Source organism: Palleronia abyssalis, from assembly GCF_900302445.1.
Classification (GTDB): Bacteria; Pseudomonadota; Alphaproteobacteria; order Rhodobacterales; family Rhodobacteraceae; genus Palleronia; species Palleronia abyssalis.
On the sequence record NZ_ONZF01000001.1, the window covers coordinates 670,494 to 726,826 of the forward strand.

Below are 56,333 nucleotides of genomic sequence, written 5' to 3' on the forward strand. Positions count from 1 at the left end.
GCGCTTGAGGGGCGGGACGTTCTGGGCATCGCCCAGACCGGAACCGGTAAAACGGCCTCGTTCACGCTTCCGATGATCACGCATCTGGCCCGGGGGCGTGCGAAAGCCCGCATGCCGCGGTCCCTGGTGCTTGCCCCGACACGTGAACTTGCCGCACAGGTGGCCGAGAACTTCGACACCTATGCCAAGCACGTGAAGCTGACGAAGGCGCTGCTGATCGGCGGCGTGTCGTTCAAGGAGCAGGATCAGCTGATCGACAAGGGCGTCGACGTCCTGATCGCCACCCCGGGCCGGCTTCTTGACCATTTCGAGCGTGGAAAGCTTCTGCTGACCGACGTGAAGATCATGGTGGTGGACGAGGCTGACCGGATGCTCGACATGGGGTTCATCCCCGATATCGAACGCATCTTCTCGCTGGTCCCCTTCACGCGGCAGACGCTGTTCTTCTCGGCCACCATGGCGCCCGAGATCGAGCGTATCACGAACACTTTCCTGTCCAGCCCCCACCGGGTCGAGGTTGCCCGCCAAGCCACCGCTTCGGAGACGATCGCGCAGGCCGTGCTGGAATTCAAACCGTCCCGGCGCGATCGGGCGGCTTCGGAAAAGAGGCGTGCTCTGCGCGAACTGATCGACCGCGAGGGCGACAAGCTGACCAATGCCATCGTGTTCTGCAACCGAAAGACTGATGTGGATACTGTTTCCAAATCCCTGAAGAAATACGGCTACGACGCTGCGCCCATTCATGGCGACCTCGACCAGTCGCAACGGACGCGGACCCTTGACGGGTTCCGCGGGGGCGAGTTGCGGATCCTCGTCGCCTCTGACGTCGCCGCTCGTGGTCTCGACGTGCCGTCGGTCAGCCACGTGTTTAATTTCGACGTTCCCGGACATGCCGAGGACTATGTTCACCGAATCGGCCGGACGGGCCGCGCAGGGCGCGAGGGCAAGGCGATCACCATATGCCAACCGTCCGACGAGAAGAATCTCGAGGATGTGGAACGTCTTCTGGGCAAGCCTATTCCGCGCGTTGAGCTAGAGGCGCACGCTGAGGCTCCTGCCAAGAACGAGGAAGAGGCCGGAACGCCCAAACCCGAAAGACGGTCCTCCCGCCGCCGCAGCAAAGAGGTTGAACCCGCCAATGTGGCCGAGCCTGCGCAAGATGTCGAGCCGGTCAAGCAGGCGGACGCTGAACCGGCCGCCAATGCCCCCGCGAAGGACGAAAAGCCGAAACCCCAGCGCGGTCGGGGATCCCGCCAAGGCGGACGGGATAACAATCGCGACAGGGACGTCATCGGCATGGGCGATCATCTACCCAGCTTCATCGAAAAAAGCTTCGAGGAGCGGCTGGCGTCCTGACCCCGGCCATTCACGCGATCGCGTATTGTCCGGCTTCGGCCGGATGATACAGTGATAATCATGCGATATTTCTTTCTCTCCCTCCTTCTGATGGGAACGCCGGCGCTGGCCGAAGATTTCTGCCGCGCTGAAGTCAATGACACCGAAATCCTGATCGATCGGGACACCGTCGATGCGGATCGGCCGGGGCTGCGCGAAAGTCTCCGCCGGTGGCCGACGGGCGGAATCGACCGCCTCCGTGGCCGCGAACCAGTTTGCGATAGCCAGACGTTGATCGCCTTCCTCGCGTCGGAGGTGCCGGAGGCGCAGATCGACGGATACTGTCTGGCCAACGATCCCGAGGCGGGCTTCCTGCTGGTCCCGGGCGCGCGTGACTATCGCGGTCGCTGCACCGCCACCACGTGCGACCTGGTCAATGCGGCCCGTGACGGGGCGGGCGGTGTGGCCGGCACGGCTGCCGATCTCGTTATCGGCCGTGGCGAGGATCAAAGCCGGACCGACGCCGTCATCCATGCGTCCGGCGCGGCGATCCTGTCTGGCTCCGCAGCCTCGATCCTGGGTACCCTCGGGACAGGCGCATCGACGGCTATGACCGCCGCTCTGGCGGCGCCGGCCGTTGCCGGGGCCGCTGCCGTCAGCGTCGTCGCCATCGGCGGCGCGGTGTACCTTTGCAGCGGAGAATGACCGGCATTTACTTCGAGTTTGATCTCTCAATCTTTCCGCAAGCCTGACGGGGTATCATGAGGCGAGCCATTGTGGATCGCCGAAATGCTGCCCGATCAATCCTATACCGCAGACCGCCGAAGTGCGGCGCGCGCGCCCGTTAATCTTCCGGCCGTCGTTTTTATCGGTGGCCATGCTATCAGCGGGCGCATCTTGGACCTGTCCCCCACGGGCGCCCGCCTGCGGGTTCCGGGGATATGGACCGATGCCCTAAGACCAGGGCCGGCCAGACTGTCAGTGTCGGGCCACCGGCCGTTCAACGTGTCGATCCGCTGGCATTGCTCCCACGAAGCGGGGCTTCAGTTCACGGGCAGGAGCATTCTGCCGTTTGAATGGCGAAAGTTGGCAACGGCAGACGAGGTCAGACCTCGTCTGCCAACCCAAACCCTTAACTCAGACGACTGACGACTACGGTCACCTCGGGTTTACGGCCGATCTCCTGGTTCGCAGTCTGACGGGCGACACGACGCAGAAGTTCGTCCAGCTTGTCGTCATCCATGATCGTTCGGTCATTGGCACGCTGAAGCGCCTGATCCAGATCGGCCTCCATGATCTCGCTCAGTGGGCTGCCTGAGTTTCCGACCTCCGGTAGGCCTTTCAGGTCGACCCAAGGCTCACCCAGCGGGGAATCGTCCTCGTCCAAGATCAGGGACACGATCACGTGGCCGTTCAGCGCCATCCGGATGCGGTCGCGCACAACGCCGTCCATCGCGCCGATCTGCACCGATCCATCGATATAGGTGCGCCCGGTCTCGACGAATTCGACGACCTCTGGCTTGTTTCCCGACAACGAGACGCAGGTCCCGTTCGGGGCCAGAAACCCGATACGGTTCATACTTTCGGCCAGTTTCGCATGTTCGCGCAGATGCCGATGCTCGCCATGCATGGGGATCACGACCTGCGGATTGACGAGCTGCTGCATCGCGATCAGATCGGGCCGGTTCGCATGGCCCGAGACGTGATAGCGCCCGCCATCGTCGTCCTGAACGTCCACGCCCTTTTCCGAGAATGCATTCATGATCTCGATCACGCCGCGTTCGTTTCCGGGGATCGTCTTGGATGAGAACAGGAAAGTATCCCCCTCGTCCATCGAAAGCCCAAGGTACTTGCCCCGTGCCAACTGCGCCGACGCCGCCCGCCGTTCGCCCTGCGAGCCGGTCACGATAAGCATCAGGTTTTCGCGCGGGATGTTCGATGCGTCTTCGGGACTGACCACGGAGGGAAAGTCGTGGAGGACCCCCGCTTCAGTCGAGGCCTCGATCATGCGGCGCATCGCGCGACCCAGAAGGCACACCGACCGTCCGGCATCCGCGCCGGCCTGCGCCAACGTGCGCACCCGCGCCACGTTAGAGGCGAAGGTCGTCGCCACGACCATGCCGGGCTGTTCCGACACGAAGCGCCGGATCTCGGGGCCGACGGTCGATTCCGACCGCCCCTCGTGATGATTGAAGACGTTGGTGGAATCGCAGATCAGCGCCTTCACGCCGTCTTTCGCCACCTCGGTCCAGAGGTCACGGTCGAACGCTTCGCCCACACCTGGCTGATAATCGATCTTGAAGTCGCCCGTGTGGATCACCCGCCCCTCTGGCGTGTCGATGACCATGGACGAGGATTCGGGGATCGAGTGCGACACCGGCAGGAATCCGACCGTGAAAGGCCCGATCTGGCGCGACTCCGGCCAGGGCTGCATGGTCTGCACCTTGTCGGGGTTGCGCCCCTGCTCCTCCATCTTGCGCCGGGCGTGGATCGAGGTGAACGCGCGCGCGTAGACCGGCGCATCCAGCTTGTCCCACAGGTGCCCTATGGCGCCAACGTGGTCTTCGTGCGCATGGGTAATGAAGATGGCGTCGACGCGGTCCTTCCGCGCGGCCAGCCACGAGATGTCGGGCATGATCAGATCGACGCCCGGGGTCGTGTCCATGTCGGGGAACGTCACCCCCAGGTCGACAACGATCAGGCGCTCGTGCCCCGGTTTGCCATAGCCATAGACGTAGCAGTTCATGCCGATTTCGCCTGCCCCCCCAAGGGGCAGGTAGATCAGTCGTTCGGATGCCATTATTCTTGCAAGTCCTTGTTGTATCGATGGATCACGGTCAGCCCGTGCATCGTCAGATTATCCTCGAACACGTCGAACAACGTGTCCCCTTGCTGGAAAAGAGGCGCCAGCCCGCCCGTTCCTATGACCTTCGTGGGGCGTCCGCGCTCTTCCTTGATGCGACGGACGATCTCACCGACGAGGCCGACATATCCCCAGAACACGCCCGACTGCATGCAATCCACGGTATTCTTGCCGATTACTTGGGGCGGCATCGTCACGTCCACAAGTGGCAATGCTGCCGCAGCCTCGTGCAGGGCCTGCAGAGACAGGTTCACCCCCGGGGCAATGACCCCGCCAACATAGGCCCCATCGGTATCGACCACGTCGAAGGTCGTTGCGGTGCCGTAGTCCACGACGATCAGATCGCCGCCGTGCAGATCATGTCCGGCCACCGTATTGACCAGCCGGTCGGGACCGACCTGCGTGCCCGGATCGACCCGTGCCTCGACCGGCAGCGCGCAGTCAGGTTTGCCGACGACCAGGGGGCGGCAGTCGAAATAGCGATTGCACAGGACGCGTAGGTTGAAGACCACGCGCGGCACCGTCGAGGATACGATGACCTCGTCGACAATCACGTCGGACAGGCCACGCAAGCTCATCAGTGTGGACAGCCAGACATAGTATTGATCGGCCGTCCGCTGCACCTCTGTCGCGGTTCGCCAGGTCGACAGAAACTCCGACCCGTTCCACAGTGCGAAGACCGTGTTCGTATTGCCCACGTCGATGGCAAGAAGCATGCGATGCCTCCTAGAAGTAAACGTCTGCGGCAGCGATCCGGCGCTCTCCGTGGGGGGTCGAGAGAACGAGATGCCCGGCTTCGTTCACCGTCTCGAACCGGCCTGTGATCTCGTCCGTCTGGGTGCGGGCCGTGATCACCTCACCAAGACGGGCGGCATGGCGCAGCCATTTTTCGCGTATGGGGGTAAAACCGAATTCCGTCAGTATGGCTTCTTCCGTCGCATAGAACCCGGCAAGCTCGGTCAGGAACGTCTCGACGTCGATGGCTTCGCCGACGGCCACGGGCGGGAACGCTGCATCGCGCACGCCGCCGGGTGTATGCGAAAGGTTCACCCCGATCCCGATGGCCAGCCATTCGATACGGTCGCCCAATGACGCACTTTCCAGAAGAATGCCCGCGACCTTGCCGTTGTCCAGAAGCACGTCGTTCGGCCATTTCAGGGAAAGGCGGGATCGCCGGACGTGTAGGGCCAAAGTCTCGAACACGGCATTGGCGGCCATGAAGGACCGAAGGGAGGCCCAGCCCGCCGTACCAGTGGGCTTCATGACTAGCGTGGCGGCGAAGTTCCCCTTCGGGCTGGCCCATTCTCGCCCCGACCGACCGCGCGCGGCGGTTTGGTGATGCGACAGGATCCAGGTCGGCTGCGTCAGGGTCGGGGCTAGGCGGATGGCCTCGGCATTCGTGCTTTCGACACTGTCACGGACAATCCGACCGTAAGCCTGGGGCCAACCGGCCTCAATCGACAAGGGTTTGCGCCGCGACCGCCGCCGCCCCGTCGACACCGAACAGATTGACCACGCCAACCACCATGATCAACGCCGAGACTACCAGAACCCCCCACAGGACCGGATGCGTGCCCCCATCCAGACCGTCTGTCTCTTCCCCAAAATACATCAGGTAGACGATCCTGAGGTAATAGTACGCCGCAATGGCCGACGCGATGACGCCCAGCACGGCAAGCCAGCCGAGCCCCGCATCCACCGCGGCGGTCAGCACGTAGTATTTCCCGAAGAACCCAACCAGAGGCGGAACCCCCGCCATGGAGAACATGAGAACCAGCATGGCCAGCGCCTTGGTGGGTTCGACCCGGCTGAAGTTGCTGAGCGCCGCGATCGACACGACCGGCTGGCCGTTCTTTTCCATCGACAGAATGAAGGCGAAGGTGCCGATGTTCATGGTGACGTAGATCGCCATATAGACCAGCATCGCCTCGACTCCGAAGGCCGTTCCGGCGGCCAGCCCCATCAGCGCGAAGCCCATGTGGTTGATCGAAGAGTAGGCCATCAGCCGCTTGATGTCGTTCTGACCGATTGCGGCCACTGCACCAAGGAACATGGATGCCAGCGACAGGGCGGCCACGATCTGCTGCCAGTCGCCCGTCACACCACCGAAAGCGTCATGAACCACACGGGCGAACAGGCCCATCGCTGCGACCTTGGGCGCAGTTGCGAAGAATGCGGTCACGGGCGTGGGCGCCCCTTCGTAGACGTCCGGCGTCCACATGTGAAACGGCGCGGCCGACACCTTGAACGCCAGCCCGGAGGAGATGAAGACCAGCCCGAACAGCAGACCCAGCGGCGTCTCGCCCTGTGCGGCCTGAATGATGCCGGTGAAGGACGTTGTGCCGGCAAAGCCGTAGGTCAGCGATGCGCCATAGAGCAACAGCCCCGACGAAAGCGCGCCCAGAACGAAATACTTCAGGCCAGCTTCGGTCGACTTGATCGAATCCCGCCGGAGCGACGCGACGACGTAAAGCGCCAGCGATTGCAGCTCGAGCCCCATGTAAAGCGTCATCAGGTTGCCGGACGAGACCATGACCATCATCCCGACCACTGCCAAGGCGACCAGAAGCGGGTATTCGAAGCGCAGGATGCCGCGCCGCTCCATGTAGCCTTGGCTCATCAGCAGGACGACGGCGGCCGAAATGAGGATCATGACCTTGGCGAACCGCGCGAAAGCGTCGTCGATGAACAGTCCGCCGAACGCCGTTTGATTGGCGGGGCCGGACACGCCAACCCAAAACGCCAACAGGACCAGCACGCCGCTGGTCACCCAGACCAGCATCGGCGCAAGGCGGTCCTTGCCGGTATAAACGCCAACGAGAAGCGCACCCATCGCGAACAGCGACAGCAGAATCTCGGGCAGGAGGACGGAGAAGTCGTGTGCGATCATCGCTTGACCCTCAATGTGCGGCTTCGGCGACGGCGTTGCCGGTCATCAGACCGGCCTCGTCCAAGGCCGTTTCATAAGTGTCGAGCAACCCCGCGACGGAGGGTCCGACGATATCGGTGACGAGGCTGGGATAGACGCCCAGCAGGATCGTCATGACGGCCAGCGGCGCAAACACCCACTTCTCGCGCGGTGTGAGATCCTTGATGCTGCGCAGGCTCTCCTTGATCAGATCGCCCATCACGACCCGGCGATAGAGCCACAGGCCATAGGCGGCCGACAGGATCACACCACTCGTGGCGACGAGGGCAACCCAGGTATTGGCCTGGAACATGCCCATCAGTGTCAGGAACTCGCCTACGAACCCACTGGTCCCCGGCAAGCCGACATTGGCCATCGTGAACAGCATGAAGATCAAGGCGTAGGCCGGCATGCGGTTCACAAGGCCGCCATAGCCGTCGATGTCGCGGGTGTGCATGCGGTCGTAGATCACGCCAACGCACAGGAAAAGCCCACCCGAGATGAAGCCGTGGCTGATCATCTGGAAGATCGCCCCGTCCAGTCCCTGCTGGTTCGCCGAAAAGATGCCAGCGGTAACGTAGCCCATATGCGCGACCGAGGAATAGGCGATCAGCTTCTTCATATCTTGCTGCGCAAGCGCCACCAGGCTGGTGTAGACGATCGCGATGGCCGAGAGCCAAAGCACCATCGGCGACAGCATTTCAGACGCGACGGGGAACATCGGCAGGCTGAAGCGGATGAACCCGTATCCGCCGAGTTTCAGAAGGATTGCGGCCAGAACCACCGAACCTGCGGTCGGCGCCTGAACGTGCGCGTCGGGCAACCAGGTGTGAACGGGCCACATCGGCATCTTCACCGCAAAGGACGCAAAGAACGCCAGCCACAGCAGGGTCTGCAACCCGCCGACGACCTGCACCCCGGCCAGACTGACCGTGCCATAGCTGAATTCATGGGCCAGAAGCGCCGGAATATCGGTCGTCCCGGCATCAACATACATGCCCAACATCGCAACCAGCATCAGAACGGATCCGAGGAAGGTATAGAGGAAGAACTTGAACGCGGCATAAATCCGGTTCGCCCCGCCCCAGATGCCGATGATCAGGAACATCGGGATCAAGCCACCCTCGAAGAACAGGTAGAACAAGATCAGGTCCAATGCCACGAACACGCCCAGCATCAGCGTTTCCAACACGAGGAACGCGATCATGTATTCCTTGACCCGGGTCTTCACCTCCCATGCCGACAAGATCACCAGCGGCATCAGGAACGTTGTCAGCATAACGAAAAGCACGCTGATCCCGTCCACACCGACCTTGTAGGTCAGGCCGCCGATCCACTCGTACTCTTCGACCATCTGAAAGCCCGCGCCCGGCTCGAACTGGGCGAGGATCAGAAGCGAAAGGACAAAGGATGCCGCCGTGGCCAGAAGGGCCAGCCACTTCGCGTTACGGTTCGCCGCGTCGTCGTCACCGCGCAGGAACAGCGCTAGGATGACGGCCGCCAGAAGCGGAATGAAGACGACGATGGAGATCAGGCTGTCCATGTTACTGCGCCCCTCCGAGCGTCATCCAGGTGAGCAAAACCGCAATCGCAAGCACCATCGCGAAGGCATAGTGGAAGATGTATCCCGACTGGGCTCGGCCCGCGAGGCGGGTCAGGAACGGGATCACGCCCATCGCCAGCCCGTTGATACCGCCGTCGATCACCGACCCGTCGCCGCGCTTCCACAGGAAGCCCCCCAGCCATTTCGTGGGGCGCACAAAGATCGCATCGTAGATCTCGTCGAAGTACCACTTGTTCAGGAGGAACGCGTAAAGCGGCTGCATCGCGTCGGCGAACTTGCCCGGAGTATCGGGGCGGCGAATGTACATCTGGAAGGCCGTCACGAAGCCCAGAAGCATCGCGACGAACGGGCTGACCTTGACCCAGACAGGGGCGTGGTGCGCCTCGTCCATAACGTGGTTGTCGGGCGACATGTAGATCGCCCCTTCTTCCCAACCGCCGGCCATCACGTCGCCATGGGTATCCTCGCCTGCGTCGATATCGGCGGTGGGCTCGGTTACGTCCGCCAGCGCGGCGGCGGGCTCGCCCTCGGCCAGCTCCTCGGCCGCTTCTACGACACCCTCGCCAGCATCGTCCTGACCGGCGACCGCTTCGGACCCGTGATCGTCGGCGGCGACCGCTTCTTCATGTGCGGGAATGCCGAAGAAGCGGTTCACCTGGGCGTGGTCCCCGAAGAACGAACCATACCAGAGCATGCCCGAGAACACCGCGCCCAACGCCAGCACGCCCAGCGGAACCAGCATGACGGTGGGGCTTTCATGCGCGTGCTCGTGCGTGTGACGATCGCCGCGCGCCTCTCCGTAGAAAGTCATAAACATCAGGCGCCAGGAATAGAAGCTGGTGAACGCCGCGGCGATCACTAGAAGCCAGAAGGCATAGAAGCCGGGCCCCGAGCCTGCGCCCCACGCGCTTTCGATCACGGCATCCTTCGACAGGAAGCCCGCGAAGCCGATATGGGTCAGCGGAATGCCCACGCCCGTGATAGCCAGCGTGCCGATCATCATGGCCCAGAACGTGTACGGCAGCTTGTCCTTCAGCCCGCCATAGTTCCGCATGTCCTGCTCGTGATGCATCCCGTGGATGACCGAGCCGGCGCCGAGGAACAGCATCGCCTTGAAGAAGGCATGCGTGAACAAGTGGAACATCGCGACGGAGTAGACGCCAACGCCAGCCGCCACGAACATGTAGCCCAACTGCGAGCAGGTCGAATAGGCGATGACGCGCTTGATGTCGGTCTGCACCAAGCCAACGGTCGCGGCAAAGAACGCGGTCGAGGCACCGATGATCGTCACGAACGCCGTTGCGGTGGGCGCGAATTCCATGATCGGCGACATCCGGCAGACCAGGAACACGCCCGCCGTGACCATGGTGGCCGCGTGGATCAGGGCCGAGACCGGCGTCGGGCCTTCCATGGCGTCCGGCAGCCAGGTGTGCAGGAACAGCTGGGCCGACTTGCCCATTGCACCGATGAACAGAAGGAATGCGACGATTTCGGCCGCGTTCCATTCCGTCCAGAGGAAGTGAATCTGCGTCTGGCCCAGCTCGGGGCCGGCCGCGAAGATGTCGTTGAACTGGATCGAATCGACCAGGAAGAACAGCGCGAAGATGCCCAGGGCGAACCCGAAGTCGCCGACCCGGTTGACCACGAAGGCTTTGATCGCCGCCGCATTGGCCGAGGGCTTGCGGAAGTAGAACCCGATCAGCAGATACGAGGCGAGGCCCACCCCTTCCCAGCCGAAGAACATCTGCACCAGGTTGTCGGCCGTCACCAGCATCAGCATCGCGAAGGTGAAGAACGACAGATAGGCGAAGAACCGGGGGCGATAGCTCTCGGTATCGCGGAAGTTCTCGTCATGGGCCATGTAGCCAAAGGAATAGAGATGGACGAGCGCCGAGACCGTGGTGATGACGATCAACATGATCGCGGTCAGGCGGTCCAGACGGATCGCCCAGTCGGTCGACAGGCTGCCCGACTCGATCCAGCGCAGGATCTGGATACGATGCAGTTCGCCGTCGTGACCGAAGAACACGATCCACGACAGCAGCGCGGCCAGGATCAGAAGCGAGGTGGCCGTCCACTGCGCCGGCTTCTCACCGATGAAGCGATGGCCGAACCCGCAGATCAACGCACCGATCAGGGGCGCGAACAGGATGATCGTTGCCATGTTCTCAGCCCTTCATCACATTGATGTCTTCGACCGCGATCGTGCCGCGGTTGCGGAAGAAGCAGACCAGGATCGCCAGACCGATCGCGGCCTCGGCCGCGGCGACGGTCAGGACGAACAGGGTAAAGACCTGCCCGACGAGATCGCCCAGATGGGTCGAGAACGCGACGAGGTTGATGTTCACCGCAAGCAGCATCAGCTCGATCGACATCAGGATGATGATGACGTTCTTCCGGTTCAGGAAGAGGCCGAAAATCCCGATCACGAACAAGGCGGCGGCCACGGTCAGGTAATGCTCTAGTCCGATCATCGTCTGTCCCTTTGGTCGTTGCGCGCGTCCTAGACCGATCACGCGCGGGCGTCCATGCCCTCAGAGGCCCTGCCCGGGCTTCACGTCCTTCATCTCCATCGACTTGGCCGGATCACGCATGATCTGGTCGACGATGTTCTGGCGCTTGACGTCGGGGCGGTGGCGCAGCGTCAACACGATGGCCCCGATCATGGCGACCAGAAGGATCAGGCCGGCCAATTGGAAAAGCAGGAGGTAGTCGTCGTAAATCAGCTGCCCGATGGCCTGCGTGTTCGAGGCGCCCCCGAACGCCGCCTGCGATGCCGCGACATTCGCCTCGGCCATGTCCGACTGCTGCCAGACGCCGAACGCGATCCCCAGCTGCATCAGGATGACGACCCCGATCAGAAGCGCGATCGGCATGTATTTCGCCATCTCGGCCTTCAGCGAGGCGAAATCGACGTCCAGCATCATGACGACGAACAGGAAAAGAACCGCGACTGCGCCGACGTAGACGATCACCAGAAGCATCGCGACGAATTCCGCGCCCAACAGGACGAACAATCCGGCCGACGACAGGAAAGCCAGGATCAGCCACAGAACCGAGTGCACGGGATTGCGCGCGACCACGGTGAAAAGGCCGGCTGCGATCACTAGGATCGCGAAAAGATAGAAGGCAAAGTCAGGGGGGGTCATGGCAATCGGTCCCTCGGGTGGTCCGGAATCAGCGGTAAGGCGCGTCGATCTCTAGGTTGCGGGCGATCTCCGCCTCCCAGCGTTCGCCGTTCTCCAGAAGCTTGGCCTTGTCATAGAACAGCTCTTCGCGAGTCTCGGTCGCGAACTCGAAATTCGGCCCCTCGACGATGGCATCCACCGGGCAGGCTTCCTGGCAGAAACCGCAATAGATGCACTTGGTCATGTCGATGTCATAGCGCGTGGTCCGGCGGCTGCCGTCCTCGCGCGGTTCGGCGTCGATGGTGATGGCCTGCGCGGGGCAGATCGCTTCGCACAGCTTGCAGGCGATGCAGCGCTCTTCGCCGTTGGGGTAACGGCGAAGAGCATGTTCACCGCGGAACCGCGGGCTTAGCGGGCCCTTCTCGTGCGGATAGTTCACCGTCGCCTTGGGGGCGAAGAAGTATTTCAGCCCCAAACGCAGCCCCTTCCAGAAGTCAAAGAGCAGCCAGTAGCGACCGGCACGTGCATAGTCGAAAGTAGCCATTGTCAGCCTCCTACCGCCCAGCGGGCATAGAAGCCGCCGAACAGTTCGAAATGAGCGAGGAACGAGACGAACACGACCCAGATCAGCGAGAACGGAAGGAACACCTTCCAGCCCAGCCGCATCAGCTGGTCGTAGCGATAGCGCGGCACCACGGCCTTCACCATCGCGAAGAGGAAGAAGAAGAACGCCATCTTCAGCAGCATCCAGAACGCGCCATCAGGCAGGCCCGGAATGGGAGACAGCCAGCCGCCGAAGAACAGGATGGCGATGACCGCGCTGAGCAGCCACATCGCGATATACTCACCCGCCATGAACAGCAGGAACGGCGTCGAGGAGTATTCGACCTGATAGCCGGCGACCAGCTCCGACTCGGCCTCGGGCAGGTCGAAGGGCGGGCGGTTCGTCTCGGCCAGGCACGAGATGAAGAACAGGAAAACCATCGGGAAATGCGGCAGCCAATACCAGTTCAGCAAGCCGAAATCACCGTCCTGCGCGCGAACGATGTCCGACAGGTTCAGCGAGCCGGTCGAGATGATGATGCCGATGATGATCAGGCCCAGCGACACCTCGTAGCTGATCATCTGCGCGGCCGACCGCAGCGACCCCAGGAACGGGTATTTCGAGTTCGACGCCCAACCGCCCATGATCACGCCATACACCTCAAGCGAGGAGACCGCGAAGATGAACAGGATCGCCACATTGATATCGGCCAGTACCCAGCCATCGGCGAAGGGGATGACGGCCCAGGCCACCATCGCCAGAACGAAAGAGATCAGCGGCGCCATCAGGAACACCGTCCGGTCCGATCCGGCCGGGATGATGACTTCCTTCAGGACATATTTCAGCGCGTCCGCGACGGTCTGCAACAAGCCGAAAATGCCGACCACGTTCGGCCCACGGCGCATCTGGACGGCGGCCCAGACCTTCCGGTCCGCGTAGACGAGGAACAGAAGCGACACCATCACGAAGGTCACGATCATGCCCGCCTGGGCTGCGACCAGAAGCGTGACCCCGGCGGGTGTGGAGAAGAAGCCTTCCATGGGCATGTCCTCAGATCAGATTGTGGGGATGCCGTCTTCGCGACACCGCGCCACTTCGATTTCGGCGTCCAGCGTCCGCGCCCCATCGGGCAGCGCGGGCGAGACGGTGTAAACCGCATCTGCGCGCCAAACGCCACCCTCTTCGGACACGATTGTCCGGATGTGCCGCGCGAAGCCGTAACCCCGGATCAGTGCGTATTGGGCCGCAACGCAGCGGGCATAGGCCGCGGCATCCCGCGTGTCGCGGGCGCCGCGCATTTCGACCAGAAAATTGACCAGATCGCTGTCAAGCAGCCGGGTCTGGCTTCCAAGATAGGCCGCATCCGGGGGAGGCGTCACGGGGCGTTCGGGCAGGTCCTCGGCCGGCGGCGCAGTGACGCAGGCGGCCAAGGCTAGGGGAAGGGCCAGTTTCAGACGCACCCTATTCCGCCGCGAGGGGGGCCTGCTTGCGGGTCTTGGCGTTCCGGCTGAGCTCGGCCATCAGGGCGCTGGCCCGCAGGATCGGGTTCGCTAGGTAATGATCCGCGACCGTCTTGCCGAACGCGCCGGAGCCGATCTCCCCCGCCTCGATCTCGACCATGTCGTTGGCCGGGACGTCGTCGAACAGCTTGAGGTGCGGGACCTCTTTCCATATCCGGGCCCGCAACTCGCGGATCGAATCGTAGGGCAGGACAGCGCCAAGTTCGGCCGATAGAGCGCGCAGGATCGCCCAGTTCTCTTTGGCCTCGCCCGGTGGAAAGTTGGCACGCAGGGCCAGTTGCGGCCGCCCTTCGGTATTGACGAAAATCGCCGCTTCCTCGGTATAGCAGGCGGCTGGCAGGATGATGTCGGCCCGATGCGCGCCGCGGTCGCCGTGGCTGCCCTGATAAATCACCGTGGGACCGGCGGGGATGTCGATCTCGTCCGCGCCGAGGGCGTAGATCACGTCTGCCCCGTCCAGCGCCTTGTCGATGCCACCGTCGGTGACCGCACCGACATCCATGGCACCGACCCGAGAGGCCGCCGTGTGCAGAACCAGCAGCCCGCCACCCAGCGCGGCCGCAGCTTTCAGAATGGCTGCACCGTCCTCACGACGCAGGGCCGCCTGACCGACGATAACGACGGTTTCGCCATCGATTTCGGGAAGGTCCAGGCCGGACACATCCTCGGCCCCGTGGCCCAGATGCGCGTAATCATAGGTCAGATCGACCTCTTCCCCGATCAGCGCCACGTCCGCGCCATGGATCCAGGCCTTGCGGATGCGCGAGTTCAGCACGGGCGCTTCGACACGGGGATTGGCCCCGATGATCAGAACGCGAGCTGCGTCCTCGATCGCCTCAATCGACGTGGTGCCGGCATAGGCGCCGCGATTCCCGGGGATCAACGCCTCGCCGCGCAGGCGCGACTCGACCCGGCCGCCCTGCCCTTCCACTAATTCCTTCATCGCATAAACAGCTTCGACCGGGGCCAAATCTCCGACCAGACCCGCGACGGACTTGCCCTTCATAGCCTTGGCGGCGGCGGCCAACGCTTCGGGCCAGCTCGCCGGGCGCAGTTTTCCGTCAACCCGAAGATAGGGTCGATCCAGACGCTGCCGCTTCAAGCCGTCCCAGACATAGCGGGACCGGTCGGCCAGCCATTCCTCGTTCACGCCGTCGTTGTTGCGGGGCAGGATGCGCATGACCTCGCGCCCCTTCGTGTCCACCCGGATATTCGAGCCGAGCGCGTCCATTACGTCGATCGTCTCGGTCTTCGTCAGCTCCCACGGGCGGGCCGAAAAAGCGTAGGGCTTCGAGGTCAGCGCGCCCACGGGGCACAGGTCCACGATGTTGCCCTGCATCTCGGAATCGAGCGTCTGGCCCAGATAGCTGGTGATCTCGGCATCCTCGCCGCGACCGGTCTGGCCCAGTTCGGGCATGCCCGCGACTTCGGTGATGAAGCGCACGCAGCGCGTGCAGGAAATACACCGCGTCATGTGGGTGCCGACCAGCGGCCCCAGATCCATGTTCGTCACTGCACGCTTCGGCTCGCGGTAGCGGCTGAAATCGACGCCATAGGCCATCGCCTGGTCCTGAAGGTCGCATTCGCCACCCTGGTCGCATATGGGGCAGTCCAGCGGGTGGTTGATCAGCAGGAACTCCATCACGCCTTCGCGGGCCTTCTTGACCATCGGGCTGTTGGTCTTGACCTCGGGCGGGGCACCGTCCTTGCCCGGGCGCAAGTCGCGCACCTGCATAGCGCACGAAGCTGCGGGCTTGGGCGGTCCACCGACGACCTCGACCAGGCACATCCGGCAGTTGCCCGCGATCGACAGACGCTCGTGATAGCAAAAACGCGGGATCTCGATCTCGGCGGCCTGTTCGCAGGCCTGAAGAAGGGTCATGGCGGGATCGACCTCGACCTCGCGCCCGTCGATGATGATCTTGCGAAGATCGCTCATGCCCATGTCTCCTGGCTGTCCTTGGTGGGCCCTAAGCCCACCGGTTGCGCGGTCACTTAATACGTCTTGTCCCTGCCGAAAACCGCAACTTGCGCGGTTTCACGATTTGTCGCGCAGGCCTTACTCGCACGTGCCGCCAAATTTCCAACTTTCCAGATCCTCGGGGGCGTAGCGCTGACGCATGTCGATCCGTGCGACGATCTGTTCGCCGGGCTCGCGTCCGCAATGGCCGGCCGCCACGGAGGCGGCGTCCTGGATCGCCTCCTCGTAGGGGACGATATTCGGCGTGATCAGGATCGAGAAGCGGTTCTCCTTGGTCCAGAAGTATTTCACGGGCTCTTCTATGACCAGTCTTGCGGTCGAAGGCACCGTGCGGGGAAGGTATCCCGGGTTATGCCCGTCCGCGACCGGCACGGGGCACAGTTCGAACTCGTTTTCAGGATAGCAGGGCGCGTAGACGAACGCATAGCCATCGGGATAGACGTGATCCGCAAACGAATGGGCCGGCATCAGTGCCAGCAAGAGAGCCAAGGCGCGCATCATTCCCCTTTCAGAAGCTTACCGGCATTGGTACCGCGGGCGATTTCCTCTCGTCCCACATTGCAATATCCGGAGGTGTTGCCGGGGGTTGCGCCCCGCGCGGCAAGATCGGCGGCGATTTCGGCCTCCAACGCATCACGAGCCGCGTCGTTGTCCCGCAGGGCATCGATATCCTCGCGGCTGTACCCGGCCTGCAGCGCGTAATCTTCCAGTGCCTTCAGAAAGGTGTAGGCCCGGACGAGACGCGGTGAAATGCTGGGGCAATTCTTGCGTATCTCATCTGCGAGTCCGATCGCGTAGAACCCCTGCCGGACTTCGGGGTCATCCTGCAGCGATTGGGCCGAAAGGGTCACCGGCATCAGCAGCGCCGCCCCCAAGATGGCATGCACCAAAATTCTCATTGTCAGTCTCCGACTATGCATCCGAACGTCCGCACACCTGAGACAGCACGATAGTATGAACCGGAGGGAAACGGAAACGCCCACCGGTCACGATCAAAGGAAGTTCCTATCGTCATCGGCCCAGACAGCGACCCGAATAGACCGTCCGCCCATTCTGCGCCCGTGTTCCGATCCAGGCCTCGGGCGCACCGGGCTGGGCCCCCCATACGATTGCCGACGATCCGAAGGTGGTCAGGCAATGGCGCGTCCCGTAGAATCGGACCGTCTCTCGTACGGCCTCCAGGCCCGCGCCACGCGACTCGACGGCAACGCGAAACTCGGTTTCATCACCGTCCGCCGACAGGTTGGCGTCGTAAGGCAGCGGGTCAGAGGGCCGGACATTCGTCAGGAAGCCCAAGCCAGGGGTCGGAATACGGCCACACGCCATAACGGTCATGGCGACAAGCAGCAGGCAGATCAATCGTTTCACGAAACCCTCTTCGTCGGGAGGCGGTCCATACTCTCGTGTTCGTTACACAGGACCGCAAGCCACCGCAATTCCGGATGGGTCGAAAGAAAAAAGGCGTGCGATTTCCATCCCGCACGCCCTTGCTTCAGCCAAAGCCTCACAACCTACTCTGCCGCGATCGGTCGCTTGTGCTTGATGCGATCCTCGATCTCGTCGCGAAAATGCCGGATCAATCCCTGGATCGGCCAGGCTGCGGCGTCGCCGAGGGCGCAGATCGTGTGGCCCTCGACCTGCTTGGTGACGTCCAGAAGCATGTCGATTTCCTCGACCTCGGCCTCGCCGCGGACCAAACGTTCCATCACGCGCATCATCCAGCCGGTGCCTTCGCGACACGGCGTGCACTGTCCGCAGCTCTCGTGCTTGTAAAACGCGGCCAGCCGCCAGATCGCCTTGATGATGTCGGTGGACTGATCCATCACGATGACCGCCGCGGTGCCCAAGCCCGACTTCTGCTCGCGCAGCCAGTCGAAATCCATGATCCCCTCTTTGATCGTCGACGCCGGAAGGCACGGCACCGACGAGCCGCCCGGGATCACCGCCTTGAGGTTGTCCCAGCCGCCACGGATGCCGCCGCAATGCTTGTCGATCAACTCTTCGAACGAGATCGACATCGCTTCTTCAACGACACAGGGGTTGTTCACGTGTCCGGAAATCGCGAAGACCTTGGTGCCCGCGTTGTTTTCGCGCCCGAACGAGCTGAACCAGGACGCGCCGCGTCGCAGAATCGTCGGGACCACGGCGATCGATTCGACGTTGTTGACCGTGGTGGGGCACCCGTACAGGCCGGCGCCGGCGGGGAATGGCGGCTTCAGGCGCGGCATGCCCTTCTTGCCCTCAAGGCTTTCGATCAGCGCCGTTTCCTCGCCACAGATGTAGGCCCCTGCCCCATGCGCAAGGTATAGGTCGAAATCCCAGCCCGACCCGGCGGCGTTCTTGCCCAGAAGCCCGTCGTCATAGGCTTCGTCGATGGCACGCTGCAAAGCCTCGCGCTCGCGGATATATTCGCCGCGGATGTAGATATAGCAGGCATGGGCGTTCATCGCGAAGGACGCGATAAGGCAGCCTTCGATCAGCGTGTGGGGATCGTGGCGCATGATCTCCCGGTCCTTGCAGGTCCCGGGCTCCGACTCGTCGGCGTTCACGACAAGGTAGGCGGGGCGCCCATCCGATTCCTTGGGCATGAACGACCATTTCAGGCCGGTCGGAAAGCCGGCACCGCCGCGGCCGCGCAGCCCGGAATCCTTCATCTCCTGGACGATCCAGTCGCGCCCCTTCTTGATGATGTCGCCCGTGCCGTCCCAATGCCCGCGCGATTTCGCGCCCGACAGGGTCCGGTCGCCCATGCCGTAGAGATTGGTGAAGATGCGATCCTTGTCGTCGAGCATGTCGCTAACCTCTCGATGAAGCCTCGCCCGTGGCGGAGCCATCCCTATTTGCGTTCGTCGCGCCGCTTTTGCCAGATGCGAAAGGTCGCGGCCAGTGCCCAGACGAAAACCACCAAGGCCAGCGCGTCGAAAATGAAGACGAACCGATCGGGAAGCCCGAAGGTCGCGCCGAAAAGTTGCCCACCCATCCATAGGATCATCGTCATCGCCATGATGACGCCGATATTGCGCGCGCGTTTCGCGGTGTTCAAATCGTCCGACATGGGGGCGGTCTAGCGCCAAAAGCGCGGGGCGACCAGTCCCCCGGCCGCCCCGATAAAGTCATTCGTCTGGTTCGTCAGGCTGAGGTGCCACCCGACAGCTCTTTCGCTTGGGGACGCCAATCGTCGCGGCTGGCCCTGCCTTTGAACTGTTCGAGGTTCTCGTCGATCCAGGCAAGCTCCTGATCCGACCAAGCGGCGATCTGATCATAGTGATAGATGCCCATGCTATGGAGCAAGTCTTCCAATTTAGGGCCAATGCCCTTGATCCGCTTCAGATCGTCCGCGCCACCTTCGCGCGGCTCGGCCATGCGGGCCGGTTCCGTTCCGATCTCCGCGGTCTTTGTCTGCGAGTCCGTATCGCCTTCGTATTTCCAGTCGCCCTTCCGATCGGCAAGCTCTTGGCTGCCGGCAAGCTGGCTCGACTTCCATTTCGGATCGTCGGTTTCAACCTCGGTCGCGTCCGGGGTGGGCGATGGGGTGGCGGACGGCTCCTCGACCGCCGGGGCATCGGATTTCGACTGCTCTTGTTCGGATCGGTCCGACGGCGTGTCGTCCTTCGCTTTCTCCTCGAGCGAAGCGTCTGGCATACCCCCCGACGCAGAGCTCGGCCCCCCGCCCGCAACGTCGCCGGTGTGATCGGGTGAGGGGGTCGTCCCGGTCAGCGTTCCGGCCCCGGCCGCCTCGGTTGGTGCCGCGGTCGCGCCGGATCGGCCTACCCCTACGGTGCCGCTGTCGCGTCCGGCATGGGTGGCGCCGATGGCTTCGGCCTGGTTGTCCGAGTGGATGTTGCCCACCGAGCTGGGTGCGGTCGTGGCCGATCCGGGCTGAACCCCTGCAGTTCCCGCCGGAACCGTCCGGTCACCAAGCTGGCCATGCGAAGCGGCTCTCAGATCGGGTTTTCCACGCTCCGGCCCGGAGAAAAATCCGAAGAACAGGATGATCGCAGCCCCCAGCGCGATCAGGATCGCCAGAAAGGCCGCCGGCGAAACCGTGAAGTTCCCCACCACCATCAACGCCACGAAGGCCACGAATCCGATCCCGCCAGCAATGGCCGCAATCAGCAGAAAAGAGCTTGGAGTCTGTCGTTGCATTTCCGTCATTCCCTGTCCGTCAGGTCACGTAATAGACCCTTCGACACGGAACGTAGCGCGGAACTATCCGTCTGTCTGCCCTTCTCGCGACAGGACTTTCGCCTGCCCCACCCAGTTGTCGCGAATGACCCGGCCCTTGAAGCCTTCCAGATTGCGGTCGATCCAGGCCAATTCCCGGGCCGACCAACCGGCGATCTGGTCGAAATGGAAGATGCCCATCCCGTGCAGCGTCTGTTCGAGCTTCGGCCCCACGCCCTTGATCTGCTTCAGGTCGTCCGCCCCGCTGCCACGCGCGGTTTCCAGAACTTCGGGTCGCGTCTCCTCGCCCTCGGGCACATCCGAAGCTTCGGCGTTCACGGGGTCGTCCTCTGCCGAGGTATCCATGCCGCGTGACAACGGCGCATCACCTGCGTGGGTCGAGGTCTCGCGCGTCTCGGATTGGACGGTCTCGCCGCTTTCGCCGGCGGCGTGATAAGCACCCCCCTCGGGCGTCGCGTCCCCGGCTTTGGACACGCCAGCGACCTCTCCCTCGTCCGGGCGGGCCTTGTTGTCGGCATCGCTTTCCTGCTTGGTCGTCGCGTGATCGTTCACGGCCTTGTCGGCGCCGGGTTGCGCGCCGGGCGTCGGACGTTCGTTGTTGGCCGTGGGACCCAGCAAGTCATCGTTGACCGGGGGCGGAGTCGCGGCACCGCTGTCCATCGCCGGGTTCCACGGCGCGCGCAGACGGACCTCGGTCCCGTCGATCCGTTTCAACGTGTCGCCGATCTCCGTCGCCAGGGAGACCGAGGCGTTGGACGCGTTGACCTTGTCATTATGCAGCGAGGTGACGCCTCCCGCCGGTTCCGAGGCAAACCGACCCGTTTGCGAGCCGGGCGTAGGCACCTTGCCCGCGGCCATCTCGTCCAGAAGATGCGCGAGGCTCTCGGCCGTCAGATCCTCGTAGTAATCCTTGCCGATCTGCGCCATCGGCGCGTTGGCACAGGCGCCCAGACATTCCACCTCTTCCCAGCTGAACTTGCCGTCCGATGAGATCTGGTGCGGTTTTTTCGCGATCTTCTCCTTGCACACGCCGATCAGATCCTCGGCGCCGCAGATCATGCATGATGTCGTACCGCAGACCTGCACGTGCGCGACCGTGCCCACCGGCTGAAGCTGAAACATGAAATAGAAAGTCGCCACTTCGAGCGCGCGGATATAGGCCATTCCCAGCATCCCCGCGACATGCTCGATCGCGGGGCGGGACAGCCATCCCTCCTGCTCCTGCGCACGCCACAACAGGGCGATCACTGCGCTGGCTTGCCGGCCTTCAGGATATTTCGAGATCTGCGCCTCGGCCCATTTCTGGTTGGCCTCGGTAAAGGCGAAGCTTTCGGGCTGCTCGGTATGCAGGCGGCGGAGCATGGGCTGGCCTCTCTCAGATCTCGGTCGCGGGTGATTTAGCGAAGTCGTGCGGGAAGGGAAAGGCGTGGATGCGCTTCAGAACCACCGCAACGTCGCCGCCACCAGCAAAAGGACGGCGATGCCAGATGGCACCACCGCGCGGTCGCAGAAGCGCGTGAACCATGTGTCCCGAGTCCCCTGCCCCATCCAGACCAGGAAACTGGTCAGAAACAGCAGCATTGCCAGTGGTGTGGCGGCAACCATGAACCAGGCAAGGCCCAGTGCCACGCCGGACCCCTAGCGGTCGATCTCGCCGAACACGACGTCGAGCGTGCCAATGATGGCCGACACATCCGCCAGTTGGTGACCCTTTGTCAGATGGTCCATCGCCTGCAGGTGCAGATATCCCGGCGCCCGCAGCTTGGCGCGATACGGCCGGTTCGAGCCGTCGGCGACCATGTACACACCGAACTCGCCCTTCGGCGCCTCGACAGCGGCATAGACCTCGCCTGCGGGGACGTGGAAGCCTTCGGTGTAAAGCTTGAAGTGGTGGATCAGCGCTTCCATCGAGGTCTTCATGTCAGTGCGCGTTGGCGGGCTCAGCTTGCCACGATGCATGACTGGACCGGGCTCGTTCCGCAGCTTTTCGCACGCTTGGCGGATGATCTTCACGCTTTCGCGCATCTCCGCCATGCGGACCAGGTAACGGTCATAGCAGTCGCCGTTCTTGCCCACCGGGACCTGGAACTCGAACTCGTCATAGCACTCGTAAGGTTGCGAGCGGCGCAGGTCCCAGGCCAGGCCCGATCCGCGCACCATCACGCCGGAAAAGCCCCAATCCTCGATCACCTTTTCGTCCACGACGCCGATATCAACGTTGCGCTGCTTGAAGATCCGGTTGTCGGTGATCAGCCCGTCGATGTCGTCCAGTACCTTCAGGAACGGATCGCACCAGGCGTCGATCTCTTCGATCAGCTTCGGCGGCAAATCCTGGTGGACGCCGCCGGGGCGGAAGTAATTGGCGTGAAGTCGCGCGCCGCAGGCTTCGTCATAGAAGACCATCAGCTTTTCGCGCTCTTCGAAGCCCCACAGGGGCGGGGTCAGCGCGCCGACGTCCATGGCCTGGGTCGTGACGTTCAGCAGATGCGACAGGATGCGCCCGATCTCGCAGAACAGAACCCGGATCAACTGGCCGCGGCGTGGCACCTCGGTGCCGGTCAGACGCTCGATCGCCATGACCCACGCATGTTCCTGGTTCATCGGGGCCACGTAATCCAGGCGGTCCAGATAAGGCAGGTTCTGAAGATAGGTGCGGCTTTCCATCAGCTTCTCGGTCCCGCGGTGAAGCAGGCCGATATGGGGGTCCACCCGCTCGACGATCTCGCCGTCAAGCTCGAGGACGAGCCGCAAAACCCCATGCGCCGCAGGGTGTTGCGGGCCGAAGTTGATGTTGAAGTTGCGGATCTTCTGCTCTTCGGTTTGAGCGTCGTCGAACTGTTGCGTTCCGTCCATCATGTCCAAACCCTCATCAGGTTGCTGTGCCGGTGGCCTAGGCGTGCCGTCCCGGAATTCACGACCGGTCCCCGAAGGCATCGCGGAAAGCGACAATCCACAAGAGGATCAGCGCACCGACTGGAAGGATCGCCAGCACCGACACCCATTTCGAGATCCCGTAATTGGGCAGGATCCGCCAGAACGGCACCACCAGCAGGACCGCCATGAACAGGAACCCCGTCACCATGTCGCCGGTGCCAATCGAGCCCATCATCCCGTTAGGCCCCATCCGACTTCTCGTCGCCGGGAAGGATGTAATCCGCGCCTTCCCATGGGCTCATGAAATCGAACTGGCGATATTCCTGAACCAGGTCGACAGGCTCGTAGACAACCCGTTTCACGGTCTCGTCGTACCGGACTTCGGTATAGCCCGTGGTGGGGAAATCCTTGCGCAGGGGATGCCCGCGGAAGCCGTAATCGGTCAGAATCCGGCGCAGATCCGGATGACCCGAGAACAGGACGCCGAACATGTCGAACACCTCCCGCTCGAACCAGCCAGCGCTGGGGTGGATCGACGTGACCGAGGGCGCCATCTCGTCCTCGCGCACCTGCGTCTTGAGCCGGATCCGGTGGTTCTGCCACATGGACAGGAAGTGATAGACCAGATCAAACCGCGCCTCGCGGGCGGGATGGTCGATGGCCGTGATGTCGATCAGGCTGGTAAAGCGGCACGTCTTGTCCGACTTCAGGAACTCCACCAGCGACTTGATCGAGGACAGGGCCACATGCACCGTCAGCTCGCCGAACGCGATCTCGACGCTCAAGACGCAGTCGGGGCGGGCGTTGCGAATATGCTCTCCCAGTTCTTGCAGGGCGGTGTCAGACATGCGCGCCTCCTTCAGCGGGTGATGGTGCCGGTGCGGCGGATTTTCCGCTGCAATTGCAGGATGCCGTAAAGCAGCGCTTCGGCCGTCGGCGGGCACCCGGGCACATAGATGTCGACGGGCACCACCCGGTCGCAGCCTCGCACGACGGAATAGCTGTAGTGATAGTACCCACCCCCGTTCGCACAGGACCCCATCGAGATCACGTATCGCGGCTCGGGCATCTGATCGTAGACCTTGCGCAGCGCGGGGGCCATCTTGTTGGTCAGCGTACCGGCCACGATCATCACGTCGGCCTGCCGCGGAGAGGCCCGGGGCGCAATTCCGAAGCGTTCGGCGTCGTAGCGCGGCATCGAGGTGTGCATCATCTCGACCGCGCAACATGCCAAGCCGAACGTCATCCAGTGAAGCGAGCCGGTGCGCGCCCAGTTGATCAGATCGTCGGCGGTCGTCAGCAAGAAGCCCTTGTCCGTAAGCTCACGGTTCAGGGTCTGAGTCGCGTTGTCGCGGTCGGGACCGGCGGTCATCGCGCCTTGGGGCGTCGCACCCGGTGTCACAGCCATGATTTTGTCCTCTCACGGAGGCGCAGGGAAGGCCCCGCGCCAAGGTCTTATGTCACCTATAAGCGCCGCCCCCCGCCGTCAACGTGAGGGGCATGACGCGAAACGTCTCATCCGGTGGTCCGGGCAGGTAAACCGGACACGAGGATCACACCGAATCCGGAACCTACAAAGTGGAAAGGAGCGCGTGACCGGTGTTCGTGGCCCGCCATCTGCAATGGGCCGCGGCAACCCGGCACCGCAAGCGCTGGCTTACGGGGTCATTCCCAGTCCAGTGCGCCCTTCTTCCACTCGTAGGCGAACCCGACCGTCAGAACCGCCAGGAAAACCATCATCGACCAGAACGCAGTGTCCGTCATAACCGAGAACGTCGTCGCCCACGGGAAGAGGAACGCGATTTCGAGGTCGAAAATGATAAACAGGATCGAGACGAGATAGAATCGAACGTCGAACTTCATCCGGGCGTCGTCGAACGCGTTGAATCCGCATTCGTAGGCCGAGACCTTTTCGCTGTCGGGATGGCGGACCGCCACGATCAGCGCTGCAAGGATCAGAATGAGCCCGAGCGCGATGGCAAGCCCCAGCAAAATGAGGATCGGCAGGTAATCTCTCAAAAGATCGTCCATCGCGTCGCTCCGTTCATGCGTCGTCTGCGATCTACCGCCCGGCCGCAGCGGGGTCAACGGCCTGCCCTGCCCCGACCCTGCCGGAACGATCATCCACAAAAGGACGTGATCGTTTCACATTTTAATCTCAATCGTTTCGGAAAGGTGAATCACTGCCGAAACAATCCCGGATAAAACGAACAACTAGGTAAGCAGGCCATGAAAAATATTTTCCTCCCCCAATCCGTCCGGAACTTCCTCAAGACGCCAGCCGGCCATCTGATGATCGAACTTTCCCTATGGGTGCCTATGGTCGCCTTCGTAGCCGGAATCGCCACAGTGGCGTGATGGGGACCGGCCGCGATCACTCCCACGCCGGATAGAAGTCCCGGTCGTAGAGCAGTTCGTCGCCCGGCCGCGGCAATGCGGCCTGAAACCCTTCACGTTCGGTGATCAGGTCGTACCAGCGCGCCGTCTCGGGGAACTCGTCGAGCGGCGCGAAATGCACGCCCATGTAGACCGCCTGTCCGACCGCGATATCTGCGGCCGAAAATCCGCTGGTTAGAAGGTAGTCCCGGTTCTCCACCGGGGTCGACAGGCGCCCTTCGATGGCGGCATAGCACTTCTTCAGCCGCGCGGCCTCGATCTTCGTGATCGTGGGCGAGCGCATGGAATCCTCGCGCAGGATGATGTGTTGCTGGGTCAGGTTTGCGCAATGCTGGCTGACGGTCTCGGCGAAGTGCAGCCAGATGAGGAAATCGGGGCGGTCGATATCCCCGGGCGGACGCCCCAATCCGCGCTCGGGGAACCGTTCGCACAGGATCTCGGCTATCGCGCCGGTTTCCCAGATGACCTCCCCGTCGATCTCGACCGAGGGCACCCGTCCGGCGGGGCTGAGCGACAGGTATTCCGGCTCGCGCAGGGACCTGTCGAACGAATGGACCCTCAAGCTGAAATCCACGTCCAATTCGTTCAGAAGCCACAGTGTCCGCATGGACCTGGTCTGATGACAGTGGTGCAGAACGATCATATCTCGGTATCGTCTCCTTCAAGGATCACCAGCGCATCGCCAGCCGAAACCTGCGCGCCTTCGGTAACCAGCACCTCGGCGATGCGACCGTCGCGGGGGGCGCGCAGGCTGTGTTCCATCTTCATGGCCTCCAGCACGGCAAGTACCCGGCCGGCTTCGACCTTTTCCCCGGCTTCGGCATTCAAACGCACGACCCGGCCCGGCATCGGCGCCAGAACCGCATCGCCGGACAGACCGCCCTCATCTGCGACGGCCAGCGGATCGACGATGTCGAACACGGCGCCGTCGACGGTCACGCGATTGCCATGCCTGACCCCGGGTCTATGCTGCACCGCGTCGATACGCCAGCCCCCGGGGGTGCGCACCGCAGATGCGGCCCGATCACCGCACGAGATGTCGCGCCTGTCCTTGCCGACGCATGCAACCCGCACCTCCATCGCCTCGCCATCGTGGACAAGGGAAACCGTCTGACCCAAGGCACCCCACAGGGCGAATCCCTGCAAGTTATCCCCGGGCGCGTCGAGACCGGTCGCGCAAAGCGCGGCGAGGGATACGGCACTGATGCCAGGCGCGGCCTTTGCCGTCAGTACGTTGATATCGCGACCTATAAGCCCGGTCTCGACCTCTCCCGACCGGACCTGAGGGTGATCCACCAGTGCCTTCAGGAACCCGGCATTCGTCACGGTGCCCGCGACGCGAAGCCGCCCCAGCCCGTCCGACAGGCGCTGAAAGGCGATGTCGCGCGTCGGGCCGTGGGCGATGATCTTCGCGATCATCGGGTCGTAATGCGGGGTGATCTCGTCCCCGGCGCGGATCCCGGTCTCGACCCTCAGCCCGTCGGGAAAATCCAGCGCGGCAATCCGTCCCGTCGCCGGAAGGAAGCCCGAAGACGCGTCCTCGGCATAAAGACGGGCTTCGACCGCATGGCCGCGGATCGCAAGACTTTCCTGCGTGACAGGCAACGCCTCACCGGCCGCGACGCGAAGCTGCCATTCGACAAGATCGACACCCGTCACCTCTTCGGTTACCGGATGTTCAACCTGCAGCCGCGTATTCATTTCCATAAAATAGAACCCGTCGGGGGACAGGCGTTCACCACCTTCGACGATGAACTCGATCGTCCCGGCCCCCTTGTAGCCGATCGCTTCGGCCGCAAGGACGGCGGCATCGCCCATGGCCTTGCGCATCGCATCCGTCATGCCGGGTGCCGGCGCTTCCTCGATCACCTTCTGGTGACGCCGCTGAAGCGAACAGTCCCGCTCGAACAGGTGAATCGCTTCCGTGCCGTCCCCGAAGACCTGCACCTCAATATGCCGGGGGCGGGTGATCGCCTTCTCGATCAGGACCGAGTCGTTGCCGAACGCGCCCTTCGCCTCTGCCCGGGCGGAGGCGAGCGCCTCCTTGAAGTCCGCCTCTTCCTCGACCAGCCGCATCCCCTTGCCGCCGCCCCCCGCGACGGCCTTGATCATCACGGGCCAGCCGATCTTCGCGGCCTCCTGCGCAAGGCGGACATCGGCCTGATCGACCCCGTGATAGCCCGGCACCACCGGCACACCGGCCTTTTTCATCACGGCCTTGGCCGCGTCCTTCAGGCCCATCTGCCGCATCGCATCCGCCGACGGACCGATGAAAACCAGCCCCGCCGTCTCGATCGCGTCGACGAAATCGGGGTTCTCGGACAGGAAGCCGTAGCCGGGATGGATCGCCTCCGCACCGGTTTCACGCGCGGCTTCGACGATCCGGTCGATCCGCAGATAGCTGTCGGCCGGGGCCGGACCGCCGATATGCACGGCCCTGTCCGCCATCTGGACATGCCGTGCGGTGCGGTCGGCGTCAGAGAAGACGGCCACCGTTTCCACCCCCATGCGGCGGCAGGTGTCGATGATCCGGGCGGCGATCTCGCCCCGATTGGCGATCAGGATGCGTCGGAACATCGGCTATCTCCCTGTCATCTTCTGGCCCCGCGCCAGGTGATCTTCGGCCTCGGCCACCATGCGCGCGAGAATCTCTACGGCGGGGACGCAGTCCCGGATCAACCCGGTCGCCTCCCCCACGATGGGGGTGCCGGTTTCGGCATCGCCGTCCGCCATGGCATCGCGCCATGCGGCTTGCGCCTGCGGTGTGTGGCGCAGTTGGTGCTCTTGTCCCCGCCAGCGGTCGCTGAAAGCGTTTCGCATGGATCTGATGGTGAATTCGCCGGGCCAGGTTAGGCCCCGCGCCGCATCGGGAACGGTGGTCCGCACCGTGGCGTCGCCGGTCGCCTTCATCGCGGCGGACACCAGCCCGCGCGCGACCAGAGCCTCCTCGGCGGCCCAGAACCGGGACCCGACCAGCGCGCCGTCCGCCCCAAGCATCAGCGCCGCCGCCAGACCGCGCCCGTCCGCGATCCCGCCGGCGGCCAGAAGCAACGTCTCGGGGGCGCGCGCCGCGAGCAGGTCGGCAACCTCGGGGACCAGCGTCATCGTCGCGCGCCGCAACCCGTGGCCGCCGCCCTCGGCACCCTGGGCGACGATCGCGTCGGCCCCGGCGTCCAGCGCGGCGCGCGCCTGATCTAACGTCTGAACCTGCAGGATCAGCGGAACGCCCGCCTTGCGCACCATGGCTCCCAAGGCCCCAGGGTCGCCAAAGGACAACATGACGGCAGCGGGTCTGCGCTCCAACGCCTCTGCCAGGACCCCTTCCGTCACCGACCACGTGATGAACCCGATGCCGACTTGCGACGGCCCGGCAAGGTCCACCTGGTCCCGGATCCAGGCCGCGTCGCCGTATCCGCCGCCGATCAGCCCAAGGCCGCCCCCGGCGCTTACTGCTGCCGCCAGTCGCCCGCCGGCGGCGGCGGCCATCGGCGCAGACACGATCGGGTGGTCGAGCCCGAACCGCGTGGTCAGGCGGGTTGCGATCATTCCAGCACCTCGATCACCCGGAACCGCTCGCACAGAAGCAGCATGTCTTCCGACCAGCCGCCGTTTCGCGTGAAGTAGTCGACGTGACCGTCGCGCCATTCGGCGAAGGTGCCTTCCCCTTCGGCCAGGGCAAAGTCTTCGGGGACATCCCGGAAGGCACATTCGAAGACGTCCACGGTCTCGATCATCACCGCCGGAGTCCAATCCCAGCGGCACGCGATGTCGCGACGGCCGATGGCTGGACGACTTTCCGGGTCGGCCTCGAACTCGCGCAAGGCTCCGCAGGTCGCCGTCTTCTGGCCTGCGATGACCAGCCCCAGCAGACGGTCGCACAGTTCGGGTCCGTCGCCGAACCGGAACGTCGTGAAACCTGCGACGCGATCATCCGAGGCCTCTGCGCTCACATCCGGAACACGCCGAAGCGTGTCTCCTCGATCGGGGCGCTGGTGGCAACGCGCAGGGACAGGGAAAGCACCTCGCGCGCCTTGCGGGGGTCGATGCAGCCGTCGTCCCAGAGACGTGCCGAGGCATAAAGCGGATGGGACTGACGCTCGAACTGATCGATCACGGGGCGTTTGAAGGCGACTTCCTCTTCCTCCAGCCACTCTTCCCCGCGTTTTTCCAGTGCCGCGCGGCGAACCTGCGCCAGCACGCCGGCCGCCTGCGGCCCGCCCATCACGCTGATCCGGCTGTTGGGCCAGCTCCACAGGAAGCGGGGCTGATAGGCGCGGCCGGACATGCCGTAATTGCCGGCCCCGAACGAGCCCCCGATCAGCATCGTGACCTTCGGCACCGCTGTCGTCGACACGGCCGTGACCATCTTCGCCCCGTGCCGCGCGATTCCTTCCGCCTCGTATTTGCGGCCGACCATGAAGCCGGTGATGTTTTGCAGAAACACCAGCGGGATGCGCCGCTGCGAACACAGTTCGACGAAATGCGCCCCCTTCTGTGCGCTTTCGCTGAAGAGGACGCCGTTATTGGCGACGATCCCCACGGGGCAGCCCATGATGTGGGCAAAGCCGGTCACCAAAGTCTCGCCGAAGCGGGCCTTGAACTCGTCGAAGCGAGAGCCGTCGACGATCCGCGCGATGACCTCCCGCACGTCATAGGGGGTCGTCAGGCTTTCGGGAACCACGCCCAGGATCTCGGACGGGTCGTAGGCCGGGTCCTCGGGGCTCTGCCACTCCAGCGCGGCGGCCGGGTCCCACCCCAAGGATCGGACGGCCTGTCGCGCCAGCGCCAGCGCGTGGGCGTCGTCCTCGGCCAGGTAATCCGCTACGCCCGACAGCCGGGTGTGGACGTCCCCGCCGCCCAGATCCTCGGCCTCGACCACCTCGCCCGTCGCCATCTTCACCAGGGGCGGCCCGGCGAGGAAGATCGTCCCCTGTTCTTTAACGATGATCGACACGTCCGACATGGCGGGTACGTAGGCCCCGCCGGCCGTGCACGACCCCATGACCACGGCGATCTGCGCGATGCCTGCAGCGCTCATCCTCGCCTGGTTGTAGAAGATGCGCCCGAAATGATCGCGGTCGGGAAACACCTCGTCCTGGTTCGGCAGGTTCGCGCCGCCCGAATCGACCAGATAGATGCACGGAAGGCGGTTCTCCTCGGCGATCTCCTGCGCGCGCAGGTGCTTCTTGACCGTCATGGGATAATAGGTGCCGCCCTTCACGGTGGCGTCGTTAGCCAGCACCATGCACAGCCGCCCCTCGACCCGTCCGATGCCCGCAATGGCGCCGGCGGCGGGGGCTGCGCCCTCGTACATGTCGTGGGCCGCGGTCAGACCGACTTCGAGGAACGGAGAGCCGGGGTCCAGAACCCCCGCGACGCGATCCCTCGGCAGCATCTTGCCCCGTGAGATGTGTCGCTCGCGCGCCCGTGTGCCGCCCCCTTCGATGGCCAGGGTGGCGGCCGCCTCGATCTCGGCAAGGGCCTGAAGATGCGCGGTTTCGTTCGCCTTGAACGCATCGGATCCGATCAGTATCTGCGATTTCAGTTGCATGAGCCCTCCCCGCACGGGCTTCAGGCTAGGCCGGGTCGCGGCGGGACGCCAGACGAAAGCACGACGTCCCGGCGGAACGTCGCGGTGTTTCACGCGCAGGCGTGTTCGCATGTTGCAAGACGGATGGAGCGAAGGCACGCTGCGGAAAAGATCACAATGGATGGCCCGATGCGTCTTGTCTTCGTCGCAGCCCTTGCCGGTCTGATCCCGGCCATATCTTTCGCCCAAGGGACGGAGGCCCCGGACCCCGCGCCCGAGGCCGAGCGCATAATCGGCGCGATCGCCTGCGTTCCCGCCCTGCCCTATCGATTGAGGCACCTGTCCGAACCATTGGACGAGTCCGACACCATCGGAACCGTTCCGACGGCGAACTGCTATCCGACGGCCGGATGCGACAACGGCTGGTGCGCCGTCGAGACGACAAGCGGCATGGGCTGGGTCGCGGATCCGGGCATCACCGTCATCGTGCCGACGTCCGGCGATGGGCCAGAGGCCGATGCCGGGTGCGGACTGTTCGCAATCATCGCGACTGTCGACACGGAAGCGGCCGCCCAAGCGATGATCGAACAGGATTTCCCCGCGGAGAACACGACCATCCTGAACCACAACCGCCTGCCCAATTTCGAAGACGGCAAGGTCTCGGTCGCGCTGGGGCCGTTCGCAGCCGCCGAGGTGGCCGAGCAAGCCTTGTCCGGGGTCGACGCACCGGAGGGCTATGTCAAACCGGCCTGCGCGACCCCCACGGCGGCGCGGGACTAGGGTTCGGACGCGGCGCGGGCCTTCAAATCCTTGCGGATCACCTTGCCGGTCACCGTCATGGGCAGTTCGTCCAGGAACGCCACTTCGCGCGGATAGGAATAGCTTGCCAGCCGGGACTTTACCCACTCCTGCAACTCGGCCGCCAGATCGTCGGAGGCGGGCGTGCCATTCTTCAGCACCACATAAGCCTTCACGATCTCGGTCCGCATCGGATCGGGCTTGCCGACCACGCACACGGTCGCGACGGCGGCATGGGTCATCAGGCAATCCTCGATCTCGGACGGTCCGATGCGATAGCCCGATGATGTGATCACGTCGTCTTCGCGGCCCTTGAACCGCAGATGCGCGCCGTCCCACATGCCGCGGTCGCCGGTCAGCATCCACCGGCCGCGGAACTTCGCCGCCGTCTCGCGCGGTTTGCGCCAGTATTCCAGCATCATGGAGGCCGATCCGCGCGCCACGGCGATATCCCCCTCTCCATCGCAGGGCTGCCCGTCGACATCCAGAACCGCCAGCTTGTGGCCGGGCACGGGCCGACCGATGGTGCCCGGAACGGCGGGAAACATCGCCCCTGACGATGATGCGATCATGTTGCACTCGGTCTGGCCGTAGAACTCGTTGATCGCCACGCCAAGCGCGTCCTGCCCCCAGCCCAGCATTTCGGGGCCAAGGGGTTCGCCCCCACTGGCGACGCTGCGCAGGCCCGGGATCCGGCACCCCTCGGCCTTCAGCATCCGCAGGACCGTGGGTGGGAAGAAGACATTGCGCACGCGTCCTTCCTCGCAAATGCGCAGTGCGGCCTCGGGGGTGAACTTCGGCAACCGGGCAGCGACGACCGGGACACCCAATGCCAAGCCCGGCATCAGGACGTCGAACAGCCCCCCGATCCAGGCCCAATCGGCCGGGGTCCACAGCACATCGCCCCGCTGGCCCAGGAAATCGTGGCTCATCTCGACCCCGGGCAGATGACCGGTCAGGACGCGATGCCCGTGCAGGGCGCCCTTGGGCTTGCCGGTTGTGCCGGAGGTATAGATCAGGACGGCCGGGTCGTCAGGCTCGAACTCGGGCATGGCGCGACTGGCCCCGGCGGCCGATGGCAACCCGCGTTCGGTGATTATGCCCAGACCCATGCCGCGCAGGGCTTCGCGGCCCTCCTCGTCGGTGACCACGACGCCCGCGCCGGAATCGTTCAGCCGCGTCTCGAGCGCGTCACGCCGGAACAGCTTGAACAGCGGGACCGAGATCGCCCCCAGCCGCCAGCACGCCAGATGCGCGGCCGCCGTCAGGGGCGACTGGCTGAGAAGTACGCCCACCCGGTCGGTGCGCCGTATCCCCTTGTCGACCAATGCGGCCTCGACCCGCCGCGACAGGTGCCAAAGCTGTCCGTATGTGATCCCCCGGCGTCCTTCTGGCGTGATCTCTATGATCGCCAGTCGCTCGGGCTCGGCCGCGGCCCATCCGTCGCAGGCCTGATGGGCCATGTTCAACCGCTCGGGCAGGTCCCAGCGGAACCGGGAATAGAGGGCGTCATAGGGCTTGCGGGTCAGAAGGGGCATCGTTCTCATGGTCGGGAAAGCCTATCCCATTCGCGGCCATCGTCCACGTCTTACGTGTCCGGGGCGGCTAGAACCCGACTACGCCGATCCAGACGATAGACGCGACGCCCCGCATCGCCCGGCGCGCCGCACGCCACGACAAGCCAGACCTTCCCCTCCCCGGGCGTCGCGGCGCAGTCGGTGGGCACCGCCCCTGGAACGTCCTGCGCATACTGGGTCGCGATGCGGCGAATGGCCGTCGTCTCGTCCGGGGCGCGGCCCAGCCGCCATCCGAAAATGGCCGCCGCAAGGCAAAGGGCAGCGACGGGCGTCCATGGCCACCAGCGGGTCAGTGCCGGAACTCGGCCAGTTCGGACAGCCTGGCGACCCGCTCGGCCGTCATGTCCATGCGGCAGGCCGCCCCGGCGATGCTACGCATCGAACCGGCCCCCCACTGCGCGTAGTCCAGCGCGCATTCGGCATCCCGGAATGCGATCCACGCCCGCTGCGCTTGCAGCAGGGCGTCGTCGAAATTCGCGAATGCCCCGCCCATCACGTCAGCCTCGACCGCGTCCTGCGCCTTGGCCGCCTTCCTCAAAGCGGGCCAGATGCGATTGAGCTCGGCATCCCACAGATCAGCCTCCATCGCGAAGCAGGCGGTCATTCCGACCGTGGTACTGCCCCCCGGCGCGTCCTGGCACGGATCGGCTGCGCGCCCCACGCAGGCCAGAAAATCCGGCCCCGAGCGTCCTGCGATGCAGGCCGCGAACTCGCCCTGCCACGGTGCGGGATCGGCGGTCTGCGCCCCCGCACCACCGGTCCAGACGCAAACCATCGCGACCAATACCCCTAAAATTTTCACGCCGTGATGTCTCCGTTGGCCAGATCGTGTTTAACAGCCTCAAGCTCCCGGTCCAGAAAGAACGAGATCAGTGATCGGATCACGACCAGAAGCCCAAGGAACACGAGGTCGATCATCGCCAAGCTCAGCGCGGTATGCACGATGTCGCTGACGATCAGCAGCTCCAGTCCCGCCAGGATATAGCGGCCCAGCGCCACGCGCTGCCGGTTGATCCCCCGGACCCGCGCCACGCCGTCGCGCTGTAGCTCGGCCAGCACGAAACCCAGGACAAAGCGCACGGCACCCAGAACCAGGATCGCGATGGCCAGCAGATCGACCACCGTCGCCACCCATTCCAGCCCGTGCACAAGCCATGCCAGTTCGCCATGCAATGCGCCGCCTTCGCGCGCATAACCCAAAAATTCGCTTTCGCTTTCCATGACCCGTCAATCCGTCCGCCCGGCTCTCATTCCCCTCAGGCCATCGCAGCCATCAGTTCGCGTCCGATCAGCATCCGCCGGATCTCGGATGTTCCTGCCCCGATCTCCATCAGCTTCGCGTCGCGGAACAGCCGGCTGACGGTGGTGTCGTTCATGAACCCCGCGCCGCCCATCGCCTGCACGGCCTGATGGGCCACGGTCATCGCCTCCTCGCTGGCATACAGCACGCAGGCCGCCGCATCCTGGCGCGTCACCCTGCCCTTGTCACAGGCCTTCGCGACCTCGTAGACATAGGCCCGGGCGCTGTTCATTTTGGTGTACATGTCGGCGATCTTGCCCTGCATCAGCTGGAACGACCCGATGGGCGCGCCGAACTGCTTGCGCTCGGCCATGTAGGGCATGACCTCGTCCATTGCCGCCGCCATGATGCCGGTGCCGATCCCCGACAGCACGACCCGCTCGTAATCGAGGCCGGACATCAGCACCTTCACGCCGCCGCCTTCCTCGCCCAGCACGTTCTCGAACGGGACTTCCACGTCGTCGAAGATCAGCTCGGCCGTGTTCGACCCGCGCATCCCCAGCTTGTCGAAATGCGGACTGGTGGTGAAGCCGGTCATCGTCTTCTCGATCAGGAAGGCGGTGATGCCCTTCGATTTCGCCTCGGGGTCGGTCTTGGCGTAGACCACCAACGTATCGGCGTCGGGGCCGTTGGTGATCCAGTATTTAGTGCCATTCAGGCGGTAGTGATCGTTGCGCTTCTCGGCCTTCAGGCTCATCCCGACGACATCCGATCCCGCGCCGACTTCGGACATGGCCAATGCGCCGACATGCTGGCCACTCACGAGTTTGGGCAGGTATCTCGCGCGCTGCTCGTCTGTGCCGTTCAGCGCGATCTGGTTCACGCACAGGTTGGAATGCGCGCCGTAGGAGAGCGACACGCTGGCGCTGGCGCGCGCGATCTCCTCGACCGCCACGACATGGGCCAGATAGCCCATGCCTGCGCCGCCGAACTCCTCGGGTACGGTGATCCCCAGCAAGCCAAGTTCGCCCATTTCGGGCCAGAGGTCGGGGGGCATTTCGTTGCTGCTGTCGATCCCAGCCGCGCGGGGCTTCAGGCGGTCCTGCGCCCAGCGGTGGACAGTCTCGCGCAGCGCGTTGACGTCCTCGCCAAGGTCGAAACTCATGGATGCGGTGAACATGGGCGGTCTCCTCCTCTTGGCGTCAGACAAGGACGTCGGCGCGCGCTTGGCAAGGGGGCCTAGGGCAGCAGGCGTTCGACCAGATCGGGCAGGTCATCGAAATGATCCAGCATCGCGTCGGGGTTCAGGCGCGCGATCCCCGGCCCCTCGGGCCCGAACGAGACCAGGATGACCGGCATTCCGGCTGCACGGGCGGCCTTCACGTCCGTTTCGGTATCGCCCACCAGGACCGCCCGGTCGCGATCCGCGCCGTTGCGCCGGACGACTTCCCACAGCGGTTCGGGGTCTGGTTTGCGCACCGGAAGCGTGTCGGCACCGACCAGCACGGGCAGGACATGGGATGTCCCCATCTCGTCCATCAGGGACTTGGCCAGGCCCTCGGGCTTGTTGGTGCAGATACCCACGGCGCAGCCGCGGTTCTTCAACATCTCGACCGCCTGCCATGCGCCCGGATAGGGCGTCGAATAGATGGCGATTGCAGCACCGTAGGCGGTCAGCAGCTTGTCATAGTCCTCCTCCACCTCAGCGGGGCCGCCCGCTCCACTGCGCGAAAAGCCTTCCGTCAGCATGGCGCGTCCGCCCCGGAACGCGATGGCGGCGTCGGCCACCGGATCCAGCACGTCGCCCAGGCCACGGTGCCGGAAACAGGCATTGGCCGCGGCGATCAGGTCGGCCGAGGTGTCGATCAAGGTGCCGTCGAGGTCGAAGATGACCGTGCGCATGAAGCCCTCCTGCAATGGCCGGTAACGATGCGTGAGCGTCAGCCCGCTTGCGTGCAGCCTTGCGACGGGTAGAACGAGCCCGAGCAGAAGGAAAGGCCCGCCATGGCATCCCACCTCGTCGTTCTGGCCGCCGGCCAGGGCTCGCGCATGAACTCGGACCTGCCGAAGGTCCTGCACAAGGTCGGGGGCGCACCGCTTTTCGCCCACGCCCTGAACGCCGGCGCCGCGCTGGAGCCTGAGCGCAGCGTCCTGATCGCCGGGCACGGGGCCGAGGCCGTCCGCGCCGAAGCTTCCGAATGGGACGAGGATCTGGTCGTGGCCTTGCAGGAACAGCAGCTGGGCACCGCCCATGCCGTGGCCCAGGCCCGCGACGCGCTGGAGGGGGCCGAGGGCGATGTCTTCATCCTTTACGGTGATACGCCCTTCATCCGGCCCGAAACGTTGTCGATGATGGCGGCCGCCCGCGCCGGCGGTGCGGCGGTCGTGGTGCTGGGGTTCGAGGCCGCCGATCCCGGCCGCTATGGCAGGTTGATCGTCGAAGGGGGCGAGCTTCTGCGAATCGTCGAATACAAGGACGCGACCGAGGCCGAACGCGCGGTCACGTTCTGCAATTCAGGCGTGGTCTGTGCCGATGCCGCCGCCCTGTTCGACCTGATCGACGCGGTGAGCAACGACAACGCCAGTGGCGAATACTACCTGACCGACATTGTCGGCATCGCGCGCGACCGGGGTCTGCGCTGCGCCACCGTAGCCTGCGACGAGGCCGAGACGCTGGGCATCAACACCCGCGCCGAGCTGACCCGCGCCGAAGCTTTGTTCCAAGCGCGCCGCCGGACCGAGATACTAGAGGACGGAGTCACCCTGGTCGCGCCCGAGACCGTGTTTTTCGCCCATGACACCCATATCGGCCGCGACACTGTGGTCGAACCGAACGTCGTCTTCGGCCCCGGCGTCACAGTAGAATCGGGCGCCACGATCCGCGCGTTCAGCCATCTGGAAGGGTGCCACGTGGGCGCGCGCGCGATCGTGGGCCCCTATGCCCGTCTGCGTCCCGGCGCGGAATTGGGCAACGGTGCCCGCGTGGGCAACTTCGTCGAGATAAAGTCTGCCGAAATCGGCGAAGGTGCGAAGGTGAACCACCTGACCTATATCGGGGACGCCAATGTCGGAGAGGCCGCGAATATCGGCGCCGGCACGGTGACCTGCAACTATGACGGTGTCTTCAAACACCGGACCGAGATCGGGGCGCGGGCCTTCATCGGCTCGTCGACCATGCTGGTCGCACCTGTCCGCGTTGGCGAGGATGCGATGACCGGATCGGGGTCCGTCATCACCTCGGACGTGCCGGACGGCGCGCTGGGGCTGGGACGGGCGCGGCAGACGAACAAGGACGGCCTTGCACGCAAGATCGTCGCGAAACTCAGGGCGGCACGGGACAGGGGAAGACACTGATGTGCGGAATCGTCGGCATTCTGGGGACCTATGAAGTCTCACCCGTCATCCTCGAGGCGTTGCGCCGTCTTGAATACCGCGGATACGACAGCGCGGGGATCGCCACGGTCAGCGACGGTCAGCTCGACCGGCGGCGCGCGGTGGGCAAGCTGGTGAACCTCAGCGATCACCTCGTCCACCAGCCGCTGCCGGGGCGGTCGGGCATCGGGCACACTCGCTGGGCCACCCACGGCAAGCCCACCGAAACCAACGCCCACCCCCATCGGGCCGGACCGGTCGCCGTCGTGCACAACGGCATCATCGAGAACTTCGCCGAGCTGCGCAGCGAACTGACCGCCCGCAATTACGGTGCCGAATCCGAGACCGATACCGAAACCATCGCCCTGCTGTGCCAGTCGTTCCTCGACGGCGGGGCCACCCCGGTCGAGGCCGTCCAGCGCACCTTGGCGCGGCTGGAAGGCGCCTTCGCGCTGGTCTTCCTGTTCGACGGCCAGTCCGACCTGATGATCGCAGCGCGCAAGGGCAGCCCCCTTGCCATCGCCCATAACGGGACCGAGGCGTTCGTGGGTTCGGACGCCATCGCCCTGGCGCCGTTGGCCGACCGGCTGATCTATCTCGAGGAGGGAGACTGGGCCGTCCTCAGCCGCGAAGGCTTCACCATCTTCGACGAGGCCGGGGCCGAGGTCGACCGCCCCGAAACCCGCATCGCAGAGGCGGCAGGCCGCGTCGACAAGGGCGGTCACCGGCACTTCATGGCAAAGGAAATCCACGAGCAGCCCGCCGTCATCGACGCGTGTCTGTCGCATTACCTCGACGGCGACACGGTACGCCTCCGCGAGGGTGAGATCGACTTTTCCGGCGTCGACCGCATCGTCATGGTTGCCTGCGGCACGGCGTCCTACGCGTGCCACGTGGCGAAATACTGGTTCGAACAGATCGCCCGGGTCCCGGTCGAGGTCGATGTAGCCTCGGAATTTCGTTACCGCGAACCGCCCCTGTCCGACCGGACCCTCGCGATTTTCGTCAGCCAGTCGGGCGAGACGGCCGATACCCTGGCCGCCTTGCGCTATGCGTCCGGCAAGGCGCAGATCCTGTCCATCGTGAACGTGGACACCTCGTCGATCGCGCGCGAATCCGACGTCGCCCTGCCGATCCTGGCGGGGGTCGAGATCGGCGTCGCCTCGACCAAGGCATTCACCTGCCAGCTGACTGTGCTGGCCCTTCTGGCGCTGAAGGCCGGGGCCGATCGCGGCACGCTGACGGCCGAGGATGGCAAGGCCCATGTCGAAGCGCTGCGCAAGATGCCCGCGCTGGTCAGCCAGGCGCTGGCGGTCGAGGATCGGATCGAGGACATCGCCCGCTCCCTGGCCGAGGCGCGCGACGTCCTGTTCCTGGGCCGTGGCGCGATGTATCCACTCGCGCTGGAAGGCGCTCTGAAACTAAAGGAAATCAGCTATATACACGCCGAAGGTTATGCATCGGGTGAACTGAAGCACGGCCCCATCGCGCTGGTCGACGAAAGCGTGCCGATCATCGTGCTGGCCCCGCGCGACCACCTGTTCGGCAAGACGGTGTCGAACATGCAGGAGGTCATGGCCCGCGGCGGCCGCGTGGTGCTGATTTCGGACGGGGACGGCTTGGCCGCGGAAAGCGCCGCTTGGCGGACGGTGGAGATGCCGCGCGCGCCGGCGATCTGGGCGCCCATCCTCTATGCCGTGCCCGCACAGATGCTGGCCTATCACACGGCCATCGCGAAGGGGACGGATGCGGACCAGCCGCGCAACCTCGCCAAGTCCGTGACCGTCGAATAAGGGACCTTTACCCGGGGGCGTGTGCGGCAAGCTCCGCCAGGACCCCGGGCAGCACCTCCGGCAGATCCTCGGCGATCAGACCCGGCCCAAAGCGCAACGCGCATTCGGTCAAAAGCCAAGCGCCCCGCCCCGCGGCTTCAACCGGGTCCAGCCCGCGCGCAAGAAGCCCTGCGATGAACCCGGTCAGCGTGTCACCTGCGCCCGCCGTCGCCAGCCCCGGCGCCGAACGGTCATAGAGGGCGGCGTGGATGCGGACGTCGTCGGGGGACGCGATGACCGTATCGGGCCCTTTGAGCAGCACGGTGCACCCTGCCCGATCCGCCGCTGCCTGCGCCGCGTCGAGGCGGGAGAAGGCCGGTCCGCTCTCGACCGGGCCGTTCATTAGGTTCGCCAGATCGGGGAACAGCCTTGCGAACTCCCCTCCGTGCGGTGTCAGGACGGCCTTCGGATGCAGCATCCCGAACAGGTCGTCCGGCGCCTGGGCAAACGCGGTCAGCGCGTCGGCATCCAGGACGCAGGCGCGATCGGCCGCCAGCACCGTTCGCACGAGCTCGCGCGTTCGGCCACCGCTGCCCAGTCCGGGTCCCAGCGCAACCGCGTTCAGGCGCGTGTCCTCCAGCATCTCGGCCAGCGCGTCCGCGTCACGCATCGAAGACAACATCACCGCATCAAGCCGCGCCGCATTCTCCTGCAATGCGGCGGGCGGCACGGCCAATGTCACAAGTCCCGCCCCCACCCGCAGAGCGGCGCGGGAAGTCATGCGGGCGGCCCCGCCCTTCCCCGGGCCGCCGCCAAGGACCAGGGCGTGCCCGTAGGCATATTTGTGGCCTCCGGCCTTCGCCAGACCATTGGGCGCACCCACAAGCCTGACACCGTCCCCGGTATCGGGCAGACCGATATCGATCACCCGCAACATCCCGCATGCCTCGGGGGCGTCGCCCAGCACGTGGCCCCGCTTGGCCGCGTGAAACGCCAGCGTCAGATGGGCTTCCGCGGCCCGGGCCCCGATCCGGCGTCCGCTGTCCGAGCACCAGCCCGAGGGCATATCCAGCGCGACGACCTTCGCCCGTCGTTCGGTGCGCAACAATCCCAGCGTTTCGGGAAGGTCGACCGGCCGGGTCAGCCCCGTTCCGAACAGCGCGTCGACGATCAGATCCGGATCCCCCTTGTCGGTACCGTCGACCAGTGGAGTCACATCCCCCAGAGCGGACCAGGCGGCGTGGTTGGCCGCTGCGTCGGGCGGCAGTTTGCCGGGATCACCCAACAGGCGCAGGTCGACCGTCCAGCCCAGACCGTGCAGTAGGCGTGCTACCACGAACCCGTCGCCCCCGTTGTTGCCCGGCCCGCACAGGATCAGGACCCGTCCGGGCGCCAGATCGGGCCATTCCTCCAAGATTGTCGCGACGGCACCGCAACCTGCTCGCTCCATCAAGACGCGGTCCGACGCGGTGCCCGAATCCATGGCAGTTCTCTCGATTTCGCGCATCTCTTCGGCAGTCAGCACATGCATTCGGGAACTCCCTTTAAAAACAGCCCGCGCAAAAAGCACGTTGCACAAAAAACGGGCGCGGCCTACCAAACCGCCGGACGCACCCTCTCCGTCTCAGGCTAGTCAATTGAGGCCCGGCGCGGGAAGTGGTCTGTCGCGTATGAACCGGACCCGGAGGAATCGGCCAGATGAAGAAAATCGAGGCGATCATCAAGCCCTTCAAGCTCGACGAGGTGAAGGAGGCCCTGCAGGATGTGGGGATCCAGGGCCTTTCCGTTCTGGAGGTAAAGGGCTTCGGCCGGCAGAAAGGCCATACCGAGCTGTATCGCGGCGCCGAATACGTGGTCGATTTCTTGCCAAAGGTGAAGATCGAGGTCGTTCTGGACGACGATCAGGTCGATGCCGCCATCGAGGCCATCGTCTCGGCCGCGAAGACCGACAAGATCGGCGACGGAAAGATCTTCGTTTCGCCGGTCGAGCAGGCCATTCGCATCCGCACCGGCGAGTCCGGATCGGACGCTCTTTGACGCCCAAGCGACGCACATTCAAAACAGAGAGGGACACATGAGCAACGCAGACATGCTGAAGACCATCAAGGATGAGGACGTCGAATACGTCGACATCCGCTTCACCGACCCGCGCGGCAAGCTCCAGCACGTGACCGTCATGGCCGATCAGGTCGATGAGGACTTCCTCGAGGAAGGCTTTATGTTCGACGGCTCGTCCATCGCCGGTTGGAAATCCATCGATCAGTCCGACATGAAACTGATGCCGGACGCGGCCTCCATGTACATGGACCCGTTCTACGCCGAAAAGACGCTGGCCGTGCACTGCACCGTGTTCGAACCCGACACGATGGAGCGTTATGACCGCGACCCGCGCGGCACCGCACGCAACGCCGAGGAATACCTCAAGGCGTCCGGCATCGGCGACACCGCCTACATGGGCCCCGAGGCCGAATTCTTTCTGTTCGACGACGTCCGTTTCCAGGTCGCGATGAACAAGGTCTCCTACGAGGTCGACGCCGTCGACGGCGCATGGAACACCGATGGCGAGTTCGAGCAGGGCAACATGGGCCACCGCCCCGGCATCAAGGGCGGCTACTTCCCCGTGAACCCCGTCGACGACGCGCAGGACCTACGGTCCGAGATGCTGTCGACGATGAAGCGCATCGGCATGAAGGTCGACAAGCACCACCACGAGGTGGCGTCCTGCCAGCACGAGTTGGGGCTTATATTCTCGACCCTGACCGACCAGGCCGACCAGCTTCAGAAGTATAAGTACATCATTCACAACGTCGCGCACGCCTACGGCAAGTCGGCCACGTTCATGCCCAAGCCCATCGCGGGCGACAACGGCACGGGGATGCACGTCAACATGTCGATCTGGAAGGACGGCAAGCCGCTGTTCGCCGGCGACAAGTATGCCGATCTGTCGGACGAGGCGCTGTTCTACATCGGCGGCATCCTCAAGCACGCCAAGGCCCTGAACGCGTTCACCAACCCCACGACGAACTCGTATAAGCGCCTGATCCCTGGCTTCGAGGCGCCCGTGCTGCGCGCCTACTCGGCCCGCAACCGCTCGGGCTGCGTGCGTATCCCGTGGGCTGAGTCGCCGAAGGCCAAGCGCGTCGAGGCCCGCTTCCCCGACCCGGCGGCGAACCCCTATCTGTGCTTCTCGGCCCTGCTCATGGCCGGCATCGACGGGATCAAGAACAAGATCCACCCCGGCGAAGCGATGGACAAGGACCTCTACGACCTGCCCGCCGAGGAACTGGCCGGCATCCCTACGGTCTGCCATTCGCTGCGCGAAGCGCTGAGCGAGCTCGAGGCAGACATGGACTTCCTGACCGCGGGCGATGTGTTCACGAAGGACCAGATCGAGGGCTACATGGACCTCAAGTGGGAAGAAATCTACGCCTACGAGCACACGCCCCACCCGATGGAATTCAAGATGTATTACAGCTGCTGATCCTCGGCAGATAGAAGATGGAAAGGGGCGCTCTTTGGAGCGCCCTTTTTCGTTATCCTCGTCACCCCCGGGGCGTGGAAGTTCCGTGTTTGCGTCATTCTGGCGCCTAACTTTACGTCAACGATCTTCGGATACGATTTGATATTCAACGATCCGAGCAGACGGGGGGAACGCCATGAGTGAATTTCAGCACAAAACCACTTCGACTTTGGCCATTGCCGACGGCGATCAGACGGGGTTCTACGACATTCCTGCCATGGTCGCGCAGTGTTTGGGCCGCGCGGGGCTGTCCATCTACCGCTTGGACCTGGGTGTCCGGGGCGACAGCATCGCCTATGAGACCGATCAAGGAGCGGTGACTTTGACGCAGCGCATGCGCGAAGACGGGGTGCGCCAGATCGCGGTCGCCTGTACCTCGGCCGCGACGTCGGGCCGCGAGGTCGGCCAGAAATTGTGCTTTCAGATCACGCGTGCCCTCGTCGCGCGGATCGGCGTCGCGTCGGTCTTCTGGCAGCCCACAGGGGCCCGTGTCCTGCCCGAGGATTTCACCTGGGATGCGATGGCCAGTCGTCCCCGGAAGGCAACCGACCCGGGTTTTCGAGCGCATTCCAGGCCCGCGATCAGCGCCGTGGCGTGAAGGGCCGGGTCCGGCAGCGCATGGGACCATGCGCCTGCCGTCGATTGTTATTCGGGACGGTCAGGTAAGGTCGAGCACGCTTTCGAACACCTCCAGCACCGGCGGCCCCTGGTATAGGTCCACGTTCGGCCGAACGCCCGAATGCGCCTTCCGGAAGGCCTCGGATTTGGTCCAGGCCTCGAACGACGCCTTGTCGCGCCAGGTGGTGTGACTGGCGTAAAGCGTATGATCGTCCTCCACCGCACCCTTGACCAGGTGGAAGGCGACGAAGCCCTCGACCTCCTTCAAGTGGCTATCGCGGGCGGCCCACATATCCTCGAATGCCTGCTCTTGCCCGCGGGTTACACGGAATCGGTTCATCGTAAGGTACATGCCGTCTCCTTTCGTTCACTAGCGGGCATCTTGACCACGAAACGCAGAAAGGCGCGACCTTTTATGCCGCGCCTTTCCGGGAATGATGGTGGGCGATACTGGGATCGAACCAGTGACCCCTTCGGTGTGAACGAAGTGCTCTACCGCTGAGCTAATCGCCCGGTGACGCGGTCTTTAGCTGTCCTCGTCACCCTCTGCAAGACCTTCCGACGGCAGGGCTTCGGCGGTTTCGCCAAGCGACGGCCCTGACCGCCGGAGCTTCAACGTCAGCGCCTGGCCGTTGGCCAAATCCTTCTTCTTCACGACACGAACGCGACCGAAAGGCTGAAGGTTGAGCTGCTCTTCCTCGGTGAGTGATTGACCCAGGACGGTAAGCATGGCTTCGACAACCGGTTTCACGTCCTTTTTCTTCATGCCCGACACCGCGACCACGCGGTCGATAAGCTCGGGCTTCTTCACTTCCTTGGTGACTGTCGCCAGCGTTTCCTCGACGACTTTCAGTTCCGGGTTCTCGGTCACGATTGGAATCCTTCTGATCCAGTTGACGCTAGGGTGTATTCGCAATGCGGCAAAGTCGTGACCGGGCCGATAAAACGAAAATCGGCGCAGCCTGAAGCTGCGCCGATTGCCATGTTATGGGCAGTTCGCCTAATGCGTGATCGGCGCGGTTCCCTCGGAGATATCCAGAAGACGGCTCCGCTCGGCATCGGCGGCTTCCTGGGCCGCCTCATCCCATTCGACAGGCTCAGGGACCCGGACGAGGGCGTGCTTGAGCACCTCGTTCACGTGGCCGACGGGGATGATCGTCAGCCCCTCCTTCACGTTGTCGGGGATGTCGGCCAGGTCCTTCTCGTTCTCCTGCGGGATCAACACCGTCTTGATGCCGCCGCGCAGGGCCGCGAGAAGCTTCTCCTTCAGGCCGCCGATCGGCAGCGCATTGCCGCGCAAGGTCACCTCGCCCGTCATGGCGATGTCCTTGCGGACCGGGATCTGCGTCAGCACCGACACGATAGACGTCACCATCGCAAGACCGGCCGAGGGGCCATCCTTCGGCGTCGCGCCTTCGGGCACGTGGACGTGGATGTCCAGCGTGTCGAATTTCGGCGGCTTGACCCCGATCCGGGGACTGATCGACCGCACGAAGCTGGACGCAGCGTCGATGGACTCCTTCATCACATCGCCCAGCTTGCCGGTGGTTTTCATCCGACCCTTACCCGGAAGGCGCAGAGCTTCGATGTTCAGAAGCTCACCCCCGACGCTGGTGTAAGCCAGCCCCGTGACCACGCCGATCTGGTCTTCTTCTTCGGCCAGACCGTAGCGATGGCGCGGCACGCCAAGGTAGTCGGACAGGTTGTCTTTCGTGACGACGACCTTCTCGACCTCCTTCTTGACGATCTGCGTCGTGGCCTTCCGCGCCAGCTTTGCCAGCTCACGCTCAAGGTTCCGCACGCCCGCCTCGCGGGTATAAGTGCGGATGACCTGGGTCAGCGCCTCGTCCGTGATCTCGAACTCGCCCTTCTTCAGGCCGTGGTTCTTGATCTGCTTGCCGATCAGGTGACGGCGCGCGATTTCCGCCTTCTCGTCCTCGGTGTAGCCGGCCAGCGGGATGATCTCCATCCGGTCCAGAAGCGGGCCCGGCATGTTGTAGGAGTTCGCCGTGGTCAGGAACATCACGTTCGATAGGTCGTATTCCACCTCGAGGTAGTGATCCACGAAGGTCGCGTTCTGCTCGGGGTCGAGCACTTCCAGCATCGCCGAAGCCGGGTCGCCACGGAAGTCCTGGCCCATCTTGTCGATCTCGTCGAGCAGGATCAGCGGGTTCGTCGTCTTGGCCTTCTTCAGCGCTTGGATGATCTTGCCGGGCATCGAGCCGATATAGGTCCGACGGTGGCCGCGGATTTCGGATTCGTCCCGCACGCCGCCAAGCGAGATGCGGATGAACTCGCGCCCGGTGGCCTTCGCGACCGACTTGCCAAGCGACGTCTTGCCCACGCCCGGAGGGCCGACGAGGCACATGATCGGCCCCTTCAGCTTCTTCGACCGCTGCTGGACCGCCAGATACTCGACGATCCGCTCCTTCACCTTGTCTAGGCTGTAGTGATCGTCGTCGAGGACCTTCTGTGCGCGTCCCAGATCCTTCTTGACCCGCGACTTGGTGCCCCACGGAATGGACAGCATCCAGTCGAGGTAGTTGCGCACGACCGTCGCCTCGGCCGACATGGGCGACATGTTCTTCAGCTTCTTCAGCTCGGCTTCGGCCTTCTCGCGCGCTTCCTTGCTGAACTTCGTGTTCTGAACGCGCTCTTCCAGTTCGGCCAGTTCGCCGGCGCCTTCTTCGCCGTCGCCCAGCTCCTTCTGGATCGCCTTCATCTGTTCGTTCAGATAGTACTCGCGCTGCGTCCGCTCCATCTGGGACTTCACGCGGGTCTTGATTTTCTTCTCGACCTGCAGGACCGAGACTTCGCCCTGCATCAGGCCATACACCTTTTCCAGCCGCTGGGCGATCTCGAGAGTCTCCAGCAGCTCCTGCTTTTGCGAGACGTCAACGCCCAGGTGTCCTGCCACCAGATCAGCCAGCTTGGCCGGATCGTCGGTTTCGCCTACGGCAGCCAGCGCCTCCTCGGGGATGTTCTTCTTAACCCGCGCGTATTTCTCGAACTCTTCGCTCACCGACCGCAGCAACGCAGACACGGTGTCCTCGTCGCCCATGGTCTCGTCGAGTTCGACGGCCTTGGCTTCGAAGAAGCGGTCGTTTTCCAGATAGTCGGCGATCTTCACGCGGGCCCGGCCTTCGACCAGCACCTTCACAGTGCCATCAGGCAGCTTCAGAAGTTGCAGCACATTCGCCAGAACGCCAACGCGATAGATACCGTCGGTGTCGGGGTCGTCCAAGCTTGGGTCGATCTGGCTGGCCAGCAGGATTTGCTTGTCATCCGCCATCACGTCTTCCAACGCACGCACGGACTTCTCCCGCCCGACGAAAAGCGGCACGATCATGTGGGGGAAGACCACGATGTCGCGCAGGGGCAGAACGGGATAGGTATGCTCGGTCATCTCGTTATCCTTTTGTGCAAGGACCTCGTTGGTCCCGCCGGAGCGGCAACGCGGTCGGGTCCTCCTTCAGCGTCACAGAATGTGGGGCGGGCGCAAGCGTTCAATCCGGCACGGCAGGGTCCAGTGGCGTCAGGTAGCCCGCACCGGTCAGGAACAGCACCGTTTCATCGGATCGCAGCGTCAGTTCCGTGATCACCAGCATCCGGTCGTCGAAGTATGGCAAAAGCGTCATGGCGCCGTGTGCGGCGACCCCTTCGGTTTGCCGCAGGGTCGCCGTCAATTGCGTCAGCCCTTCGGGGCCGCAAGGCGTGTCCGAAACGAGATCGGCCAGTTCGGCGCTGTCGGTGGCATCGAGGATGTCGTCCACGGCATTGACGTCATAGGGCGCGTCGGCCATGGCCAGCATAACGGGACGCCCGATCAGCGAGTCGATGAGGGGCGTTTCGATCCGCCCGTCGCGGATCGTGATCGGCACGGGGTCCGGGTGACGCATCATGCTCTCAGTCTCGTTCTCGAGCGACAACGTTTCGGTCAGCGTCCACCGCCCTTCGATGGCGGCCTTCACCGCTTCGGAGTCGGGCGTGTCGCATAGGCTTGCGGCTTCGACCGGCAGGGCGAACGCGATCAGGCAGAAGGCAAAACGCAAACAATTCTCCTTTGCAGCATGGGATGCCGCCCGACTAAGGCACCTGCCCCGCCCATTCAGACCGGCTCGATATCCCCGGCCGCCCGGTCAGCGTGAAACGCCGCTTCCCACGTGTCGAACCTTCCTTCGGCGATGGCGCTGCGCATCCCGGACATGATCTGCTGAAAATAGTGAAGATTATGCCAAGTCAGCAGCATCCCCGAGATCATCTCGTTGGCGCGGAAGACGTGGTGCAGGTAGGCGCGCGAATAGGATCGGCACGCAGGACAGCCGCAGGCTTCGTCCAGGGGGCGGGGATCGTCGGCATGGCGGGCGTTCTTCAAGTTGACCTGACCGCGCCGAGTCCAGGCCTGTCCCGTGCGGCCTGACCGCGACGGCAGGACGCAGTCCATCATGTCGATCCCGCGTTTCACGGCCCCCACGATGTCGTCGGGTTTGCCGACGCCCATCAGGTATCTCGGCTTGTCCGCGGGCAGGAAGCCTGGCGCATAGTCGAGGCAACCAAACATCGCCTCCTGCCCCTCGCCCACCGCCAGCCCGCCGACGGCATAGCCTTCGAACCCGATCGCTGTCAGCGCCTCAGCCGATTCCTCGCGCAGGTCTCGCTCCAGCCCGCCTTGCATGATGCCGAACAGGGCATGGCCGGGGCGGTCGCCGAAGGCCACGCGGGACCGGTCGGCCCAGCGCATCGACAGGCGCATGGAGTGGGCGATGCGATCCCGATCGGCCGGGAGCGCGGGGCATTCGTCGAACGCCATGACGATGTCAGACCCTAGAAGCCTCTGGATTTCCATCGACCGCTCGGGCGTCAGCTCGTGCTTCGATCCGTCGATATGGCTGCGGAAGGTCACGCCCGTTTCGGTCAGCTTGCGCAAATCGGCAAGGCTCATCACCTGGAACCCGCCGGAGTCGGTCAGGATGGGCCGGTCCCAGTTCATGAAGCGGTGCAGACCGCCAAGACGGGCGATCCGTTCGGCCCCGGGGCGCAGCATCAGGTGATAGGTGTTGCCCAGCAGGATATCGGCCCCCGTCTCGCGCACGCTTTCGGGAAGCATGGCCTTGACTGTCGCCGCGGTGCCCACAGGCATGAAGGCGGGCGTTCGGATCTGGCCGCGAGGGGTGTTGATGACGCCGGTGCGGGCCGCGCCGTCGCATGCGGTGAGGGAGAAGGAGAAACGGTCCATCCCCGCCCTCTACGCCTCACCCGGACAGCTTGCAAAGTCCTTCGGATGATCCTGGCTATACGTGTCCGATCCTGCGCCACTGCGTCGCAGTGACGCTTCCCGATGGTCTGCGGCGCATCGGCCCTAGGTCTTCGGACGACCTTGCATCGAAGGCGCATCGTGAAAAAGACCCTGGAAATTCTGGTCGGCCTCTGCATTGTGGCGCTGTTCGCCGCGGGTGGAGTGTTCGGAACCCAGTATCTGCTTTCCGGAGAAGGCCAGGCCTCTCAAGGGAGCGGAAGTGGTGATGGCAATGGACGCGATCCCGTGCGCGTGGGCGTGACGTCGCCTGAATTGCGCATGATCGAGGATGACGTGACCGCGGTCGGAACGATGCGCCCGGTCCGTGCGGTGGAACTGGTGCCCAGCGCATCGGGGCGCGTGACGGATGTTCCGGTCGGTTCGACCGAACAGGTAGAAGAAGGGCAGCTTCTGATCCAGCTTGACGACCGGGCCGAGCGCGGCGCCCTGGCCGAGGCCGAAGCAACCTTGAGCGAGGCGGAACAGGACTACCGCAGGATCGAGGAACTGGCCGAGAGCAACACCGCCGCGGAAGCCCAATTGGAGGAGGCCCGTGCCACCTTCCGCCGGGCCGAGGCCGCCGCGATGCAGGCCGAAGCCGATCTCGAGGATCGCGCCATCACCGCGCCGTTCGCCGGAACGCTGGGCGTCATCGACACCGAACCCGGCGCGTTTCTGGATGCGGGCGAAGTCGTCACGCGCCTATCGGACCTGTCGGCGGTCGAAGTCGAGGTGTCGCTGCCCGAGCGGTATTTCGACCGCATCGAACAGGGCCAAACGGTCTATGTCACCACCCCGGCCTTCGAGGGTGAAATTTTCGAAGGTCGGCTCAGCGTCATCTCGCCCGAGATCGACCTGACCTCCCGCAGCTTCGACATCCGCGCCGAGATCGACAACCCCGACAGGCGTCTGGTCGGGGGCATGTTCGCCAATGCCCGCGTCGTCATCGACACCTACGAGGGGCTTGCCGTCCCGGACGACGCGATCATCAGCGAGGGCCTGACGAGCTACGTCTACACGATCTCCGACAACGCCGCGCAACGCACTTCGGTCGAGCCTGGGGCCTCCCTCGGCAGTCTGACAGAAGTGTCCGGGCTGTCCGGCGAGGACCGCGTCGTCGTGGCCGGCTGGGACAACCTGTCGGATGGATCGCCGGTCGAGATCGACGAGAATTTCGCGCGCGAGGGGCTGGAATGACCCTTCCCGACCTTTGCGTCCGCCGCCCCGTCCTTGCCACCGTCATGTCGATCCTTATCGTCATCCTCGGGATCGCGGGCCTTCTACGCATGCCCGTGCGCGAACTTCCCAACACAACGTCGGCCGAAGTCACCGTCAGCGTCCCCTATACCGGCGCCGGACCGGGTGTGGTGGACAGCGAACTGGCAACCGTGGTCGAGGGCGCAATCTCGACCGTGGCGGGGATCGACCGCATATCCACCGAAAGCGAACTGGGCGGCCTGCGCACCGTCATCACGTTCCAGCAGGGCCGCGATATCGACCAGGCCGCCTCCGACGTTCGCGCCGCCGTGCAGTCCGTGGCGGGCGACCTGCCCGAGGAAGCCGAGGAGCCCGAGATCGAGAAGAACGACAGTCAGGGCGATCCGATCATCTGGATGACGATGACATCCGACAATATGTCCGCCTCCGAGTTGACGGATTACGCCGACCGCTTCGTGACCGACCGGCTCGAGACGTTGCAGGGCGTCGCGGCCGTTCAGATCTACGGCGACCGCCCCTATGCCATGCGCGTCTGGCTGGACCCCGAGGCGATGGCCTCGCGGGGGATAACGGCCAACGAGATTGCCGAGGCGCTGCGCAACAACAACCTCGAACTTCCCGCCGGCCAGCTGGAAACGGACTCGCGCACCTATCTTCTGCGTACGCAGACGCGGTTGTCGGACGTCTCGGAATTCGAGGACCTGATCGTCGCCGATACCGAGAACGGGCGCGTCACCCTGCGCGACGTCGCCCGAGTTGAGATCGGGACGGAAAGCGACGACAGCGAGTTTCGATCGAATGGCGAAACCGCCATTGGTCTGGGCGTCTTGCGACAGTCTTCGGCGAACACCCTGTCGATCTCCTCGGCCGTGCGCGACGAGGTTCGAGAAATCCGCGACGACCTGCCCGGCGGAACCTCCCTGACGATCACGTCGGACGATGCGAACTTCATCGAGAATTCCATCCGCCAGGTCCTGACGACGCTCGCCATTTCCGTCGCCATCGTGGTCGCTGTGATCTATCTGTTCCTGACCTCGATCCGCGCGACCATCGTGCCCGCCGTCACGATCCCCATCGCCCTTCTGGGCGCGTGTGCGGGTATCGCCATCGTCGGTTTTTCGATCAACATCCTGACTCTTTTCGCCCTGATTCTGGCCATCGGGCTGGTCGTGGACGACGCCATCGTGGTGCTTGAGAATATCGAACGTCGGGTTGAGGAAGGCGACGACCTGAAGGAGGCCGCGCGGACCGGCGCGAACCAGGTGTTCTTTGCCGTCGTCTCCACCTCCATCACCCTGATCGCCGTGTTTGTCCCCCTGTCCTTCTTGCAGGGCGAAATCGGCAAGCTGTTCCGCGAGTTCGGGATCACGCTGGCCATTGCCGTCGCACTTTCGACATTCGTGGCCCTGTCGCTTTGCCCCGTGATCGCAAGCCTTGTCCTGAAACACGGCATGAACGAGGGGCGGTTCGCGAAGATCGTCCAAGGCATCACGAAACGCACCTCGAACGGCTATCGCAGCCTCCTGACCCGTGCCATCCAGGCGCCCGTGCTTGTCTGCGGCATCGCCGCGGCGCTGACGGGCGTATCGTGGGTCCTCTACCAGGAACTGCCCTCGCAGCTGACCCCGGAAGAGGATCGCGGCATCTTCTTCGTCTCGGTCGAGGCGCCGGCAGGGTCCGCTCTGGGCCTGACCGACGCGGCCGTGCAGCAGGTCGAGGACCTGATCGCCCCCTACCGCGAAGACGGGGTGGTCACCGATGTCATCTCGATCGTCGGGCAATATGGCGAGACCGGAAGCGCCTTCATCGTCGCCACCATGGCCCCCTGGGGCGAACGCGATCCGGGGCCGCGCGACGTGGTCAACGAGCTGCGCCCCGCCTTCGGCAAGATCACCCTGGCAAGCGTCCGCAGCTTCGCCCCTTCGGGCCTGGATGCCGGTGGCAGTTCGGGGCTGGAGATTATCGTGACCGCCCCCAGCTTCGAGGATGCGGCCGACTATTCCGAACAAATGGCCAATCGCCTGCGCGAGAGCTCCGACATCGTCGGCGTACGCCGCGCCTACGAGGTCAACACGCCCGGCTACGATATCGGTGTGAACCGCGCGCTGGCACGGGAGATCGGCGTGGACACCCGCGCCATATCCGATGCCGTCCGCACCTTCTTCGCCTCTGCCGAAGTGACCGAGTTCATCTCTCGTGACCGGCAATACCCCGTGATCCTTCAAGCCCCGGATGACCGGCGCCGCGCGACCGACGATCTGCGTGGCCTGAACGTGCGCACCGACGCAGGCGAACTGGTGCCCCTCGACGGTCTTGTAACGCTGGAACGGCGCGCCTCGGTCCGGGCGTTCAACAGGTTCAACCGGCAGCCTTCAGTCGAGATCTCGGCCTCGCTGGCCGAAGGCGTCGATCTTGGCGCGGCCATCCAGACGGTCGAGGACATCGCGTCCGAGCTGCCCTCGCAGATGCAGATCTCGTATAGCGGGCAAGCCGCGAGCTTTCAGGAGACATCGGGCGGGATGCTGACCACCTTCGCGCTGGCGCTTCTGGTCGTATTCCTGGTCCTCGCCGCGCAGTTCGAAAGCTTTATCCAGCCGATCGTCATTCTTCTGTCGGTCCCGCTGGCCGTGGCAGGCGCGCTGATGACCCTGTTCGTGCTGGGCGAAGCGGTGAACATCTATACGCAGGTGGGAATGGTCATGCTGATAGGGCTGATGGCCAAGAACGGTATCCTGATTGTCGAGTTCGCCAACCAGCTGCGCGAGCAGGGCAAACCCGTGCGCGAGGCGGTGATCGAAGCCTCGACTGTACGTCTGCGCCCGATCCTGATGACCGTGATGTCCACGGTGCTGGGTGCGGTTCCACTGGTCATGTCCAGCGGCGCGGGCGCGGAAAGCCGGTTCTCCATCGGGATCGTGATTATCGGCGGCTTCCTCGGCGCTTCTATCCTGACCCTGTTCCTGACGCCCGTGCTCTATGACCTTCTGCAACGCGACGCCCCGCAAGAGGACACGGGGAAAGTGCAGGCATCGTGACCTTTGCCCCGACGGTTCGGGCTTGCGCGAGAGGCCCGGACGGGTGATTGCCCCGCCGGGACATCGCCCCAAGTGAGGCGGGACACAATGGGAGACGAAACATGACAGACCCCCTGCGCCTGGGATGGGAGGAATGGGTCGCCCTGCCTGACCTGGGGCTGCCTGCGTTGAAGGCCAAGGTGGATACGGGCGCCAAGACCAGCGCCCTCCATGCGTTCGAGATCGAGACGTTCGGGCCTGCGGCGAAACCGAAGGTGCGGTTCCTGATGTACCCCGTTCCCAACCGGCCGGAGCTGGCGATCGCGTGTTCCGCCCCGGTGATCGACCGCCGGGAAGTCACGTCTTCGAATGGCGAGACCGAGCAGCGCTATGTCATCGAGACGCGGATGAAGATGGGCGAGCAGGAATGGCCGGTAGAGCTGACGCTGACCGACCGGGGGTCGATGCAGTACCGCATGTTGCTGGGTCGTCAGGGCATTCCCGAGGATGCCGTGGTCGCCCCACAGGAAAGCTTTTGCCAGCCCGAACTGGATTACGAGGCCTACACGACCACCAAGGTCCGGCAGGTCGCGCCCAGCCGGTCGTTGAGGATCGCCGTCCTGTCGCGCGAACCCAACACATACTCGACCAAGCGTCTGGTTGAGGAAGGCGAGAAGCGCGGCCACACGATCGAGGTAATCGACACCCTTCGCTGCTACATGACGCTGAACGCCATGGCGCCCGACATCCACTACGACGGCACCCGCCTGCCCCGCTATGACGCGGTGATCCCGCGCGTCGGCGCTTCGATCACGCCCTACGGCACCGCCATCGTCCGCCAGTTCGAAACGATCGGCACCTGGGTCCTGAACGGCAGCAGCGGCATCACGGCCAGCCGCGATAAGCTGCACGCCCACCAGGTGCTAGCGCGGCAGAAGATCGGGATGCCGGTGACGGCCTTTGCCTCCTCGCCCAAGGATACGGCGAACTTGATGAATATCGTCGGCTCGGCGCCGTTGATTGTGAAGTTGCTGGAATCGACCCAAGGGCGCGGTGTCGTCCTGGCCGAGACGAAGAAGGCGGCCGAGTCGGTCATCAGCGCGTTCCGGGGCCTGCGCGCCAATTTCCTGGTCCAGCAATTCGTCAAGGAAGCGAATGGCGAGGATATCCGCTGCATCGTCATGGGCGGCCGTGTCGAGGCGGCGATCAAGCGATCCGCCGCACCGGGGGAATTCCGGTCCAACCTGCACATGGGCGGCTCGGCCTCGCCGGTGAAGATCACGAAGGTCGAGCGCGAAACCGCGGTCCGTGCGGCGAAGGCGTTCAACCTGGGCCTTGCCGGTGTGGACCTGCTGCGGTCGGATGATGGCCCGAAGGTGCTGGAAGTAAACTCCTCCCCCGGGTTGGAAGGGGCCGAGACCGCAAGCGGCAAAAATCTGTGCGGGGCGCTGTATGATATGATCGAGAAACGCGTCCGCCCAGCCCCCGTCAAGCGCCGGTCCGGGTCGAAAAAGCAGGATTCGTCACCGGGATAGACGAACCCCCGAGGAATAGGGGTATCCTGACGGGACATTCGTCGGCGGTGCCCCATATAGGCGCGAATGAGCCTGCTGCGTGCCCTTGCCGTCCTTTTTCTACTGACCCTGCCCGCTCTGGGGCAGACCGAAGATCCGGGCACACCGCCCGGGACGTGGTTTCCCGTAGACGAGCTGAACCCCGGCCTGGGCGAGGCGCCGTCCCAGATCGACCGGGAAACACCGCAGGGCACGGTCGAGAGTTTTCTGGACGCGATCGACCGGGGGGATACCCGGGCCGCGGCCCATCTTCTGAACCTTTCCGGGATGTCGTCGGAAGACCAAAGCCTCAGCGGGCCGGTCCTGGCCTCTCAACTTCACAGCGTCCTGCAAAGGCGCGCCATCATATCGTGGCGCACCCTGATGGAGCGGCCCGATTCCCTCGACGCGCGCACCTCCAGTTCCGCCGCCATGGCCGGACAGCCGCGTCGCTCGCTGCTGATCGGGGTACTTGCCCTTGGCAACCGGGAGGTGGCGATCCGGCTGAACCGGGTGAAGCCACCCGACGGGGATCCGGTCTGGCTGTTCGCAGATCGCACCGTCGAGCAGGTCCCGGCCCTTTACGAGGAATATGGCCCTACCGCGCTGGAACAGGCGTTGCCCGACTGGCTTCGCAAGGAATCGTATTTCGGCCCGCGCGTTTTCGAGCTGATCGGGCTGCCCTTCGTCATCATCCTGGCCTGGATCGCCGGGCGCAGCACCTATCGGCTGTTCAAGCTACTATCGCGCCGCTCGGACGGACACTGGAGCCAGATCGCACTGCATGCTGTCCGGTGGCCGATGACGATCGTCGTGACCACCAGCGTCATCCTCTTCCTCGCGCTGAACGTATTTACCGTTTCGGGGAACATCGCGTCGATCCTGACGCCGATCACGCTGATCGGCTATGTCGTGGCGTTTCTGATGTTCGCCATGTCGATCCTAGACACCGCGCTGGACCGCATGGTGACGATGGACAGCGACCGGCTGGCCGACCCCGAAAATTCCACGGTCCGGAACTATGCAACAGTCATCACGGGTGCGCGTCGGGTGCTGATCGTGTTCGGCGTTGTGGCGGGGTTGGGCATCGTGCTGGCATCCGCCAACATGTTCCGCTCGCTGGGATTCTCGCTTCTGGCGTCTGCGGGGGCGCTGACACTGATCATAGGCTTCGCCGCCCGCCACGTGCTGGGAAACATTCTCGCCTCGCTGCAGATCGCCATCAACCGGTCCGCCCGGATCGGTGACCAGCTTGTCTATAACGGGCAGTTCGTGACCGTGGAACGTATCCATTTCACCTACGTCCAGCTCAAGACGATGAAGGACAATCGGCTAGTCGTCCCCGTCAGCCACTTTGTGGGCGACGCGTTCGAGAACTGGTCGATGACCGACGGCGGCATGACTGGATTCGCGCTGATCACCTTCGCCCAGAGCGCCGACTTGCCCGAGATCCGCAAGCGCTTCGAAAAGATCGTCGAGGATGAGCCCCTCGTCGTGTCCAAGGATACGGCCGCGATGTACGTAAT

The 56,333-nt window shown here is 64.2% G+C and carries 55 protein-coding genes and 1 tRNA gene (2 of these 56 cut by a window edge); 14 read left to right on the top strand and 42 right to left on the bottom strand.

The features are described 5' to 3' along the window. From PAA8504_RS03365 to PAA8504_RS22750, 3 genes are all read left to right on the top strand, one after another. On the top strand, positions 1-1,356 hold the 3' portion of the coding sequence (locus PAA8504_RS03365; protein ID WP_108892712.1) for a DEAD/DEAH box helicase. 105 nt of this gene lie to the left of the window's left edge; the window shows 1,356 of its 1,461 coding nt (coding positions 106-1,461); its start codon lies beyond the left edge, outside the window; its stop codon occupies positions 1,354-1,356. Positions 1,357-1,416: 60 nt separating this feature from the next. Next, entirely contained in the window at positions 1,417-2,040 is a 624-nt protein-coding gene (locus PAA8504_RS03370) for a hypothetical protein (RefSeq protein WP_108892713.1), read from the top strand. A gap of 84 nt (positions 2,041-2,124) precedes the next feature. Continuing rightward, a complete protein-coding gene (locus PAA8504_RS22750) occupies positions 2,125-2,484 on the top strand; it encodes a PilZ domain-containing protein (RefSeq protein WP_108892714.1) in 360 nt (119 codons plus the stop codon). Here the strand turns inward: PAA8504_RS22750 and PAA8504_RS03380 are convergent. From PAA8504_RS03380 to ndhC, 25 genes are all read right to left on the bottom strand, one after another. Beyond that, entirely contained in the window at positions 2,468-4,135 is a 1,668-nt protein-coding gene (locus PAA8504_RS03380; RefSeq protein ID WP_108892715.1) for a ribonuclease J, read from the bottom strand. The genes PAA8504_RS22750 and PAA8504_RS03380 overlap by 17 nt on opposite strands. Next, the gene (locus PAA8504_RS03385) at positions 4,135-4,914 is read right to left on the bottom strand and encodes a type III pantothenate kinase (RefSeq protein WP_108892716.1); all 780 of its coding nucleotides are present in this window, start codon (positions 4,912-4,914) and stop codon (positions 4,135-4,137) included. The genes PAA8504_RS03380 and PAA8504_RS03385 overlap by 1 nt, the downstream gene beginning before the upstream one ends. 10 nt (positions 4,915-4,924) lie before the next feature. Further along, positions 4,925-5,662 carry a biotin--[acetyl-CoA-carboxylase] ligase gene (locus PAA8504_RS03390; protein ID WP_108892717.1) on the bottom strand — a complete coding sequence of 246 codons (738 nt, stop codon included), beginning with the start codon at positions 5,660-5,662 and terminating at the stop codon, positions 4,925-4,927. Further along, positions 5,652-7,088 (bottom strand): NADH-quinone oxidoreductase subunit NuoN, encoded by a 1,437-nt coding sequence (nuoN, locus tag PAA8504_RS03395; protein ID WP_108892718.1) that lies wholly within the window; start codon positions 7,086-7,088, stop codon positions 5,652-5,654. Before nuoN ends, PAA8504_RS03390 begins: the two co-directional genes overlap by 11 nt. 10 nt (positions 7,089-7,098) lie before the next feature. Beyond that, positions 7,099-8,649, bottom strand: a complete 1,551-nt coding sequence (locus PAA8504_RS03400) for an NADH-quinone oxidoreductase subunit M (protein ID WP_108892719.1) — start codon at positions 8,647-8,649, stop codon at positions 7,099-7,101. 1 nt (position 8,650) lies between these two features. Continuing rightward, positions 8,651-10,834, bottom strand: coding sequence for an NADH-quinone oxidoreductase subunit L (nuoL, locus tag PAA8504_RS03405; protein WP_108892720.1), 2,184 nt, complete (start codon positions 10,832-10,834; stop codon positions 8,651-8,653). Positions 10,835-10,838: 4 nt separating this feature from the next. Further along, a complete protein-coding gene (nuoK, locus tag PAA8504_RS03410) occupies positions 10,839-11,144 on the bottom strand; it encodes an NADH-quinone oxidoreductase subunit NuoK (protein WP_108892721.1) in 306 nt (101 codons plus the stop codon). 60 nt (positions 11,145-11,204) lie between these two features. After that, positions 11,205-11,819: an NADH-quinone oxidoreductase subunit J gene (locus PAA8504_RS03415; RefSeq protein ID WP_108892722.1), complete on the bottom strand. Its 615-nt coding sequence runs from the start codon at positions 11,817-11,819 to the stop codon at positions 11,205-11,207. Positions 11,820-11,847: 28 nt separating this feature from the next. Continuing rightward, positions 11,848-12,342 carry an NADH-quinone oxidoreductase subunit NuoI gene (nuoI, locus tag PAA8504_RS03420; RefSeq protein ID WP_108892723.1) on the bottom strand — a complete coding sequence of 165 codons (495 nt, stop codon included), beginning with the start codon at positions 12,340-12,342 and terminating at the stop codon, positions 11,848-11,850. 2 nt (positions 12,343-12,344) lie between these two features. Continuing rightward, positions 12,345-13,382, bottom strand: a complete 1,038-nt coding sequence (gene nuoH / locus PAA8504_RS03425) for an NADH-quinone oxidoreductase subunit NuoH (protein WP_108892724.1) — start codon at positions 13,380-13,382, stop codon at positions 12,345-12,347. A 15-nt stretch (positions 13,383-13,397) separates the two neighbouring features. Continuing rightward, entirely contained in the window at positions 13,398-13,802 is a 405-nt protein-coding gene (locus PAA8504_RS03430) for a YNQ4 family lipoprotein (protein ID WP_108892725.1), read from the bottom strand. 1 nt (position 13,803) lies between these two features. Next, positions 13,804-15,801 carry an NADH-quinone oxidoreductase subunit NuoG gene (nuoG, locus tag PAA8504_RS03435; RefSeq protein ID WP_108892825.1) on the bottom strand — a complete coding sequence of 666 codons (1,998 nt, stop codon included), beginning with the start codon at positions 15,799-15,801 and terminating at the stop codon, positions 13,804-13,806. A 120-nt stretch (positions 15,802-15,921) separates the two neighbouring features. Then, entirely contained in the window at positions 15,922-16,344 is a 423-nt protein-coding gene (locus tag PAA8504_RS03440) for a hypothetical protein (protein ID WP_146190444.1), read from the bottom strand. Next, positions 16,341-16,742 (bottom strand): DUF5333 domain-containing protein, encoded by a 402-nt coding sequence (locus PAA8504_RS03445; protein WP_146190445.1) that lies wholly within the window; start codon positions 16,740-16,742, stop codon positions 16,341-16,343. The genes PAA8504_RS03440 and PAA8504_RS03445 overlap by 4 nt, the downstream gene beginning before the upstream one ends. 112 nt (positions 16,743-16,854) lie before the next feature. Then, positions 16,855-17,211, bottom strand: coding sequence for a hypothetical protein (locus tag PAA8504_RS03450; protein ID WP_108892728.1), 357 nt, complete (start codon positions 17,209-17,211; stop codon positions 16,855-16,857). 143 nt (positions 17,212-17,354) lie between these two features. Next, on the bottom strand, positions 17,355-18,635 hold the full coding sequence (gene nuoF, locus PAA8504_RS03455; protein ID WP_108892729.1) for an NADH-quinone oxidoreductase subunit NuoF: 1,281 nt from the start codon (positions 18,633-18,635) through the stop codon (positions 17,355-17,357). 44 nt (positions 18,636-18,679) lie between these two features. Beyond that, positions 18,680-18,898, bottom strand: a complete 219-nt coding sequence (locus PAA8504_RS03460) for a DUF5337 domain-containing protein (RefSeq protein ID WP_108892730.1) — start codon at positions 18,896-18,898, stop codon at positions 18,680-18,682. Positions 18,899-18,972: 74 nt separating this feature from the next. Next, a complete protein-coding gene (locus PAA8504_RS03465; protein ID WP_146190446.1) occupies positions 18,973-19,989 on the bottom strand; it encodes a helix-hairpin-helix domain-containing protein in 1,017 nt (338 codons plus the stop codon). Positions 19,990-20,052: 63 nt separating this feature from the next. Beyond that, entirely contained in the window at positions 20,053-21,390 is a 1,338-nt protein-coding gene (locus PAA8504_RS03470; RefSeq protein WP_108892732.1) for an NADH-quinone oxidoreductase subunit E, read from the bottom strand. 75 nt (positions 21,391-21,465) lie between these two features. Then, a complete protein-coding gene (locus PAA8504_RS03475; RefSeq protein WP_108892733.1) occupies positions 21,466-21,657 on the bottom strand; it encodes a hypothetical protein in 192 nt (63 codons plus the stop codon). A 9-nt stretch (positions 21,658-21,666) separates the two neighbouring features. Next, complete coding sequence (locus PAA8504_RS03480) at positions 21,667-22,881, bottom strand: NADH-quinone oxidoreductase subunit D (protein WP_108892826.1); 1,215 nt, start codon at positions 22,879-22,881, stop codon at positions 21,667-21,669. A gap of 58 nt (positions 22,882-22,939) precedes the next feature. After that, positions 22,940-23,152: a hypothetical protein gene (locus PAA8504_RS03485; RefSeq protein ID WP_245897502.1), complete on the bottom strand. Its 213-nt coding sequence runs from the start codon at positions 23,150-23,152 to the stop codon at positions 22,940-22,942. Next, positions 23,142-23,750, bottom strand: a complete 609-nt coding sequence (locus PAA8504_RS03490) for an NADH-quinone oxidoreductase subunit C (RefSeq protein WP_108892734.1) — start codon at positions 23,748-23,750, stop codon at positions 23,142-23,144. The genes PAA8504_RS03485 and PAA8504_RS03490 overlap by 11 nt, the downstream gene beginning before the upstream one ends. A gap of 11 nt (positions 23,751-23,761) precedes the next feature. Beyond that, a complete protein-coding gene (locus PAA8504_RS03495) occupies positions 23,762-24,310 on the bottom strand; it encodes a NuoB/complex I 20 kDa subunit family protein (RefSeq protein ID WP_370739668.1) in 549 nt (182 codons plus the stop codon). A gap of 257 nt (positions 24,311-24,567) precedes the next feature. Next, the gene (gene ndhC / locus PAA8504_RS03500) at positions 24,568-24,933 is read right to left on the bottom strand and encodes an NADH-quinone oxidoreductase subunit A (protein WP_108892735.1); all 366 of its coding nucleotides are present in this window, start codon (positions 24,931-24,933) and stop codon (positions 24,568-24,570) included. A gap of 198 nt (positions 24,934-25,131) precedes the next feature. Here ndhC and PAA8504_RS22680 point away from each other — a divergent pair, with 198 nt between their 5' ends. Next, positions 25,132-25,260 (top strand): hypothetical protein, encoded by a 129-nt coding sequence (locus tag PAA8504_RS22680; RefSeq protein ID WP_281259931.1) that lies wholly within the window; start codon positions 25,132-25,134, stop codon positions 25,258-25,260. A gap of 16 nt (positions 25,261-25,276) precedes the next feature. Here the strand turns inward: PAA8504_RS22680 and PAA8504_RS03505 are convergent, their stop codons facing one another. From PAA8504_RS03505 to PAA8504_RS03525, 5 genes are read right to left on the bottom strand one after another with little or no spacing between them, the layout of a single operon-like run. After that, the gene (locus PAA8504_RS03505; RefSeq protein WP_108892736.1) at positions 25,277-25,942 is read right to left on the bottom strand and encodes a glutathione S-transferase family protein; all 666 of its coding nucleotides are present in this window, start codon (positions 25,940-25,942) and stop codon (positions 25,277-25,279) included. Continuing rightward, positions 25,939-27,876 (bottom strand): acetyl/propionyl/methylcrotonyl-CoA carboxylase subunit alpha, encoded by a 1,938-nt coding sequence (locus PAA8504_RS03510; protein ID WP_108892737.1) that lies wholly within the window; start codon positions 27,874-27,876, stop codon positions 25,939-25,941. Before PAA8504_RS03510 ends, PAA8504_RS03505 begins: the two co-directional genes overlap by 4 nt. A gap of 3 nt (positions 27,877-27,879) precedes the next feature. Next, a complete protein-coding gene (locus PAA8504_RS03515) occupies positions 27,880-28,845 on the bottom strand; it encodes an NAD(P)H-dependent flavin oxidoreductase (RefSeq protein WP_108892738.1) in 966 nt (321 codons plus the stop codon). Further along, positions 28,842-29,249 carry an ASCH domain-containing protein gene (locus tag PAA8504_RS03520; RefSeq protein ID WP_108892739.1) on the bottom strand — a complete coding sequence of 136 codons (408 nt, stop codon included), beginning with the start codon at positions 29,247-29,249 and terminating at the stop codon, positions 28,842-28,844. Before PAA8504_RS03520 ends, PAA8504_RS03515 begins: the two co-directional genes overlap by 4 nt. Then, positions 29,246-30,850, bottom strand: coding sequence for a carboxyl transferase domain-containing protein (locus PAA8504_RS03525; protein WP_108892740.1), 1,605 nt, complete (start codon positions 30,848-30,850; stop codon positions 29,246-29,248). Before PAA8504_RS03525 ends, PAA8504_RS03520 begins: the two co-directional genes overlap by 4 nt. Positions 30,851-31,018: 168 nt before the next feature. On the opposite strand from PAA8504_RS03525, the gene PAA8504_RS03530 reads away from it, so the two are divergent. Continuing rightward, positions 31,019-31,609, top strand: coding sequence for a hypothetical protein (locus PAA8504_RS03530; RefSeq protein WP_146190447.1), 591 nt, complete (start codon positions 31,019-31,021; stop codon positions 31,607-31,609). Here PAA8504_RS03530 and PAA8504_RS03535 read toward each other — a convergent pair. The 5 genes from PAA8504_RS03535 to PAA8504_RS03555 form a co-directional block, all read right to left on the bottom strand. Next, the gene (locus tag PAA8504_RS03535; RefSeq protein WP_108892742.1) at positions 31,606-33,174 is read right to left on the bottom strand and encodes an AMP-binding protein; all 1,569 of its coding nucleotides are present in this window, start codon (positions 33,172-33,174) and stop codon (positions 31,606-31,608) included. The genes PAA8504_RS03530 and PAA8504_RS03535 overlap by 4 nt on opposite strands. A gap of 319 nt (positions 33,175-33,493) precedes the next feature. Then, positions 33,494-34,006: a lysozyme inhibitor LprI family protein gene (locus tag PAA8504_RS03540; protein ID WP_146190448.1), complete on the bottom strand. Its 513-nt coding sequence runs from the start codon at positions 34,004-34,006 to the stop codon at positions 33,494-33,496. Further along, positions 34,003-34,425, bottom strand: a complete 423-nt coding sequence (locus PAA8504_RS03545; protein ID WP_108892743.1) for a DUF1622 domain-containing protein — start codon at positions 34,423-34,425, stop codon at positions 34,003-34,005. The genes PAA8504_RS03540 and PAA8504_RS03545 overlap by 4 nt, the downstream gene beginning before the upstream one ends. 35 nt (positions 34,426-34,460) lie before the next feature. Further along, the gene (locus PAA8504_RS03550) at positions 34,461-35,624 is read right to left on the bottom strand and encodes an isovaleryl-CoA dehydrogenase (protein WP_108892744.1); all 1,164 of its coding nucleotides are present in this window, start codon (positions 35,622-35,624) and stop codon (positions 34,461-34,463) included. A 59-nt stretch (positions 35,625-35,683) separates the two neighbouring features. Further along, complete coding sequence (locus PAA8504_RS03555; RefSeq protein ID WP_108892745.1) at positions 35,684-36,346, bottom strand: HAD-IA family hydrolase; 663 nt, start codon at positions 36,344-36,346, stop codon at positions 35,684-35,686. A 102-nt stretch (positions 36,347-36,448) separates the two neighbouring features. Here PAA8504_RS03555 and glmU point away from each other — a divergent pair, with 102 nt between their 5' ends. After that, a complete protein-coding gene (glmU, locus tag PAA8504_RS03560) occupies positions 36,449-37,798 on the top strand; it encodes a bifunctional UDP-N-acetylglucosamine diphosphorylase/glucosamine-1-phosphate N-acetyltransferase GlmU (RefSeq protein WP_108892746.1) in 1,350 nt (449 codons plus the stop codon). Beyond that, the gene (gene glmS, locus PAA8504_RS03565) at positions 37,798-39,609 is read left to right on the top strand and encodes a glutamine--fructose-6-phosphate transaminase (isomerizing) (protein WP_108892747.1); all 1,812 of its coding nucleotides are present in this window, start codon (positions 37,798-37,800) and stop codon (positions 39,607-39,609) included. Before glmU ends, glmS begins: the two co-directional genes overlap by 1 nt. 7 nt (positions 39,610-39,616) lie before the next feature. On the opposite strand, the gene PAA8504_RS03570 is transcribed toward glmS, so the two are convergent. Then, positions 39,617-41,119 (bottom strand): NAD(P)H-hydrate dehydratase, encoded by a 1,503-nt coding sequence (locus tag PAA8504_RS03570; protein WP_108892748.1) that lies wholly within the window; start codon positions 41,117-41,119, stop codon positions 39,617-39,619. Positions 41,120-41,286: 167 nt separating this feature from the next. Between PAA8504_RS03570 and PAA8504_RS03575 the strand changes: the two genes are divergently transcribed. From PAA8504_RS03575 to PAA8504_RS03585, 3 genes are all read left to right on the top strand, one after another. Continuing rightward, complete coding sequence (locus PAA8504_RS03575) at positions 41,287-41,625, top strand: P-II family nitrogen regulator (protein ID WP_108892749.1); 339 nt, start codon at positions 41,287-41,289, stop codon at positions 41,623-41,625. A gap of 37 nt (positions 41,626-41,662) precedes the next feature. Further along, a complete protein-coding gene (glnA, locus tag PAA8504_RS03580) occupies positions 41,663-43,069 on the top strand; it encodes a type I glutamate--ammonia ligase (protein WP_108892750.1) in 1,407 nt (468 codons plus the stop codon). Positions 43,070-43,244: 175 nt separating this feature from the next. After that, the gene (locus PAA8504_RS03585) at positions 43,245-43,706 is read left to right on the top strand and encodes a hypothetical protein (protein ID WP_108892751.1); all 462 of its coding nucleotides are present in this window, start codon (positions 43,245-43,247) and stop codon (positions 43,704-43,706) included. A gap of 60 nt (positions 43,707-43,766) precedes the next feature. Here PAA8504_RS03585 and hmuQ read toward each other — a convergent pair whose 3' ends face one another. The 6 genes from hmuQ to tgt all read right to left on the bottom strand — a co-directional run bounded on the left by hmuQ (position 43,767) and on the right by tgt (position 48,962). Beyond that, positions 43,767-44,078 carry a heme-degrading protein HmuQ gene (gene hmuQ / locus PAA8504_RS03590; protein WP_108892752.1) on the bottom strand — a complete coding sequence of 104 codons (312 nt, stop codon included), beginning with the start codon at positions 44,076-44,078 and terminating at the stop codon, positions 43,767-43,769. Between the two features lie 86 nt (positions 44,079-44,164). Continuing rightward, positions 44,165-44,239, bottom strand: a tRNA-Val gene (locus PAA8504_RS03595). 13 nt (positions 44,240-44,252) lie between these two features. Then, entirely contained in the window at positions 44,253-44,597 is a 345-nt protein-coding gene (locus PAA8504_RS03600) for an HU family DNA-binding protein (RefSeq protein ID WP_245897503.1), read from the bottom strand. A 129-nt stretch (positions 44,598-44,726) separates the two neighbouring features. Continuing rightward, positions 44,727-47,132 (bottom strand): endopeptidase La, encoded by a 2,406-nt coding sequence (gene lon / locus PAA8504_RS03605; RefSeq protein WP_108892753.1) that lies wholly within the window; start codon positions 47,130-47,132, stop codon positions 44,727-44,729. Positions 47,133-47,232: 100 nt separating this feature from the next. Further along, the gene (locus tag PAA8504_RS03610) at positions 47,233-47,778 is read right to left on the bottom strand and encodes a hypothetical protein (RefSeq protein ID WP_108892754.1); all 546 of its coding nucleotides are present in this window, start codon (positions 47,776-47,778) and stop codon (positions 47,233-47,235) included. 56 nt (positions 47,779-47,834) lie between these two features. Beyond that, complete coding sequence (gene tgt / locus PAA8504_RS03615) at positions 47,835-48,962, bottom strand: tRNA guanosine(34) transglycosylase Tgt (protein WP_108892755.1); 1,128 nt, start codon at positions 48,960-48,962, stop codon at positions 47,835-47,837. A 159-nt stretch (positions 48,963-49,121) separates the two neighbouring features. Here tgt and PAA8504_RS03620 point away from each other — a divergent pair, with 159 nt between their 5' ends. The 4 genes from PAA8504_RS03620 to PAA8504_RS03635 form a co-directional block, all read left to right on the top strand. Continuing rightward, complete coding sequence (locus PAA8504_RS03620) at positions 49,122-50,219, top strand: efflux RND transporter periplasmic adaptor subunit (RefSeq protein WP_181375675.1); 1,098 nt, start codon at positions 49,122-49,124, stop codon at positions 50,217-50,219. Further along, a complete protein-coding gene (locus PAA8504_RS03625) occupies positions 50,216-53,275 on the top strand; it encodes an efflux RND transporter permease subunit (protein WP_108892757.1) in 3,060 nt (1,019 codons plus the stop codon). Before PAA8504_RS03620 ends, PAA8504_RS03625 begins: the two co-directional genes overlap by 4 nt. 101 nt (positions 53,276-53,376) lie before the next feature. Further along, the gene (rimK, locus tag PAA8504_RS03630) at positions 53,377-54,789 is read left to right on the top strand and encodes a 30S ribosomal protein S6--L-glutamate ligase (protein WP_108892758.1); all 1,413 of its coding nucleotides are present in this window, start codon (positions 53,377-53,379) and stop codon (positions 54,787-54,789) included. A gap of 66 nt (positions 54,790-54,855) precedes the next feature. After that, positions 54,856-56,333, top strand: the 5' portion of a protein-coding gene (locus tag PAA8504_RS03635) for a mechanosensitive ion channel family protein (protein ID WP_108892759.1). Its footprint extends 178 nt past the window's final position; the window shows 1,478 of its 1,656 coding nt (coding positions 1-1,478); the start codon lies at positions 54,856-54,858; its stop codon lies beyond the right edge, outside the window.

Bases quoted from the DNA above. Each gene is read 5' to 3' on its own strand.
- PAA8504_RS03370 (WP_108892713.1), top strand. From the start codon at position 1,417: ATGCGATATTTCTTTCTCTCCCTCCTTCTGATGGGAACGCCGGCGCTG.
- PAA8504_RS22750 (WP_108892714.1), top strand. From the start codon at position 2,125: ATGCTGCCCGATCAATCCTATACCGCAGACCGCCGAAGTGCGGCGCGC.
- PAA8504_RS03380 (WP_108892715.1), bottom strand. From the start codon at position 4,135: ATGGCATCCGAACGACTGATCTACCTGCCCCTTGGGGGGGCAGGCGAA.
- PAA8504_RS03385 (WP_108892716.1), bottom strand. From the start codon at position 4,914: ATGCTTCTTGCCATCGACGTGGGCAATACGAACACGGTCTTCGCACTG.
- nuoN (WP_108892718.1), bottom strand. From the start codon at position 7,088: ATGATCGCACACGACTTCTCCGTCCTCCTGCCCGAGATTCTGCTGTCG.
- PAA8504_RS03400 (WP_108892719.1), bottom strand. From the start codon at position 8,649: ATGGACAGCCTGATCTCCATCGTCGTCTTCATTCCGCTTCTGGCGGCC.
- nuoL (WP_108892720.1), bottom strand. From the start codon at position 10,834: ATGGCAACGATCATCCTGTTCGCGCCCCTGATCGGTGCGTTGATCTGC.
- nuoK (WP_108892721.1), bottom strand. From the start codon at position 11,144: ATGATCGGACTAGAGCATTACCTGACCGTGGCCGCCGCCTTGTTCGTG.
- PAA8504_RS03415 (WP_108892722.1), bottom strand. From the start codon at position 11,819: ATGACCCCCCCTGACTTTGCCTTCTATCTTTTCGCGATCCTAGTGATC.
- nuoI (WP_108892723.1), bottom strand. From the start codon at position 12,342: ATGGCTACTTTCGACTATGCACGTGCCGGTCGCTACTGGCTGCTCTTT.
- nuoH (WP_108892724.1), bottom strand. From the start codon at position 13,382: ATGGAAGGCTTCTTCTCCACACCCGCCGGGGTCACGCTTCTGGTCGCA.
- nuoG (WP_108892825.1), bottom strand. From the start codon at position 15,801: ATGAGCGATCTTCGCAAGATCATCATCGACGGGCGCGAGGTCGAGGTC.
- PAA8504_RS03440 (WP_146190444.1), bottom strand. From the start codon at position 16,344: ATGATGCGCGCCTTGGCTCTCTTGCTGGCACTGATGCCGGCCCATTCG.
- PAA8504_RS03445 (WP_146190445.1), bottom strand. From the start codon at position 16,742: ATGAGAATTTTGGTGCATGCCATCTTGGGGGCGGCGCTGCTGATGCCG.
- nuoF (WP_108892729.1), bottom strand. From the start codon at position 18,635: ATGCTCGACGACAAGGATCGCATCTTCACCAATCTCTACGGCATGGGC.
- PAA8504_RS03460 (WP_108892730.1), bottom strand. From the start codon at position 18,898: ATGTCGGACGATTTGAACACCGCGAAACGCGCGCGCAATATCGGCGTC.
- PAA8504_RS03465 (WP_146190446.1), bottom strand. From the start codon at position 19,989: ATGCAACGACAGACTCCAAGCTCTTTTCTGCTGATTGCGGCCATTGCT.
- PAA8504_RS03470 (WP_108892732.1), bottom strand. From the start codon at position 21,390: ATGCTCCGCCGCCTGCATACCGAGCAGCCCGAAAGCTTCGCCTTTACC.
- PAA8504_RS03480 (WP_108892826.1), bottom strand. From the start codon at position 22,881: ATGGACGGAACGCAACAGTTCGACGACGCTCAAACCGAAGAGCAGAAG.
- PAA8504_RS03485 (WP_245897502.1), bottom strand. From the start codon at position 23,152: ATGGGGCCTAACGGGATGATGGGCTCGATTGGCACCGGCGACATGGTG.
- PAA8504_RS03490 (WP_108892734.1), bottom strand. From the start codon at position 23,750: ATGTCTGACACCGCCCTGCAAGAACTGGGAGAGCATATTCGCAACGCC.
- PAA8504_RS03495 (WP_370739668.1), bottom strand. From the start codon at position 24,310: ATGGCTGTGACACCGGGTGCGACGCCCCAAGGCGCGATGACCGCCGGT.
- ndhC (WP_108892735.1), bottom strand. From the start codon at position 24,933: ATGGACGATCTTTTGAGAGATTACCTGCCGATCCTCATTTTGCTGGGG.
- PAA8504_RS22680 (WP_281259931.1), top strand. From the start codon at position 25,132: ATGAAAAATATTTTCCTCCCCCAATCCGTCCGGAACTTCCTCAAGACG.
- PAA8504_RS03505 (WP_108892736.1), bottom strand. From the start codon at position 25,942: ATGATCGTTCTGCACCACTGTCATCAGACCAGGTCCATGCGGACACTG.
- PAA8504_RS03510 (WP_108892737.1), bottom strand. From the start codon at position 27,876: ATGTTCCGACGCATCCTGATCGCCAATCGGGGCGAGATCGCCGCCCGG.
- PAA8504_RS03515 (WP_108892738.1), bottom strand. From the start codon at position 28,845: ATGATCGCAACCCGCCTGACCACGCGGTTCGGGCTCGACCACCCGATC.
- PAA8504_RS03525 (WP_108892740.1), bottom strand. From the start codon at position 30,850: ATGCAACTGAAATCGCAGATACTGATCGGATCCGATGCGTTCAAGGCG.
- PAA8504_RS03530 (WP_146190447.1), top strand. From the start codon at position 31,019: ATGCGTCTTGTCTTCGTCGCAGCCCTTGCCGGTCTGATCCCGGCCATA.
- PAA8504_RS03535 (WP_108892742.1), bottom strand. From the start codon at position 33,174: ATGAGAACGATGCCCCTTCTGACCCGCAAGCCCTATGACGCCCTCTAT.
- PAA8504_RS03545 (WP_108892743.1), bottom strand. From the start codon at position 34,425: ATGGAAAGCGAAAGCGAATTTTTGGGTTATGCGCGCGAAGGCGGCGCA.
- PAA8504_RS03550 (WP_108892744.1), bottom strand. From the start codon at position 35,624: ATGTTCACCGCATCCATGAGTTTCGACCTTGGCGAGGACGTCAACGCG.
- PAA8504_RS03555 (WP_108892745.1), bottom strand. From the start codon at position 36,346: ATGCGCACGGTCATCTTCGACCTCGACGGCACCTTGATCGACACCTCG.
- glmU (WP_108892746.1), top strand. From the start codon at position 36,449: ATGGCATCCCACCTCGTCGTTCTGGCCGCCGGCCAGGGCTCGCGCATG.
- glmS (WP_108892747.1), top strand. From the start codon at position 37,798: ATGTGCGGAATCGTCGGCATTCTGGGGACCTATGAAGTCTCACCCGTC.
- PAA8504_RS03570 (WP_108892748.1), bottom strand. From the start codon at position 41,119: ATGCATGTGCTGACTGCCGAAGAGATGCGCGAAATCGAGAGAACTGCC.
- PAA8504_RS03575 (WP_108892749.1), top strand. From the start codon at position 41,287: ATGAAGAAAATCGAGGCGATCATCAAGCCCTTCAAGCTCGACGAGGTG.
- glnA (WP_108892750.1), top strand. From the start codon at position 41,663: ATGAGCAACGCAGACATGCTGAAGACCATCAAGGATGAGGACGTCGAA.
- PAA8504_RS03585 (WP_108892751.1), top strand. From the start codon at position 43,245: ATGAGTGAATTTCAGCACAAAACCACTTCGACTTTGGCCATTGCCGAC.
- hmuQ (WP_108892752.1), bottom strand. From the start codon at position 44,078: ATGTACCTTACGATGAACCGATTCCGTGTAACCCGCGGGCAAGAGCAG.
- lon (WP_108892753.1), bottom strand. From the start codon at position 47,132: ATGACCGAGCATACCTATCCCGTTCTGCCCCTGCGCGACATCGTGGTC.
- tgt (WP_108892755.1), bottom strand. From the start codon at position 48,962: ATGGACCGTTTCTCCTTCTCCCTCACCGCATGCGACGGCGCGGCCCGC.
- PAA8504_RS03625 (WP_108892757.1), top strand. From the start codon at position 50,216: ATGACCCTTCCCGACCTTTGCGTCCGCCGCCCCGTCCTTGCCACCGTC.
- rimK (WP_108892758.1), top strand. From the start codon at position 53,377: ATGACAGACCCCCTGCGCCTGGGATGGGAGGAATGGGTCGCCCTGCCT.